The 57,671-nt window shown below is 41.7% G+C and carries 56 protein-coding genes and 3 tRNA genes (2 of these 59 cut by a window edge); 31 read left to right on the plus strand and 28 right to left on the minus strand.

Going from position 1 to position 57,671, the window contains the following annotated elements; all coding sequences use genetic code 11:
* Both pnp and DPG01_RS04050 read left to right on the plus strand, forming a co-directional pair.
* Positions 1-36 carry the end of a polyribonucleotide nucleotidyltransferase gene (gene pnp, locus DPG01_RS04045; RefSeq protein ID WP_171264465.1) on the plus strand. It extends 2,052 nt beyond the left edge of the window, so only the last 36 of its 2,088 coding nucleotides appear in the window; its start codon lies beyond the left edge, outside the window; its stop codon occupies positions 34-36.
* Between the two features lie 140 nt (positions 37-176).
* Entirely contained in the window at positions 177-1,412 is a 1,236-nt protein-coding gene (locus tag DPG01_RS04050; protein ID WP_110974266.1) for a magnesium transporter CorA family protein, read from the plus strand.
* Between the two features lie 120 nt (positions 1,413-1,532).
* On the opposite strand, the gene DPG01_RS04055 is transcribed toward DPG01_RS04050, so the two are convergent.
* From DPG01_RS04055 to DPG01_RS04085, 7 genes are all read right to left on the minus strand, one after another.
* On the minus strand, positions 1,533-1,793 hold the full coding sequence (locus DPG01_RS04055; RefSeq protein WP_086209810.1) for a YdcH family protein: 261 nt from the start codon (positions 1,791-1,793) through the stop codon (positions 1,533-1,535).
* A gap of 70 nt (positions 1,794-1,863) precedes the next feature.
* Positions 1,864-2,220, minus strand: a complete 357-nt coding sequence (locus DPG01_RS04060; RefSeq protein ID WP_086209667.1) for a chaperone modulator CbpM — start codon at positions 2,218-2,220, stop codon at positions 1,864-1,866.
* Between the two features lie 10 nt (positions 2,221-2,230).
* Positions 2,231-3,184, minus strand: coding sequence for a DnaJ C-terminal domain-containing protein (locus tag DPG01_RS04065; RefSeq protein WP_086209666.1), 954 nt, complete (start codon positions 3,182-3,184; stop codon positions 2,231-2,233).
* A 144-nt stretch (positions 3,185-3,328) separates the two neighbouring features.
* On the minus strand, positions 3,329-3,781 hold the full coding sequence (locus DPG01_RS04070; RefSeq protein WP_110974267.1) for a DUF2147 domain-containing protein: 453 nt from the start codon (positions 3,779-3,781) through the stop codon (positions 3,329-3,331).
* Between the two features lie 203 nt (positions 3,782-3,984).
* A complete protein-coding gene (locus DPG01_RS04075; protein WP_086209664.1) occupies positions 3,985-4,860 on the minus strand; it encodes an Hsp33 family molecular chaperone HslO in 876 nt (291 codons plus the stop codon).
* Positions 4,861-4,910: 50 nt separating this feature from the next.
* On the minus strand, positions 4,911-6,752 hold the full coding sequence (locus DPG01_RS04080; RefSeq protein ID WP_110974268.1) for a monovalent cation:proton antiporter-2 (CPA2) family protein: 1,842 nt from the start codon (positions 6,750-6,752) through the stop codon (positions 4,911-4,913).
* A gap of 82 nt (positions 6,753-6,834) precedes the next feature.
* Entirely contained in the window at positions 6,835-9,057 is a 2,223-nt protein-coding gene (locus DPG01_RS04085) for a primosomal protein N' (RefSeq protein WP_110974269.1), read from the minus strand.
* 152 nt (positions 9,058-9,209) lie between these two features.
* On the opposite strand from DPG01_RS04085, the gene gspF reads away from it, so the two are divergent.
* The 4 genes from gspF to DPG01_RS04105 all read left to right on the plus strand — a co-directional run bounded on the left by gspF (position 9,210) and on the right by DPG01_RS04105 (position 12,003).
* Positions 9,210-10,415 (plus strand): type II secretion system inner membrane protein GspF, encoded by a 1,206-nt coding sequence (gspF, locus tag DPG01_RS04090; protein WP_004692652.1) that lies wholly within the window; start codon positions 9,210-9,212, stop codon positions 10,413-10,415.
* Between the two features lie 33 nt (positions 10,416-10,448).
* Positions 10,449-10,886: a type II secretion system major pseudopilin GspG gene (gene gspG / locus DPG01_RS04095; RefSeq protein WP_086209809.1), complete on the plus strand. Its 438-nt coding sequence runs from the start codon at positions 10,449-10,451 to the stop codon at positions 10,884-10,886.
* 282 nt (positions 10,887-11,168) lie between these two features.
* Positions 11,169-11,504, plus strand: coding sequence for a hypothetical protein (locus tag DPG01_RS04100; protein ID WP_086209661.1), 336 nt, complete (start codon positions 11,169-11,171; stop codon positions 11,502-11,504).
* Positions 11,505-11,664: 160 nt separating this feature from the next.
* Positions 11,665-12,003, plus strand: a complete 339-nt coding sequence (locus DPG01_RS04105) for a tRNA-binding protein (RefSeq protein WP_110974270.1) — start codon at positions 11,665-11,667, stop codon at positions 12,001-12,003.
* Positions 12,004-12,069: 66 nt separating this feature from the next.
* Here the strand turns inward: DPG01_RS04105 and lnt are convergent, their stop codons facing one another.
* The gene (gene lnt, locus DPG01_RS04110; RefSeq protein ID WP_110974271.1) at positions 12,070-13,629 is read right to left on the minus strand and encodes an apolipoprotein N-acyltransferase; all 1,560 of its coding nucleotides are present in this window, start codon (positions 13,627-13,629) and stop codon (positions 12,070-12,072) included.
* Positions 13,626-14,465, minus strand: coding sequence for an HlyC/CorC family transporter (locus tag DPG01_RS04115; RefSeq protein ID WP_086209658.1), 840 nt, complete (start codon positions 14,463-14,465; stop codon positions 13,626-13,628). The genes lnt and DPG01_RS04115 overlap by 4 nt, the downstream gene beginning before the upstream one ends.
* Positions 14,466-14,678: 213 nt before the next feature.
* Between DPG01_RS04115 and tusA the strand changes: the two genes are divergently transcribed.
* Positions 14,679-14,936 carry a sulfurtransferase TusA gene (tusA, locus tag DPG01_RS04120; RefSeq protein WP_086209657.1) on the plus strand — a complete coding sequence of 86 codons (258 nt, stop codon included), beginning with the start codon at positions 14,679-14,681 and terminating at the stop codon, positions 14,934-14,936.
* Between the two features lie 72 nt (positions 14,937-15,008).
* Positions 15,009-15,536 (plus strand): hypothetical protein, encoded by a 528-nt coding sequence (locus DPG01_RS04125; RefSeq protein ID WP_110974272.1) that lies wholly within the window; start codon positions 15,009-15,011, stop codon positions 15,534-15,536.
* A gap of 152 nt (positions 15,537-15,688) precedes the next feature.
* Here the strand turns inward: DPG01_RS04125 and DPG01_RS04130 are convergent, their stop codons facing one another.
* Complete coding sequence (locus DPG01_RS04130) at positions 15,689-17,401, minus strand: electron transfer flavoprotein-ubiquinone oxidoreductase (RefSeq protein WP_110974273.1); 1,713 nt, start codon at positions 17,399-17,401, stop codon at positions 15,689-15,691.
* A gap of 191 nt (positions 17,402-17,592) precedes the next feature.
* Here DPG01_RS04130 and DPG01_RS04135 point away from each other — a divergent pair, with 191 nt between their 5' ends.
* The 5 genes from DPG01_RS04135 to DPG01_RS04155 all read left to right on the plus strand — a co-directional run bounded on the left by DPG01_RS04135 (position 17,593) and on the right by DPG01_RS04155 (position 22,028).
* A complete protein-coding gene (locus DPG01_RS04135; protein ID WP_110974274.1) occupies positions 17,593-18,204 on the plus strand; it encodes a DUF1285 domain-containing protein in 612 nt (203 codons plus the stop codon).
* Between the two features lie 47 nt (positions 18,205-18,251).
* Positions 18,252-19,121, plus strand: coding sequence for a glutamate racemase (gene murI / locus DPG01_RS04140; protein WP_110974275.1), 870 nt, complete (start codon positions 18,252-18,254; stop codon positions 19,119-19,121).
* A 132-nt stretch (positions 19,122-19,253) separates the two neighbouring features.
* Complete coding sequence (locus tag DPG01_RS04145; RefSeq protein WP_110974276.1) at positions 19,254-20,279, plus strand: DUF4062 domain-containing protein; 1,026 nt, start codon at positions 19,254-19,256, stop codon at positions 20,277-20,279.
* Between the two features lie 69 nt (positions 20,280-20,348).
* On the plus strand, positions 20,349-21,371 hold the full coding sequence (gene hemH / locus DPG01_RS04150; protein WP_110974277.1) for a ferrochelatase: 1,023 nt from the start codon (positions 20,349-20,351) through the stop codon (positions 21,369-21,371).
* Between the two features lie 12 nt (positions 21,372-21,383).
* Positions 21,384-22,028 (plus strand): MBL fold metallo-hydrolase, encoded by a 645-nt coding sequence (locus tag DPG01_RS04155; RefSeq protein WP_086209650.1) that lies wholly within the window; start codon positions 21,384-21,386, stop codon positions 22,026-22,028.
* Between the two features lie 50 nt (positions 22,029-22,078).
* Here the strand turns inward: DPG01_RS04155 and DPG01_RS04160 are convergent, their stop codons facing one another.
* A complete protein-coding gene (locus tag DPG01_RS04160) occupies positions 22,079-22,258 on the minus strand; it encodes a hypothetical protein (RefSeq protein WP_110974278.1) in 180 nt (59 codons plus the stop codon).
* 166 nt (positions 22,259-22,424) lie between these two features.
* Complete coding sequence (locus tag DPG01_RS04165; RefSeq protein WP_086209648.1) at positions 22,425-22,598, minus strand: DNA gyrase inhibitor YacG; 174 nt, start codon at positions 22,596-22,598, stop codon at positions 22,425-22,427.
* Positions 22,599-22,683: 85 nt separating this feature from the next.
* On the opposite strand from DPG01_RS04165, the gene DPG01_RS04170 reads away from it, so the two are divergent.
* From DPG01_RS04170 to DPG01_RS04180, 3 genes are read left to right on the plus strand one after another with little or no spacing between them, the layout of a single operon-like run.
* Positions 22,684-23,343 (plus strand): SAM-dependent methyltransferase, encoded by a 660-nt coding sequence (locus DPG01_RS04170; protein ID WP_171327349.1) that lies wholly within the window; start codon positions 22,684-22,686, stop codon positions 23,341-23,343.
* 3 nt (positions 23,344-23,346) lie between these two features.
* Positions 23,347-24,558, plus strand: coding sequence for a TIGR03862 family flavoprotein (locus DPG01_RS04175; protein ID WP_110974280.1), 1,212 nt, complete (start codon positions 23,347-23,349; stop codon positions 24,556-24,558).
* Positions 24,559-24,616: 58 nt separating this feature from the next.
* Complete coding sequence (locus tag DPG01_RS04180) at positions 24,617-25,027, plus strand: GFA family protein (protein ID WP_110974281.1); 411 nt, start codon at positions 24,617-24,619, stop codon at positions 25,025-25,027.
* 47 nt (positions 25,028-25,074) lie between these two features.
* Here DPG01_RS04180 and DPG01_RS04185 read toward each other — a convergent pair whose 3' ends face one another.
* Together DPG01_RS04185 and DPG01_RS04190 are read right to left on the minus strand one after the other, a co-directional pair.
* Positions 25,075-25,635, minus strand: a complete 561-nt coding sequence (locus DPG01_RS04185) for a hypothetical protein (protein ID WP_110974282.1) — start codon at positions 25,633-25,635, stop codon at positions 25,075-25,077.
* Between the two features lie 12 nt (positions 25,636-25,647).
* A complete protein-coding gene (locus tag DPG01_RS04190; RefSeq protein WP_110974283.1) occupies positions 25,648-26,427 on the minus strand; it encodes a class I SAM-dependent methyltransferase in 780 nt (259 codons plus the stop codon).
* Between the two features lie 122 nt (positions 26,428-26,549).
* On the opposite strand from DPG01_RS04190, the gene DPG01_RS04195 reads away from it, so the two are divergent.
* From DPG01_RS04195 to DPG01_RS04205, 3 genes are all read left to right on the plus strand, one after another.
* On the plus strand, positions 26,550-27,836 hold the full coding sequence (locus DPG01_RS04195; protein WP_171327347.1) for a hypothetical protein: 1,287 nt from the start codon (positions 26,550-26,552) through the stop codon (positions 27,834-27,836).
* A gap of 133 nt (positions 27,837-27,969) precedes the next feature.
* The gene (locus tag DPG01_RS04200; protein ID WP_086209641.1) at positions 27,970-28,164 is read left to right on the plus strand and encodes a hypothetical protein; all 195 of its coding nucleotides are present in this window, start codon (positions 27,970-27,972) and stop codon (positions 28,162-28,164) included.
* 123 nt (positions 28,165-28,287) lie between these two features.
* Positions 28,288-29,244 (plus strand): 2-hydroxyacid dehydrogenase, encoded by a 957-nt coding sequence (locus DPG01_RS04205; RefSeq protein ID WP_110974285.1) that lies wholly within the window; start codon positions 28,288-28,290, stop codon positions 29,242-29,244.
* Positions 29,245-29,342: 98 nt separating this feature from the next.
* Here the strand turns inward: DPG01_RS04205 and DPG01_RS04210 are convergent, their stop codons facing one another.
* From DPG01_RS04210 to DPG01_RS04250, 8 genes are all read right to left on the minus strand, one after another.
* Complete coding sequence (locus DPG01_RS04210) at positions 29,343-29,846, minus strand: hypothetical protein (protein WP_110974286.1); 504 nt, start codon at positions 29,844-29,846, stop codon at positions 29,343-29,345.
* A 117-nt stretch (positions 29,847-29,963) separates the two neighbouring features.
* Complete coding sequence (locus DPG01_RS04215) at positions 29,964-30,527, minus strand: hypothetical protein (protein WP_110974287.1); 564 nt, start codon at positions 30,525-30,527, stop codon at positions 29,964-29,966.
* Positions 30,528-30,693: 166 nt separating this feature from the next.
* A complete protein-coding gene (locus DPG01_RS04220; RefSeq protein WP_110974288.1) occupies positions 30,694-31,215 on the minus strand; it encodes a hypothetical protein in 522 nt (173 codons plus the stop codon).
* A gap of 299 nt (positions 31,216-31,514) precedes the next feature.
* Positions 31,515-31,904: a hypothetical protein gene (locus DPG01_RS04225; RefSeq protein WP_086209636.1), complete on the minus strand. Its 390-nt coding sequence runs from the start codon at positions 31,902-31,904 to the stop codon at positions 31,515-31,517.
* Positions 31,905-32,500: 596 nt separating this feature from the next.
* The gene (locus DPG01_RS04235; protein WP_110974289.1) at positions 32,501-34,207 is read right to left on the minus strand and encodes a DUF262 domain-containing protein; all 1,707 of its coding nucleotides are present in this window, start codon (positions 34,205-34,207) and stop codon (positions 32,501-32,503) included.
* Positions 34,208-34,277: 70 nt separating this feature from the next.
* Positions 34,278-36,347 carry a glycine--tRNA ligase subunit beta gene (glyS, locus tag DPG01_RS04240; protein ID WP_110974290.1) on the minus strand — a complete coding sequence of 690 codons (2,070 nt, stop codon included), beginning with the start codon at positions 36,345-36,347 and terminating at the stop codon, positions 34,278-34,280.
* Positions 36,347-37,336 (minus strand): glycine--tRNA ligase subunit alpha, encoded by a 990-nt coding sequence (glyQ, locus tag DPG01_RS04245; RefSeq protein WP_086209633.1) that lies wholly within the window; start codon positions 37,334-37,336, stop codon positions 36,347-36,349. The genes glyS and glyQ overlap by 1 nt, the downstream gene beginning before the upstream one ends.
* A gap of 50 nt (positions 37,337-37,386) precedes the next feature.
* Positions 37,387-39,075 carry an SIR2 family NAD-dependent protein deacylase gene (locus DPG01_RS04250; RefSeq protein WP_228156959.1) on the minus strand — a complete coding sequence of 563 codons (1,689 nt, stop codon included), beginning with the start codon at positions 39,073-39,075 and terminating at the stop codon, positions 37,387-37,389.
* A 28-nt stretch (positions 39,076-39,103) separates the two neighbouring features.
* On the opposite strand from DPG01_RS04250, the gene DPG01_RS04255 reads away from it, so the two are divergent.
* Complete coding sequence (locus DPG01_RS04255) at positions 39,104-39,487, plus strand: lysozyme inhibitor LprI family protein (RefSeq protein ID WP_228156960.1); 384 nt, start codon at positions 39,104-39,106, stop codon at positions 39,485-39,487.
* Between the two features lie 110 nt (positions 39,488-39,597).
* Entirely contained in the window at positions 39,598-40,698 is a 1,101-nt protein-coding gene (locus DPG01_RS04260) for an HPP family protein (RefSeq protein WP_110974303.1), read from the plus strand.
* Between the two features lie 94 nt (positions 40,699-40,792).
* On the opposite strand, the gene DPG01_RS04265 is transcribed toward DPG01_RS04260, so the two are convergent.
* The gene (locus DPG01_RS04265) at positions 40,793-41,068 is read right to left on the minus strand and encodes a PspC domain-containing protein (RefSeq protein ID WP_086209631.1); all 276 of its coding nucleotides are present in this window, start codon (positions 41,066-41,068) and stop codon (positions 40,793-40,795) included.
* Positions 41,069-41,341: 273 nt separating this feature from the next.
* Between DPG01_RS04265 and DPG01_RS04270 the strand changes: the two genes are divergently transcribed.
* Entirely contained in the window at positions 41,342-41,992 is a 651-nt protein-coding gene (locus DPG01_RS04270; protein WP_110974293.1) for a hypothetical protein, read from the plus strand.
* Between the two features lie 145 nt (positions 41,993-42,137).
* Here DPG01_RS04270 and DPG01_RS04275 read toward each other — a convergent pair.
* The 5 genes from DPG01_RS04275 to DPG01_RS04295 form a co-directional block, all read right to left on the minus strand.
* Positions 42,138-42,213, minus strand: a tRNA-Lys gene (locus DPG01_RS04275).
* Between the two features lie 99 nt (positions 42,214-42,312).
* A tRNA-Lys gene (locus tag DPG01_RS04280) sits at positions 42,313-42,388 on the minus strand.
* Positions 42,389-42,407: 19 nt separating this feature from the next.
* Positions 42,408-42,483 (minus strand) — tRNA-Lys (locus DPG01_RS04285).
* A gap of 130 nt (positions 42,484-42,613) precedes the next feature.
* Complete coding sequence (locus DPG01_RS04290) at positions 42,614-44,455, minus strand: long-chain-acyl-CoA synthetase (protein WP_110974294.1); 1,842 nt, start codon at positions 44,453-44,455, stop codon at positions 42,614-42,616.
* 170 nt (positions 44,456-44,625) lie between these two features.
* Positions 44,626-48,078 (minus strand): Rne/Rng family ribonuclease, encoded by a 3,453-nt coding sequence (locus tag DPG01_RS04295; RefSeq protein WP_110974295.1) that lies wholly within the window; start codon positions 48,076-48,078, stop codon positions 44,626-44,628.
* A 757-nt stretch (positions 48,079-48,835) separates the two neighbouring features.
* Here DPG01_RS04295 and DPG01_RS04300 point away from each other — a divergent pair.
* The 9 genes from DPG01_RS04300 to DPG01_RS04340 form a co-directional block, all read left to right on the plus strand.
* Complete coding sequence (locus DPG01_RS04300; protein ID WP_086209627.1) at positions 48,836-49,774, plus strand: RluA family pseudouridine synthase; 939 nt, start codon at positions 48,836-48,838, stop codon at positions 49,772-49,774.
* Between the two features lie 271 nt (positions 49,775-50,045).
* The gene (locus DPG01_RS04305; RefSeq protein WP_086209626.1) at positions 50,046-50,714 is read left to right on the plus strand and encodes an HAD-IA family hydrolase; all 669 of its coding nucleotides are present in this window, start codon (positions 50,046-50,048) and stop codon (positions 50,712-50,714) included.
* Positions 50,715-50,787: 73 nt separating this feature from the next.
* Positions 50,788-51,501: a helix-turn-helix transcriptional regulator gene (locus DPG01_RS04310; RefSeq protein ID WP_086209625.1), complete on the plus strand. Its 714-nt coding sequence runs from the start codon at positions 50,788-50,790 to the stop codon at positions 51,499-51,501.
* A gap of 49 nt (positions 51,502-51,550) precedes the next feature.
* Positions 51,551-52,156: a glutathione S-transferase family protein gene (locus tag DPG01_RS04315; RefSeq protein WP_110974296.1), complete on the plus strand. Its 606-nt coding sequence runs from the start codon at positions 51,551-51,553 to the stop codon at positions 52,154-52,156.
* A gap of 422 nt (positions 52,157-52,578) precedes the next feature.
* Positions 52,579-53,376, plus strand: a complete 798-nt coding sequence (locus DPG01_RS04320) for a 2-keto-4-pentenoate hydratase (protein ID WP_110974297.1) — start codon at positions 52,579-52,581, stop codon at positions 53,374-53,376.
* 25 nt (positions 53,377-53,401) lie between these two features.
* Positions 53,402-54,298, plus strand: a complete 897-nt coding sequence (locus tag DPG01_RS04325) for an acetaldehyde dehydrogenase (acetylating) (RefSeq protein ID WP_086209622.1) — start codon at positions 53,402-53,404, stop codon at positions 54,296-54,298.
* 10 nt (positions 54,299-54,308) lie between these two features.
* Entirely contained in the window at positions 54,309-55,328 is a 1,020-nt protein-coding gene (gene dmpG, locus DPG01_RS04330; RefSeq protein ID WP_110974298.1) for a 4-hydroxy-2-oxovalerate aldolase, read from the plus strand.
* Positions 55,329-56,074: 746 nt separating this feature from the next.
* Entirely contained in the window at positions 56,075-57,313 is a 1,239-nt protein-coding gene (locus DPG01_RS04335) for an OprD family outer membrane porin (RefSeq protein WP_110974299.1), read from the plus strand.
* A 268-nt stretch (positions 57,314-57,581) separates the two neighbouring features.
* Positions 57,582-57,671 carry the 5' portion of an alpha/beta fold hydrolase gene (locus DPG01_RS04340; protein WP_110974300.1) on the plus strand. 771 nt of this gene lie beyond the right edge of the window, so 90 of the gene's 861 nt are visible here — the first part of the coding sequence; the start codon lies at positions 57,582-57,584; its stop codon lies off the right edge, out of view.

A 57,671-nucleotide genomic window follows, 5' to 3' on the forward strand; every position in this document is an offset into this window, starting at 1 on the left:
ATCAAATTGACGATGAAAGACATCGAGCAAGTTTAAGTTCTGCCAATTCACAGAGTATGTTCTATGTGAGTTGAGTGATATTGAAAAGCCCTGAGCTTTGCCAAATTAAACTTTGGCTTGCTCAGGGCTTTTTTTATGGCATCATGCTGGCTAAGACAGACAATAATAAATGAGATATGCAAAGCTATTATTTCTATCAACATCCTACTGCACAGCATACCTATGTGCAGAAACAACCGATTGCAGAGCAGGAAGCCGAATTTATCTGGGTGGAGTGTAGCCGTGAAGACGTAGTAAATCGCGCTGAGCATTGGCAACAAGACATTTATTCGGCAACAGGGATATGGGTAAATGAATATCACCTACGTGATATTTTAAATTTAGAACATCCTTGTGCATTCGATACGTTGGAAGACTATGATTTATTGATCTTCCGAAAGTTGATCACACCTGATGACCAAATCAAAATTGATGCACAGGCTGTTGAAAAGCATGAGCGCGTATTTGGGTTGGCGACCACACCTATTAGTTTTATGCTCACGCCACAAGTTTTGATTACAGTTAGAGAGCAGGGCAATAAAGAAGTTGAAAGTTATATTCAGCGGATTGAAACGGTTTTGGGGCGTCCGATTGAAGAACATAATAAGCCACGAAAACTCCCATCGACTCCATTAGATTTAGCACTGCGTTTATTAAACCATATGGTTGATGGTTATCTGGACTTGCGAGTTCCACTCACGCGTCGAGTGGAGTTCTGGCAGCAGGAGCTTTTACAAGGCCATCGTCGTTTTACTAGATGGCATCAATTATTGCAGGAGAATATGGCTTTTCAGCAGGTGGAAAATTTGTGTGAAGAACAGATCGAAACTTTACAGGAATTGCGCGATGAAATTGTGGATAATTATTCGCACTTGAAAGGGAAAAAGCGCAGTGAAAAACAAGACATCATGTTGGTGCGTGTGGACGATTTGACCAGTCATATTGAACGTATTCAAAAGCACACGATTCGTTTGAGAAGTGCGGTACAGGCCGCTATTGATCTGCATTTCTCAGCGATTGCTAATCAAACCAATGAAAACATGCGTATTTTGGCGATTATCACTGCTATTTTTGCACCACTGACCTTGTTGACTGGGGTATATGGAATGAATTTTGAGTTTATTCCTGGGCTGAAGTCACCTACAGGGTTTTGGATTATGCTCGGCATTATGCTTATGACCACCATGACGTTGCTTTATTATTTCTATCGACGGCATTTGGTCGGTCGCGGGGAAAAGAGTGTTATTGATATGCTGGCTCAACAACATGCGGATCAACATATGAACCTGTTTTGGTTTATGGATTATGAGCCGATTAAACAAACCGTGAAAGGCACGATTAAAGATTTAGAGAAAATCACCAAATTAAAATAATTGGGTGATTTTCTGTATCGACAGTTAAAGCGAATGCGCTTTAACCAGACGCTCTTGAGGCAAACGCTATCCTTGTTCAATTTATTAGTCGGATATGTGGGCGTTGCAGAGCATTTAAATTTAAGAGGTTTTGAGTTGAGCTCCTTTTAAAATGCGATAAAGCTGATCTTTGATGAACAGTTTTTTGCGTTTGAGGGGCTCAATCTCTCCACGATGAATCCGAACAGGATCTTGTTCGAGTAAACAAATTTCCTTGTCCAGCGCTTCATGGTCATCAAACATTTTAGAAAAATGTGGATTGTCTTCTCTAAGCTGTTGAATCATGTCTCGGTATTCAGGAAACATGTGCTTGGTCTTTTTATTACAAACTTTAAGTTTCATGGTTGCCGTCAAATCCTCTTTTAGCATAAAAAAAAGAAAGAAAGGCATGCGCCAATCTTTCTTTATAGAACTAGTGCTGAGTTGGTTTAACTGGGTCGGTGAGGTGTAAGTGTTTCACTTCACGACGGAGTTTTTGAACCTCATCAATTAAATCCAGCATCATTGCAACAGCAGTAAAGCTGGCATCAAAGTCACGTTGTAAGCGATAGGCTCGCCGTGCACGTGAGACATCATCACCAAAAAACTGGTGAATACGGTTATCGGGTCGGTTAGGCAGAATGTCATATTCCAACAGCTGTAAAACCCACTCCGGACTTTGTCCGCAAGCTTCAGCAAAATGCTTTAAATCAAAGCTATGTTGTTCATCAACAATTTCAGCGTGTCGACATCCGTCTAAAATAATTTCACGATAATGAATAGTCGTCATAATTTTCTCCTTAAGACTGACGCGGCTTGAAGTGAGGAAAAGCTTCAGCAAAGGCTTGGTAAGCCTGTTGCTCTTGCTCACTTTGCGCAGGAGGTTGAACAATATTTAAAATTAAATATAAATGCCCAGCGGTTTTGGCTGGAATCCCCTGATCTTTTAAACGTAGTTGTTGCCCATTTTTCGCGTTTTTAGGAATTTGGATTTGTAGTGTGCGGCCATTTGGCAGGGTGGCAGTTGTGCTCAGTCCTAAAGCGGCTTCCCACGGGCTAATGTTGAATTGGTGATAGACGTCGACCCCTTCAACACGTGTGGTGTCTGTGTCTTTGTAGTAAATTTCGATATAGAGGTCACCATTTTCACCCCCCTGAATACCCGACTGTCCTTGACCACTTAAACGAATCTGTTGTCCTTCTTTCATGCCTTTAGGAATTTTAACTTCCAGCGTTTTACGCTGAATTTCGGCCTCGCCATAAGCATTTAAAGTAGGGATCTGTAAGGTAATGGTTTGGGTGGTGCCGTGGAAGCCTACATCCAAATCTACATCTAAGCGTGCATGTTGGTCTTCACCTTTATGGGGTGTGCGATTTTGGCGTTGATATTGATAATTTGATCCACCAAAGCCTGATCCAAAACGACCAAATAAGTCTTCAAAGCCCGAAAAATCATGTGCCTGTTGACCACCCTGTGCATTCCGAAAGGCACCCTCAAAGCCACCAAAGCCTGTATTTTGATTAAATTGGTGAGCACCTTGCGGATGGTCAAGCTCAAAGTCGTATTCCGCTTTTTTTGTTTCATCACTCAAGGTGTCATAAGCTACGTTGAGTTCTTGCATACGTGTTTCAGCATCGGCTTCTTTGCTGACATCAGGATGGTACTTACGCGCCAATTTACGGTAGGCTTTTTTAATTTGATCGGCTGTCGCATCTCGCGTTAAACCGAGTATTTCATAATGGTTCTTCGGCATAAGTAAGAATTTATAAATTGATTAAGTTTTAATCATTATTCAGCCTTTTAGTCGATTTCTACAGTAAAGATATGTTCCTTATTGTTTCAAAACATGACAAGAAAAAAGCCCCCAATGAAAGGGGCTTTGATTGATGAGGGATACTTAATATTTGACCCAGATGATGTTACGTCCACCGCCATTTTCGGTCGAAGTTCCTCGAATCCGTAAGTGCTTACCATTATTACTGAGTCGTGCCTGAGCGTCATAGCGTAAACCTGAGAGCGGGTCGAGCAGTTGACCTTGAATATACGTGTTGCCTTGTGTCTCATCTGCTTTGAGATGGCTTAAAGTCGTCATCCCGATGATCGGCTGGTTTTTATTCACACCATCACATTTTGTGCAATTTTCTATTTTGGTTGCTCCTGGAATTTCACGTGTACTCAGGATGATAGCTCTATAGAGATTATTTTTATCTTTTTGAATTTCAACATCTGCAAGCGAGTAGCCCGTCTTATCATCAATAGTTTTCCATTTTCCAAGTAATGGGTCGGACGCTGCAAAACAGGAGAAAGCCAAGCTACTGGTGAGTGCCAAAAGATAAACAGATCGTTTCATAACAACCAAGCCCCGAGGAAAAATAAATATAAAAAAGGCATAAAAAAATTATGGTTTTATTTATAACGAAATTTAAATGGAATGACCAGTAAAATATCTATGAATAAGAGTGATGGTTTATGTGAAAAATATGACTTTTATGAAACTTAAGACATAAAAAAAGAGCAGCGATGCTACTCTTTTTTTATGTCTAGGAGAAAGACTTAGCTTAAGTGCTCACCAAACAAGCCGAGCGCTTCTTCTGCACTAAAGCTGTATTGTGTGTTACAGAACTGACAGTCCATGGTAATGGGGTTCTGATGTTCTAGTGTTTCACGTACAGCTTCTACACCAATTTGCTCAAGCGCATGAGCACAACGTTCTTTTGAGCAGGTACAACCGAATTTCAATGCTTCAACTTCGGGTAAACGAACGTCTTCTTCGTTATAAAGACGGTAAAGAATTTCGCTGGTGTCTAACTCAGTCAACTCTTCTGCTTTAAGTGTCTCCGTCAACATGGTTAGACGTGGCCAAAGGTCTTGGTCAACACGTTCTTGTTCTTCTTCACTATTTCGCGGTAACAGTTGAATGAGTAATCCGCCTGAACGCTGAGCTGAGCTGGCTAAGACGATACGTGTTGGAATTTGTGCAGATAGGTCATAATACTGCATTAAGCAACCTGCAAGATTTGGCTTATCTAAAGCCACAATTCCTTGATAGCGCTCACCAAACTCAGGTTCAATATTAATAAACAGCACTGGGCTGACGAGTGTGCTCAACACGGTACTGCTACTTTCAGCGCTGTTAAAACGTGGGTCAGCTTCATAATCCGCCAAAGCACGTACTTCACCGAGGTGATTGCATTCCGCCATAGCCCATTTAAAGCTACCTGACGCCTGAATTTGTAAACTAATACGGCCTTTAATTTTTAGGGTGCTGGCAAGCAATGCCGTGGCACTGAGCATTTCGCCTAACAGTATTTGGATTGCTGGGGCATAATCACGCTGTGCCAAGATGGTTTGTAGGGTTTCTTCAAGATGAACCACTTCACCACGAACAGGACTATCTTCAATATAAAAGCGTTGACGCAAATCAGACATAAATTTCTCCAATATCCTGTCTTAATGGTGACGATATTGTAAAACACAAGTCATTTTACTTCATCCCGTGTCACATCTATTCGGTCATGTTGTAACTCACGCTGTAGGTCAACCCCCACAGGGCTTTGGCGCAATTGGGTATCACTTTCAAACAGATGTTCTAATTCGGCTAAAGCGTTACGATGTGTTTCATACACTTTCTGCTCATCGTTATAAATGCTTTGCTGCTGTGCGAGCAGTTTTTCATCATAATCGCGGAATAATTCGATGCTCTTATAAGCATCAGCTTCAGCAATTCCGAGATTGCGCAGCGCAAAATAAGCCATCCCCAAGGATGATAAATAGGTTTCACGCCAAATATGTTCGACCCCTAGATCACGCAGCAAGTGCACATGATGTCGGTCTCGTGCCCGCACCAGTAAGTTTAGGTCAGGGTAGTTGAGTCGAATATGGCGTGCCACATTCATTGAGTCCTCAATGTCATCAATGGCTAACACAAAAACTTTGGCATGTTCGATCCCTGCGGCACGCAGGATATCGGGTTGAGTGGCATCTCCATAGTAGAGTTTACCACCGTAGTTTCTGACAAAGTCAACCTTGTCGATATTGCTATCAATGGCTGTAAAAGTCTGGTGTTGTAAGTGCACCAGTCGCGCTACAATTTGTCCAACACGCCCGAAACCCGCAATAATCATTGGGTTGTGTTGATCGGGAATGTCGTCATAGACGGGAGTAGTTTCTTTTTCAAATAGCGGTACCACCCAAGAACTCATTAGCCAGTATAGAATAGACGTCAGAATCATCGACAAGGTCACGATCAGGTTGATCGGCTCTAAAATGGCCTGTGTAATCACATGTTCACTCATGGCCACATTGAGCACTACAAAAGCAAATTCACCGCCTTGTGCCAAACAGGTTGCCAGCATCAAACTATTGCGCCATGAAAACTCGAAGTAGCGAGCTATGGCCGTTAATGCCAGCAGTTTGACCAACATCAGCAATAACGCACCGCCAATAATCAGACTTGGGGTTTCCCACAGGAGCGAAACTTGGGTACTCATCCCGACGGTCATGAAAAACAGACCGAGAAGTAGACCTTTAAATGGTGCAATACTGGCTTCCAGTTCATGACGGAATTCAGAGTCAGCAAGTAACACTCCCGTTAAAAATGCGCCCAAGGTGGTACTGATACCTAAGACATCCATCAGCGCGACCACGCCTAAGACAATAAATAAGCCGACTGCGGTAATCAGTTCATGCGCGCCACTTTTGGCCACAAAGCGAAAAAATGGACGCATGAGATAACGACTAAATAAGAATAAGCCTGTAAAGGTAGCAACAATAGCGGCAAAGTAGGCAATGCCATGATGGGTTGAGCTTGTTCCCGCAAGAAGGGGAATAACTGCAATCAGCGGAATTGCAGCAATATCTTGAAAGAGTAAAATGGAAAAGGACTGTTGACCAAACGTGGTGTTGAGTTGTTGTTTTTCGCTCAGAAGTTGCAGAACGAAGGCTGTCGAGGAAAGAGCGAGGGCAAAACCAATCACAACACTGGCTGCAATCTGTTGTTGCAAGGCAAAAAAGACGATGCAAGCGAGTAGAATTCCGCAGACAGCGACTTGTAAGCTCCCCATCACGAATATGGATTTACGCATTTCCCATAGACGTTGTGGTCGGAGTTCCAGTCCAATAATGAACATCAAGAAAATCACACCGTATTCAGCGAGTTTATGAATATCCTCAGGGTCATGGACGACATTTAAAACACTGGGGCCAAGTAAAATACCTGTAAATAAATAGCCGAGTACGGTGGCAATCCCGAGCCGTTTGGCTAGCGGAACGATCATCAGTGCCGCAGCCAAAAAGAGGGTGATTTGAAGCAGTAGAGACATTGCCCTGTCCTAAATTTTTTTCTTTATGTTTAAAGTTTAAGGGAGAATGCGACTCAGGTCTAAGCCTTATTCACCTACGGTCTTAACTTAACTCTTGTGGGTCAATATCGAGACTTAATTTCATGCCATGCGGCTTGTTGTGCCAGACATTTTGCCACCACTGACGAATATAGAAGTGCATACGTGCACGGTCTTTTGAGAGCAGTACCATATGCGCCTGATAGCGCCCAGCTTTACGTTCCATTGGTGCAGGAATAGGTCCCCAAATATCAATAGTGTTTTCTGAGGCTTGGCGCAGGGCTTGTGCATGTTCTTGTAAAAAACTTTGGTTCAGTTCTTGTTGTTTAGACTCACAGCGCAATAAAGCTGCATAGCGATAAGGGGGCATCCATGCAGCTTTACGCTCTTTCAGTGTTTGCTTGGCAAAGCTACGATAGCCCGATTCCAAAAGGGTATTCAGCAAAGGATGATCTGGACGTAGAGTTTGTAAATAGACCTCACCTTTTTTCTCACCACGTCCAGCGCGTCCCGCAACTTGGATGATGAGCTGTGCGGTACGTTCTGTGGCACGAAAGTCAACACTGAGTAAGCCTGAGTCGATGTCTAAAATCGCCACCAAAGTCACATAAGGAAAGTGATGTCCTTTGGCTAACATCTGTGTGCCGAGTAAAATGATCGGTTCGCTTTTTTGGATTTTATTATAAATTTTTTGCCAACTACCGACTCGACTGGTGGAGTCGCGATCAACCCGAATCACGTCAAAATTGGGAAATAACGCTTGTAGGTTTTCTTCAACTTTTGCGGTACCTAAACCAATCGGTTTCAGTTCATTATGTTGACACTGCGGGCAGTGCTCAGGCATACGGTGGATGGTGCCACAGTGGTGACAGTGGAGATGCTGATAAGGCTTTCGATGTACGGTGAAATTGGCATCACAATGTGGGCATTTTGATTGCCAGCCACAACTCTCGCAGATTAACACGGGCGCATAGCCTCGACGGTTTAAAAAAACCAAGACCTGTTCTTTTTTGTCTAAACGCTTCTGTATTTCATGAATTAGTTGTTGGCTGATACCATTTTGCTTTTGTGCCACTTTTAGATCAATCACATGCATTTTTGGCATGACTGCTGCACCAGCCCGCTGGTTCAGTTCCAAGCGGATCATTTTACTTTGTTCGACCAGTGCATAACTGTCGATACTGGGCGTTGCAGAGCCGAGGATAATTGGACAGTTTTCTAAGTGTGCACGGTATAAGGCCACATCACGAGCGTGGTAGCGGAAGCCCTCTTGTTGCTTGAATGATAAGTCGTGCTCTTCATCTAAGACAATCAAACCCAGATGTGGAAGGGGCGTATAGATGGCAGAACGTGTGCCAATCACAATTGAGGCTTTACCTGTTTGTGCGCTTTGCCAAGCTTGCAGGCGCTTAGAATCATTCAAACCTGAATGTAGTAGCGCAATATGACAGTGAAAGCGAGATTGAAAACGACTCACTGTTTGTGGGGTGAGACCAATTTCAGGCACTAAAACCAAGACTTGTTTGCCTTGTTTTAAAACCTCTTGCATGACTTGCAAATAGACTTCAGTTTTACCACTACCCGTTAAGCCATCGAGTAAGAACGCTTGATAGCTGTTCCGTACTTTTAAAATACGCTGAATGGCATGCTTTTGGTCCTCATTGGGGGTGAGAGGCATTTGTGCCAGTGTCATGGCTTGCGGTTTAAAGTCTTGAGCTTCAAGGATGCACTGGGTGATTTGCTTTTTTTCTAAGGTTTTTAAGGTTGTTGTTTCTACACCAGCCAAATTTAAAATGTTTTCAGAAGTTCCTGTGGGATGTAGTTTTAAAATTTTATAGGCATCTTGTTGTTTTTCAGAACGCTTTAATTTGTCTTCGGCATGGTCATCAATCAGCTTCCACATCCGTGCCAATAGGTTGTAAGGCTTACCTTGGCGTAAAAAGCTAGGTAACGCGGCATGCATCACTTCACCAATCGGAAATTGGTAATATTGTGCTGCCCATGTCAATAAACTTAAAACTTTAGCATCTAAAATAGCGCTGTCATCGAGCAACTCAGTTATGGCTTTGAGTTTAAAGCCTAAATCGAGTGGTTTCTCATCAGTGAGTTTCTCAACAATGACACCGACCACATTTTGGCGACCAAATGAGACAGCCACACGTGCACCGACTTCAGCTTGGTGGTATTGTTCAGCCGTTAAACTATAGTCAAAACAGTCATATAGATAAACAGGAACAGCCACACGAATACGGTAGCTCGGTGTGGTGGAAAGTGTATTCTCTGGCATAAAAAGCTCAAAATGTCCTGATGAAATTGTGATTGTGTGATGAATGAGTTGTGTTAGAGTGATGACATAATTTATAACTTAGAATATGAATGATTTTGATGCTGACATGCAACAGCACCAAATAACTAAATGGACAATTAGAAAGCGTAATCATGCCAGCATATCAATTTACCGCACTCGATGCCGCAGGAAAGCAGCAAAAAGGCGTGCTCGAAGGGGATTCAGCGCGTCAAATTCGGCAACAACTTCGTGATAAAGCGCTGATTCCAGTCTCGGTTGATCCTGTTGAACAAAAAGATAAGCACAGCAGCAAAACATGGTTTCAAAAACAAATTACCGCTTATGATTTGGCTTTATTGACACGTCAACTTTCTGTCCTTGTCGCTGCGGCCATTCCTTTGGAAGAAGCCATTCGTGCGGTCGGAAAGCAGTCAGAAAAAGCACACGTACAAAACCTGTTGATGTCAGTCCGTTCTAAAGTATTGGAAGGTCATTCATTAGCACAAGGTTTACAGCAGTCGGGGCGTTTTCCAGAGTTGTACATTGCCACGATTGCCGCTGGCGAGCGTTCGGGACATTTGGACTTAATTTTAGATCAGTTGGCAGACTACACTGAAAACCGCTTTGCGATGCAAAAGAAAATCCAAGGCGCGATGATTTACCCGATTATTTTAATGCTGATGTCTTTTGCCATTGTGATGGGACTCATGACCTATGTGGTGCCTGACATTGTCAAAACCTTTGACCAAAGCAAAGATGCCTTACCATGGATTACTGTGGCTTTGATGAAAGCCAGTGATTTTATTCGCGTGGCATGGCCGTTTTTATTGGTGGGCAGTGTGTTAGGCATCGGCTTATTATTGCGATTTTTAAGAACCACAGCAGGGCATTATGCCTTTGATCGCTTAACGCTCAAACTGCCATTATTCGGTAAACTTTCGCGTGGTATAAATGCTGCACGCTTTGCCAGCACCTTGTCGATTTTGACCCAGTCAGGTGTGCCCTTGGTGGATGCGTTAAAAATTGGCGCGGCAGTGAGTAATAACTGGGTGATTCGCGATGCGGTCAATCATGCCGCAGAAAAAGTGACCGAAGGTGGAAACCTGGCGACCCAGTTGGAGCGTAGTGGTTATTTCCCACCGATGATGGTACAAATGATTAAAAGTGGTGAAACCTCGGGTGAATTGGATCGGATGTTAGAGCGCGCATCGACCATGCAAGACCGAGAAGTGACAACGCTGATATCGACCTTGCTGGCTTTACTTGAGCCATTGATGTTGGTTTTGATGGCAAGCATTGTCTTGGTGATTGTGATTGCCGTGATGCTACCGATCGTCAACATGAACAATATGATTTAATTTTAAAAATATAAGATGGAAGAGAAAATTCACATGCAATCAAAAATCTATAGACGCCAAGCTTCAGGTTTTACTTTAATTGAAGTTATGGTGGTGATTGTTATTTTAGGTGTGTTGGCAGCCTTAATTGTTCCTAATGTGATGGGACGCGGTGAAAAAGCCAAAGTGGATACCACCGTTATTACGCTTAAAGGGGTTGCCGCAGCATTGGATCAATATAAATTGGACAATGGTAAATACCCTTCGATGCAAGAGGGTGGACTTGACGCTTTGGTGAATAAGCCTGAGTCTGCAAAAAATTGGTTGCCAGGCGGTTATGTGAAAGGTGGATATCCCAAAGACAGTTGGGACAATGACATTCAATATGTTGCACCTGGGAGCGATGGACGACCATTTGATTTATATTCTTTTGGTGCGGATGGACAACAAGGTGGTGAAGAAACCAATGCTGATATTCAGTATCAACCTTAATTGAGAATTATTATATATTGGCTTTAATTGAATATATCATTACAGTGCATAGCTTATGCCAATAGACACTGTAATGATAATACATCTTAATTTAAAATTAATATCTAAGTTTTTGATTTTAAAATATTAAATATAATAATAATGGTTGAGATTTATAATAAGAATTATTCCCATATTTATTGATTACAAATAATGTAAATTATGGATAAAAATAGGCTTTTTATTTATTTAAATCCTTGCATAATGTTCTTAATGGCAACTGATTTGCCTGAGGAGAATAGAATGAAAGCATTAACCTTGTTGGATGACGTTAGCCAATTCCATTGGTCGATGCTCAAATCTGTTCTTTTGATTTTGAGTATGCTTCCTGTTGCTCAAGGTGTTTTAAGTCTCTGGCAATCGACTGAAGGCAGTAGTCAAATTATGGTAGGCTTCTTTGCAATCAGTCTGTTCAGCACATGGGCAGTTTTGAGCTTTTGGTCCGCTTTAAAAGCAACCGTACTCACACTCGATCAAGTACAGATTACAGCATTAGAACAAAAAGTAGTTATGGTTTATCGTTATACCCCGATGCTCTTTTTAGCCGGTATGGTGTCCTATTTGGTCAGTCAAATTTAATACTGACATGCATCGTTGTGATAAAAAGCCGAGCATATACGCTCGGTTTTTTATTGCGTCATGAAGAATGGCAGAAAGATAGGATCGCTTGTCTGTTTCGTCGTATATGATCCTAGTGTTCGCTCTCTATACTGTAAAAAATATAAAGATAGAGTGAAATATGGAACAGATTGATTGGGCAGATTTTTTAAAAGTCGAGCTCCGAGTCGGACGTATTATTCAGGCCGAAGTCTTTGAGCAAGCACGTAAGCCTGCTTATATTTTACATGTCGACTTTGGTCATGAGATTGGCATTAAGAAATCGAGTGCACAGATTACCGAGCGTTATCAACCTGAACTGTTATTGGGTAAATTGGTGGTAGCAGTGGTTAACTTTCCGAAGAAACAAATTGGTCCTATCCAGTCTGAGTGCTTAGTGACAGGCTTTCATGATTCAGATGCAGGCGTGGTGCTGTGTGTGCCTGATATAGATGTTCCAGTAGGCACCAAGTTACTGTAGCTGAAAAAGAAAAAACCCAAGCGCAGCTTGGGTTTTCTTTGGAAAAGTCTGATTTAACAATAGGAATCATCGACGGGACTTAAACGATACATCGACTTTACGTGGACGATAGATCCAACCCAAGATCAGTAAAAAGACTGAAAAACCTAAAATTGGCCAGTCACTTAAACGGGTATATAGTGTTTGACCTTGCATGGCAGGTAGTTCGCCACGAAGTACGGTTGCCACATCTTGCGGAGCACGTTTTACGATATGTCCCTGATGGTCAATAAATGCCGTCACACCTGTATTGGTGGCACGGATAAACCAGCGCCCATTTTCTTTGGCACGCATTTGAACCATTTGTAAATGCTGTAAAGGGCCTGCGGTTCCTGTAAACCATGCATCATTGGAAACCGTTACCAAGAAATCACTTTGGCTGGCATTGCGACGCGTCAAGTTCGGATAAGCCACTTCATAACAAATCGCAGCACCTAAATGCTGCTGATGAATAGACAGCGGTTTTTGCTGTTGCTCGCCACGTGAGAAACCACTCATCGACGGATCATTTTGCATAGCTGGCAAGACCCATTTCAGTAAACCAGATAGCGGAATATATTCACCAAAAGGCACCAAACGTTGCTTTTTATAGAGGCCTTCAGCTTCAGCACCATTGGCCATAATGCTGTTGTAGTATAGGGGGCGACCTGCCGCTTCAGAGCCTGAAATATCCCAATACGGAATACCCGTGACCCACGCCGTGTTACTTTTCTTGGCTTGCGCAGTCATCGCAGCTAAAAAGGGTTCGATATCACTTTGGAACATCGGAATAGAGGATTCAGGCCAAACAATGAGGTCACGTCCCCATTCTGTTTTAGTCAAATCGGCATAGATTCCGAGTGTTTTCAATTGATATTCAGTGAGCCATTTTAAGTCTTGCGGGATATTGCCCTGAATTAAAGAAACCGATAGTGGTGGCGTATTTTTTGCGGAGACGAACTCAATTTTTGATGCACCCCATGCACCAAGTACCAATAAGGCAGAAGGAATGACCCAGAAGATGCGGCGGTTTAAAACTTCGACCAGTGCACAGGCCAAAACCAAGACCACAAACGACACCCCGAAGATACCAAATAATGGCGCATAACCATCCAGTAAACGTTCGGTAAAGGCATAGCCTGCAAACAGCCAAGGGAAGCCTGTGAAGACCCACGTTTTTGCCCATTCAAAAAGCACCCAAAGCGGGGCGAAGGTCAGTGGTGTTTCAGGGAAAAAACGGCGGTAAATAAAGCTTTGGACAGCCGTGAATAAGCCCATGACCAAGGCCATAATCCCGATCATGCCGACACTTAAGGCACTATTGGTATCGCCATAGACATGAATGGAAGTATAGAGCCAAAAAGCCCCCACGAACCATAGGCCAAAACCATAGGCCCAACCAATGCCAAAGGCCTGCTTTGCACTGCGTTTGCGTAAAGTCGCATAGAGCAGTGCTGGGGATAGAATTGCCAGCCACCAATAGTAATACGGAGCTAGTGCAAAACTAAAAATAGCACCAGAAAATAAGGCAATTAAAAGCGGATAAATTAAAGGTAACTGTTTTTGTTGTGAAGTAGGGGTTAACAGTTTGTCAAAGTAAGCTCTCATTTACGAACGGCTCGAATCAGATGAATAGAACGTGCATCTGCTTCTACAATGGTAAATTCCCAATTTCCAAGATCAATCACCTGACCTTGTAAATCACTCACTAAACCAATTTCTTGAAGCAATAAACCGCCCACAGTTTCAACCTCATCATCAGAAAAGTCTGCATCTAAAAGATTGTTAAAGTGTTCGATTGGTGTAAGTGCCTGAACCAGCCAGGTATTTGCCGTGGTTGGGTCATTGTCAGGAATAATATATTCCGCTTCTTCATCAATTTTGTCGTGTTCATCTTCAATTTCACCGACAATTTCTTCCAAAATGTCTTCTAGCGTTACCAAACCTGAGGTTGTACCGTATTCGTCAATCACCACTGCAATATGCGTTTGGGTATTTTTCAACATGCGAAGCACTTGGTCTGAACGTGCACTTTCAGGCACAAATAAAGGCTGGCGCATTAGCGCACGTATATCCACTTTATTGTTTGGTTCAGTCAAGAAAGGCAATAAGTCTTTCGCTAACAAAATGCCAACGACATTGTCAGGTTGATCTGATGAAAAGACAGGGAAACGTGAATGTGCTGACTCAACCAAAGTATGTAAAATGTCGAGTAACTCATCATCTTCTTGTAGGCTGATCATGGATGTACGCGGTGTCATGACCTCGCGGACTTTGGTTGCTGGAAGGTCTAATACGCCTTCTAACATCGCAACAGTGTCGGGTTCTAAAAAACGACGTGAATCTTGAACTAACTTTAACAGTTCATCGCGAGTTTCTGGCGCGGTACCTAACCATTTGCGTAAGCCACGCATTCCCCACGACGGGCCTGATTCCTCGTGCATGATCTTTCCTAAAGACGCTTAATATCTAAAAAACTTAATTTTATCATACCGTAGAAAACACAGTTGTCTATTGTAATTAAGCAAGGATTGAGTGAATGATCAGATCAAATGTTTTGAAATAGCAGACTTGAGCCGTCGAAGGGTGATTGAATTGAAATGTAGAAAGGTGAGTTGTGTTAAAATTGGCAGGTTTTTAAATTTTTGAGTTTGAATATGTCTGATTTGGAACGAAGCCCAAGCATTCAATTAAACACCCGTGGTTTACGTTGTCCTGAACCTGTGATGATGCTGCATCAGGCCATTCGCAAGTCTAAATCGGGGGATGTGGTTGAGGTGTTTGCAACGGACAATTCAACTTCTTGGGATATTCCCAAATTTTGTATGCATCTTGGGCATGAATTGTTATTACAAGAAGAACGTTTAGATGAAAATGGCAATAAGGAATTTCATTATTTGGTTAAAAAAGGTTAGGAGATTTGTCTTGGTCTTTTAAAATGAGCTTGAGTAGAGAAAAAGAAATAACGTTCATCCAAGCAAATCAGAATGAAAAAAATAACTGTATTCTTATGGGCTCATCTTTTTGCATTATTTTGTTCAATTTCTTGGGCAAAATCTTGTGAAGTTCCTGTAAGAACAATGAATGTTGCAGGTTTAAAAATTGGACAGCATATTCGTGAATTTCAACAGCACCATCCCACCGAAAAAACGGTTATTTTAGGGGGTGATAATTATCAGTTTGAATTTGCACAAGGTGTGGATACACCAATTAAAAAAGCAGGTGTGAGCTGGGTTCAGCATATTCGTTATGACCCACATTCTAAAATGATTGTTTCATACAGTTTAAGTTTTTTAGATGGGCCACTTGCGACGTATGAAACCGATTTAGATGTTTTTAAAAGTCGAGTCTTAAAAAGATTTCAGGTGGCGCAAAACGGCTGGAAACAAGTTGAAAATAAATATGTCTATCAGTGTGATAATTATCGGATTGAAATTTATCAAGATCATGGAGTTGGGCATACTGCGATAGGGCCAACGGTGATGGTTTTTAGCAGAAAGTCAGATGCCTATTAATTAAAAAAATCCCTTCAGTGCTGAAGGGATTTTTTTAATCTAAAAGAGATCATCTGTGCGGAAATATGCCTCAGCGTAAGCCTTTTCTAACATTACATGTTCGGGTATGAGACACGGTTAGCAAAGTAACCGCTTTGCCGTGTCGCAAGGAATTACATATTCGGGTAATTCGGACCACCGCCACCCTCAGGAGTTACCCAAGTAATGTTCTGAGACGGATCTTTAATATCACATGTTTTACAGTGCACACAGTTAGCCGCGTTAATTTGGAAACGCTTCGAACCATCATTCTCTTCCATAATTTCATAAACACCAGCAGGGCAGTAGCGCTGAGCTGGCTCGTCCCATTTTGGTAAGTTTATATTTACAGGAATAGAAGCATCAGTCAGTTTCAAGTGTGCTGGCTGATTTTCTTCATGTACGGTATTCGATACAAATACTGAAGATAAACGGTCAAAAGTCAGCTTACCATCTGGTTTTGGATAGTTCGGCTTAAATGTTGCCGCATCTACAGTTTTCAGTGTACTGAAGTCAGGCACTAAGTCATGCAATGTAAACGGGACTTTAAACACATTTTGGTCGATGAAGTTAAATGCACCACCACCGAACGTGCCAAATTTGTGCATTGCTGGGCCAAAGTTACGAGAACGATATAACTCTTCTTTTAACCAGCTGTTGTTGAACTTGTCTGTATAAGCGGTTAACTCTTTTGCAAAGAAGTCTTCACCTTCAAGCACACGTGCAATGGCAAGATCACCACCTTTTTCAACGCCTGCTTGAATCGCTTCGAATACCGCTTCGCCACACAACATGCCAGACTTCATAGCCGTATGAGAGCCTTTAATTTTAGCGAAGTTTAGGAAGCCTGCATCATCACCAATTAAAGAACCACCTGGGAAGCTAAACTTCGGCAGTGAGTTGAAACCGCCTTTCACTACAGCACGTGCGCCATAAGAAATACGCTTACCACCTTCAAGATACTGCTTAATCAGTGGATGCGTTTTCCAGCGTTGCATTTCTGCAAATGGATACATGTGTGGGTTTTCGTAAGATAAGTCCACGATCATACCCAAAGTGACTTGGTTGTTTTCAGCGTGATATAACCACCAACCACCAGAAGAACCTGTTTCAGCTAGAGGCCAACCTGCCCCGTGCATCACCAAACCTGGCTTGTGTTTCGCAGGGTCGATTTCCCATAGTTCTTTGATGCCGATACCATAGTGTTGAGGGTCTGCATCTTTATCGAGATCGAACTTGGCAATCAGGCGCTTACCTAAATGACCACGGCAGCCTTCAGCAAAAATCGTGTATTTGGCATGTAGTTCATAGCCTGGGGTAAAGTTATGTGTTGGTTCACCATCTTTACCAATTCCCATATCACCGGTTTGGATGCCTTTAACCGTACCATCAGCATGATAAAGAATTTCAGATGCAGCAAAACCTGGGAAAATAGAAACTTCTAATTCTTCAGCTTTTTGGCCTAACCAACGCACTACGTTACCAAGTGAAATCACATAGTTGCCATCATTGTGCATGGTTTTAGGAACCATCCAGTGCGGCGCTTCTTGTGACTTTTCAGCAGACATTAAGAAATAGGTTTTATCTTCAGTTACTGGAACATTTAAAGGCGCGCCTTCTTCTTTCCAGTTTGGGAACAACTCATTGATCGCACGCGGTTCGAGCACAGCACCTGAAAGGATATGCGCACCAACTTCAGAGCCTTTTTCTACGACACAAACGGACAGATCATTAAGGTTGTTTTCAATTGCAAGTTGACGAATTTTAATCGCAGCAGAAAGGCCAGCAGGGCCTGCGCCTACGATGACTACGTCAAACTCCATCGATTCACGTTCGATGTGTTCCATGTAGGACTCCTCATATGGTTAAAGGTGGCAACCGTTTTGACTCAAAGAACGGTGCTGCCATGAGTGTTCTTAGTTCCCAGACACAAAATTTATCATCGTGTCTTTTATATTGTGAGCTAGTATAGGTTTAAACCGAGTTCTAGCCAATTGGCTGAATCATATTATTTTTCCGTCAGACAGGCATGAATTTTATGGATAAGCAGCACAACTCAGCAAATCCGACGAAAAAAGTAGCTATTGCTGATAATAAAAACTTAACTGATATTGCACAATACATAAAAGATGGACAGTCCGGTCACAAAAGGTCAATCCCTCCTTTAGATCAATGGCACCCAAAGCATTGTGGCGCAATGGATTTGAAGGTTTTGGCCAATGGAGAATGGTGGCACGAAGGTCAATTGATCAAACGCCCAGCCATGATTGAGCTATTTGCAACGGTACTTTGGAAAGAAGAAGATAAGTTTTATCTCAAAACCCCTGTCGAGCAGATTGAAATCGAGGTTGAAGATGAGCCTTTATTTGTCAATCAGGTCGATCAAGTCGAAATTGCAGGAAAAATCTACCTACAACTGACCACGACTACACAGGATGTGGTGATCGTCGATGAAGCCCATCCCATTTTTATGCGTACCTTCCAAGGAGAGCTACGTCCTTATGTGCATGTTCGCTTTGGCATCAATGCACTGATTCAGCGTGCTGCTTTTTTTCATTTGGTGGAAATGGGTGAGCTAAGCGACGATGCAGATGGACAGGCTAAACTGTGCTTACAAAGTGGTGATTTGCTATTGCAATTAGGCACCTGAGGTTTAAGCTTGATTGATCTTTTAACTTTATACTGCAACGAGTCCTCATGAGTGCCATTCAGCCCTTATTTCCCCTGATCAACCCCATGCCAAAAGCGACAGCCGATGCGCCAATCGGGATATTTGATTCGGGAATAGGTGGCTTATCCATCGCTCAAGAAATTGCCAAGCATTTGCCGAATGAACGCTTTATTTATTTTGCCGATACTGCACACGTGCCTTATGGTCCACGTGATGACCAAAATATTCGAGAGCTGTCTGCACATGCTATTGAATGGTTGTACCGCCAAGGCTGTAAAGTTGCCGTTGTAGCATGTAATACCGCTTCAGCCTTTAGTTTGGATTATTTACGTGAACATTATGGCGATAGCTTTCCGATTATTGGCCTTGTTCCTGCCTTGAAGCCTGCAGTACTACAAAGTAAATCTAAAACCGTGGCTGTACTGGCCACTCCTGCGACTTTTCGTGGACAGCTCATCAAAGACGTCGTCGAAAAATTTGCGCAACCTTCGGGCGTTAGCGTAATTCCTGTGACTTGTTTAGATTTAGTGCCTTTTGTTGAGAGTGGCGCACAGATGAGTGCGGCATGTTTAGCCATTTTAAAAGATATTTTACAACCTGTTGTCGATCAAGGCGCAGATTACTTAGTTTTAGGCTGTACCCATTACCCTTTTTTGAAAATAGCGATACAATCTATTTTTGGTCAGAAACTGACATTAATTGACTCTGGGCAGGCAGTTGCACGACAAACAGCCCGTATTTTAATCAAAAATGAGTTATTATTTGAACAAAATCATGCTGATGATGTTCGAATCGAATGTTTTGTCAGTGGAAATAACGCAGAAAGTTTAAGACCCATCTTAGAACTTCTGCTTGAACCAGAATTAAATTGGACAATTTCGAATATATCGGATTGATTTTTATAAAAATGAGTCTAGTATTTTGATATATAGTCAAAAAATTGAAACCTAACATGCTTGAGTTAGTCGCTGTATCCATCTAGTTAAAATTGGGGGATGGGATACTGCGAAAAATAATGAGGATAACCGATGCTCGATAAGCGTTATCAAGTTTTTATTACGACCTCTGGAAGTGAAATGCAACCAGAACGGATGATTTTGGCCCAGACTTTAGTAGGCATGGGTTTTTTTTCTTGGGGATTAGAACAACGGACACCACTTTCAACGGCTTTTGCACGCCGTCAGATTGATGACTGTGACTATGTCATTTTGTTGCTTGGAAGCAAGTACGGTGAGCAGTCTGTATCGGGTGTCGGCTATATGCATCTCGAATACATTTATGCAGTGACCAAACAAAAGCCGATTATTGTCTTTATGCATGATGATCCAGATGCGCGTGATCCTAATTTGCATGATGACAAGCCTGAGTTACGTGAAAAATTCAAAGATTTTAGAAAACTACTGCAACAGGAAGTTGATCAGGTTTTTACGTATAGAACGATGCGTGATTTGGAGATGGCTGTTCGTTTGAATATGACCCAGATGTTGGAGCGTTATCCTGTATCGGGCTGGGTTCGTCCACAGAATACCCAAGTATTGCATGACGAGATAGATAAGCTCAAAGCGAAGGTGATGCAGTTAGAAACCGAAGCAGGTAAACGCGAAGTCGATCCATTCCTGACATTGCCGAAAGTAGCTATGCATGAGTTTTTTGTATTTGATTATCGGATGCATGCTTATCAGGATGGAAACTTTAAGGAACTGAAAATTCAAAAGCAGATGACCTGGGCACAGTTACTCTCGGTTCTGGGTTCGACATTTATTCATCCAACGCCTGAAGAGTATTTTTCAAAACGCATGAATGAATATTTAAATGAAACGGGTTTAAATGATGCACGGCAAGAAATGCCACGTGCGCATGCGGTTGCTCGTTCACAAATTAATATTCGTGCCTTACATAGTATTAAAATGCAAATGCGTCAAAATGATTGGATCGTTCAGTCGGGTCGGGATGATCGCCAACGTATGCTTTGGCAGTTGACCCCAAAAGCCAGTAAGCTTTTGGAGAGTAATTTATTGGAAAATGATCGGGCTTTCCAATTTCAGTCTTCGTAGTTATCCATTTAGAAAATGAAAGGAAAACTGTTACAGTAGGGACATTCAAAAACGAGCAACGAGGGCTGAATGTCTACTGCAGCAAAAGCAAAAGTGACTGTTATTTTGGCAAATTTGGGGACGCCAGATGCACCGACGGCTTCCGCAGTGCGTCGCTTTTTAGATCAGTTCTTATCTGATTCGCGTGTGATTGAAATTCCCAAACCGCTTTGGCAGATTATTCTTCGTTTATTTATTTTGCCGTTTCGTCCGAAGCGTGTTGCCCATGCTTATGAAATGGTGTGGGGTAATGACTCGCCAATGCGAGAGATTTTGCTAACCCAAGTTACTGCATTAGAACAGCAACTTCTTGTGGATAATCCCGAATTTGAATTGAATATCGTCCCTGCGATGACCTATGGCAATCCTGGTATTCAGCCTTTGCTTGCTGAGTTGAGTCAAAACCCTCAAGATCATATTGTGCTTTTTCCTTTGTTTCCGCAGTATTCTGCAACATCTAGCGCGCCTTTATATGATGCTTTCGCGAAGTGGATTCCCAAACAACGCAATTTGCCGGGGTTGAGTATTATTCGCGATTATTATCAGCACCCTTTATACATTCAGGCTTTGGCGCAAAGTGTGCGCGATTTCCGTGCTGAACATGGGGGGGCTGAAAAGCTGTTAATGTCTTTTCATGGTATTCCACAGCCTTATGCCGATAAAGGCGATCCCTACGCCGACCGTTGTCGCATCACAGGGCGGTTGGTGGCAGAAGAGTTGGGACTGGCAGAGAATGAATGGGCCATCAGTTTCCAATCTCGCTTTGGCAAGCAAGAATGGGTAAAACCATATACCGATGCCTTACTGACCGAATGGGCAGAGCAAGGAGTGAAGTCGGTACAAATTATGAGCCCTGCGTTTTCAGCGGATTGCTTAGAAACTTTAGAGGAATTGGCGATTCAGAATGCTGAATTGTTTTTGTCTCACGGTGGAGAGCGGTATCAATATATTCCAGCCTTGAACAGCCGCGGAGATCATTTGCAATTGCTCAATACTTTGGTTCAGGCTAATCTTGATGCCTTAAAACAGACATTAGCCAGCAAAACGAATTGAGGTTGACACGCTATGTTGCAAGTTAAAATTGTGCCTGTAACGGCATTTCAGCAGAACTGTTCGATTGTTTGGGACAGTGACAGTAAAGAAGCAATTTTAATTGATGCAGGTGGAGAGCCTGAGAAACTTAAAGCAGAAATCGAAGCGTTGGGTCTGACAGTAAAAGCGCTGTGGTTGACGCATGGACATTTAGACCATGCTGGAGCAGTCGGGGCATTAAAAAAACTGTGGGATGTCCCTGTGATTGGCCCGCATAAAGAAGATGCTTTTTGGTTGGATATGATCCAAGAAGTTTCGCAACGTTATGGTTTTCCTATTCCGGAAAAGGTAGATGTCACGACATGGCTTGAAGGCGGAGAAGTTCTTAAACTGGGAAATGAAGAGTTTGAAGTGCGTTTTGCCCCTGGGCATACCCCGGGTCATGTGATGTTCTATAATAAGAACTATGGATTACTGTGGACAGGCGATGTGTTGTTTAAAGGCTCAATAGGTCGTACCGACTTTCCGCGTGGTAATCATCAGCAGTTGATTGACTCTATTCAGCGCGAATGCTTTAGCTTACCTGATGAGACACAGTTTATTTCAGGACATGGCCCAATCAGTACTATTGGCTTTGAAAAACAACATAACCCTTTTGTGGCAGGAAAAGCAGGCTAAGTGTTTCGCTGTCTAGTTGAAAATAAAAAAGTCAGCTGGTGCTGACTTTTTTATTTTCGAAATGGATTATTCAAAATGTGTTGAGTTTCGAGAGCAAACACGATGGAGAATAAGGCGAATAAGAGCCCAACCGAAAGGATCAACAGATCTTGTATATAGATGCCAAACATCAAGCTACTGACCGAAAGTAAAGACGCAATAATGACAATAATTTTACTGAGTAGATTCATCTTTTCCTCCTCCTATAAGGTTTATTTTTATGATTTATTCAAATGTGAGTGAGTAAAAACCTAAGGAGGATTATAGATGAAGAATATTATTTTTGAATAAATATTGATCAATTAAATAGTGAACAATTCTCATCAAAATATGAAAAATATCATGAAATAAGGCAGATTATTCTTCAGAATTATCGGCCTGTGGAGCATCTTGTGTTGGGAGGCGATATTCATCGTTTGCCCATGCGCCTAAGTCAATTAGCTTACAACGCTCTGAACAAAAAGGACGAAAGGCGTTATCTTCCCATTGGCTCATTTCACCACAGCGCGGGCATGGAAACGTATGTGGCATGATGTGCTCCAGATAAAATTTTCGGATTGAAATAGGCAAAAACGTTGGCAGTTGTTAGACTGATGCGGTTTTTTCTTAGTTTGATCTGATTATGCCAATTCGTCAATTTCAAGCCCAGCGTATGCAAGCCCCTCGTGATTTCAAAATGATCAGCCGTGATCCTATTTGTGTGGAAATTGGGGCGGGCAAGGGTAAACATGCCTTATTGTTTACGGCCAATCACCCTGAGAAAAAGCTGATTGCGGTTGAGCGAACCCGTGAAAAGTTTGTAGCGATGCAGAAACAACATGGCTTGGAAGGTCAGCAGAATTTACAACTGGTACATGCCGATGCTCTGCCGTGGGTGGTGCATGCTTTGCAGCCACAGCAAGTTGAGCAGTTCTTTATTCTTTATCCGAATCCTGAACCGCATAATCCTGCGCAACGCTGGTTGAATATGCCATTTTTTGAATTTCTGATTTCACGTTTACAAGTGGGTGGACAAATCACTCTAGCCAGCAATATTCCAGAATATATCGAAGAAGCACAGCAACAGTTGATTGAGGTATGGAAATTACCGTTTGTGAAAGAGCGCATTGCGGATCATTCTGCACGTACGCATTTTGAAATTAAATATTTAGAACGAGGCGAGCTCTGCCAACAGTTGATCATCACCAAACCTGAAGGGTATTGCACACGTTTTGACGTGTTTCAGGCTTTGCAAGGTCTGAACTCACAGGCGCAATCTTCAGATCAAGCTGAATAAATCATGCCAAAGCGTATTGCAATTATTGGGGCGGGCCCAGCAGGTTTGATGGCGGCAGAAGTGTTGAGCCAATATGAGGTTCAGGTCGATGTATTTGAACAAAAACCATCAGCTGCACGTAAGTTCCTGATGGCGGGTAAAACAGGACTGAATATCTCTCATGCAGAACCTGTGGAGCAGTTTATCGGTCGTTATGATCAAGCCCAATGGTTGGCGCCTTGGATTCGTGAGTGGGATGCCGCATGGATTCAAGCATGGATGAAAGGTTTAGGCATTGAGTCCTATGTTGGAACGTCTGGGCGTATTTTCCCGATTGAAATGAAAGCCGCGCCTTTATTACGTGCATGGTTGAAACGCTTGGTTGGATTAGGCATCAAGTTTCATTATCGTCATCAATGCCTCAGCCTCAAAGAGCATACGCTTGAAATCAAGTCTTTGGTCAGTGATCAAGTACATAGCCAGAGCTATGATGCCATTGTCTTGGCCTGTGGAGCAGTGTCATGGTCTCAGCTCGGTAGTGATGGTGCATGGCAAGATTGGTTGGATGGCGATGAAATTGAACCTTTTCAAGCCAGTAATGCTGGGGTAGAACATGAATGGTCAAGCTACATGCAACCCGTTTTCGGTCAACCCCTGAAACGTATCGCAGCATGGGTGGGTGATACAGAAAAAAGTATGGGCGATATCGTGATCACCCATTACGGTCTAGAAAGTGGTTTGGTCTATAAGCAAGGACGAGCGCTTCGCGCACAGCAGAAGCAACAACAGTCTTTAATTTTGAAGCTCGATTTGCTGCCTGATGTCACGGTTCACGAATTGGCTGTACGGTTGAAACCCACGAAAAAACAGTCGTTAAGTAATGTTTGGCGTAAAGCTGGTTTAGATGCAGCCAAGGCAAATTTAGTACGAGAGTTGGTTGCAAAAGAACACTGGAATCACCCTGAACAACTGGCTCAGCAGATTAAGCAACTCCAGATTCCTTTAACAGGTTTTCGTCCGATTGAAGAAGCGATTAGTTGTGCAGGTGGTGTGCGCCGTGAAGTGCTGAGTTCGCAGTTGCAATTAAAATCTAATCCCGCCGTTTTTTTATGTGGGGAAATGTTGGACTGGGATGCACCGACAGGGGGCTACTTACTCACTGCATGTTTTGCAACTGGACGTGCCGCGGGTAAAGGGGTTTTGCAGTATTTGAATGTGGCAAAAAAATCGCCATAAGCAATGCAACTGAAAATCAGCTGTGCTAATTTGAATAAAAAATTCAAGGAGCATCATGATGTCAGATCTTCAGCAGTATGTGGGCAGTTGCCTATGCGGTGCAGTAACTTATCAAATTGATGGGCCGATTGGCGATATTGTCCAATGCCATTGTCAAAAATGTCGCAAGGCCAATGGAACCGCCTATGCAACCAATGCACCGATTGCTAAGGCGGATTTCAAACTGACGTCTGGTCAGGATGTTGTGAAAAAATATGCATCGAGTACAGGCACAGAGCGCTGTTTCTGTGGCAACTGTGGTTCACCGATTATCAGTATTAAGGCCGACACTCCTGACTTTTACCGTTTGCGTATTGGCACTTTAGATACCCCTTTAGCGCAAAAGCCGACACAACATATTTTTGTGGCATCTCAAGCTGAGTGGGACAACATTTGTGATGCATTCCCACAATATGCAGAGCGCCCGTAGTTCATTACTTGAATTCAGGGGATCGAGTGATCCCTTTTTTTTTTCACTTAGTAGCCTGTAGCTGTTATATCTTTTTGCTTAGAGTATTGCGACTGCCAGTGCTCAAGCTGTTCTTGAGCATGAATAAGTTCACCGAGACCTTTCACGTTCTGCTCTGGCGTAGCATTTTTATTCTGGATAATTTTGGCTTGGTTGTCCCAATATTGGTACATCAACGTTTGAATGTAGCGTCCTTGCTCTGTTTTCAAATCCAGCTCTTTCAGCATATTCAGCGCAGACTGAATGTTGTCTTGTTTACGTGTTTTTGCAAACTCATCTGTCAGTGTACCTGCTTCGCGCATTTTGATGAGCTCATCTTCCATTTCGTCACTCATGCTGCTAAAGCGTTGGTCATAGTCGACCAAGAGCGTAATATCGTGTGGATCATCAGCTGTTTGAGCAAAGTTTTTAACGGGTTCGGAGCTGAGTTCTTGCAGAACTTTATCATCGCTCGAAAGCGTGTCTTGTTCAGCACGTTCATCGGCCTTGTTACAGCCTGTCAGGATTAAGCTACCACCTAAAACAAGCGGCAGTAGAACCTTTTTCAATGCAAGAGTATGTGGGTTCATATCGGTGTCCTATTATTCTGCTATTTTTTGAAAGTGATAGGCATAAGTGATGTAAGGAAAACTGATTTCGTCCTGTGGCTGTTTGCCCGTGTACTGCAGCACAATTTGTTCAAACTGATGTTTTAAATCCTGCTGTTGCTCCGTAGGCATTGCGGCAATAAAACTGGTCGAAAGGAGCCGTTTTGACACGACTTGCTCCACTGTACCTGTTTGCTGCTGTGCAAACTGATGCAAGCTTTTAAGCTGAAATAAGGTTTGATGTTCAAAAACTTTTTGCCATAGCCCACTATGATAACGCGGGGTATCTCCTTCTAAAGGAGCGAGCCGTTCTGCCAGGGCATTGACCCAGTCGACTTGAGTGTCGCGTTGATTCCAGACCAAGCCCAAATGCCCTTGCGGTTTTAGGACACGATGGATTTCGTTTAAACTGTCCAGATTGGCAAACCAGTGGAAGGCCTGCGCAGATAAAACGGCATCAATGCTTTGCGAAGGCAGGGGAATATGGTCACTAAAGGCTTGTAAAGTCTCTACCTGTGGATAAGCCAGTTTGAGCTGAGCCAACATTTCGGTGACAGGTTCGATGGCAGTGAGCTGTCCACTATGTGGAATCAGATAAGGCAGAAACTTACCTGTACCCGAGGCAAGATCAATCACATGTGAATCTGTGTTTAAATGCAGTTGCTCGGTGAGCCACGCATGGATCTCTTGTGGATAACTTGGACGCACTTGTTGATAAAGTTCAGCAGCTGCGCTAAACCCGTGTTGTGCCGCAGGATGGAGTAATTGTGTCATATTTTGCGCTTTTTTATCTGCTCTGCATCTATAAAATAACACATTTGGTTCGATGAAATCGCTTATGCTGTATGGAACGAACATGACCTCACTTTATAGGAATGAAATCTCTCAGCATGGACATGGCGAAACAAATTATTTTTGAAGATGAACAGATTCGTGTCATTTTTTTACAGGGTTCATCGGACGAACTTATTTTCTCTTTTGGCGACCTGATTACCCGTGCCAAGGGAACGTCGATCAATGCAGAAAAGTCGCTGGCGAAGTTTGGCTTCAATGTGGTTGGCATTATGCCAAAACAAAAGTCATGGTTTCCAGAGTCTTCGATGTTGGCTATGTTGGAGGCGATTCGCGCTTGGATTGCGCCCTTTCAAACCCGTATTGCCTATGCAGGGTCAATGGGGGGCTATGCCGCGATTAAATACTCCAAGCTGCTTGGATTTAAGCGCGTGGTGGCCTTGGTACCGCAGTATTCGATCGACCCTGAACAGGTGACGGATAATCGCTATAACATGTTCTATCAGCCTGAGCTGAACCATGACATGCAGGTACAGCCGAAGGATGTCTCGGCAGAGTGTGAATACATCGTTATTTATGACCCTTACTGCCCTGAAGACCGTGCACACTATGAAAAATTACAAACGGTCGTGCCGAATCTGAAAACCCTAAACTTGCCTTTTACAGGGCATGATGCGATTGCCGTTTTAGCCAGTTCAGATTTGCTACATGACTTTCTACGTCATGAGTTTGATGCGCCGTATTTTTATAAAAAAATTCGTGAAGTGAAAAAGAACAGCAAGTTTTATTACCGGAAAGTGATCGAAAACTTGTTGCCACGCCACCGCTTTTCTTTGGGACGCATTCTGAAAAATAATGAGCTTGAGTTAGATGGTCAGTTTTTTGATAGCAAACTCAAACAAAGTATTATCCGCGAGTTACTCAGCAATCGACAAGTGAGCCAGACCGATCTACTGAAACTGGGCATTCAGGTCAATTTGCCACAAGAAAGTAGCTGTCAGTTGATGGATAATTTTGGACATGGTTTAGTGTTCAATATGATCAGTCAGAAAATTGAAAGCTATGCACCAGATGCCATTGCACTGAATCATAAGTTTCTGCTGCCGATTTTTGCCAAGGGCAATGGGTTAGTACATATTTACTATAACGACATGCGCTATACCATCGTCATGAATGACAGACAGATCATGAAATTGGTACATGAACAAGCCGAATTAAGCGCTGGAATGCATCCATTGTTAATGAAAAAATACAGTGATTATTATCTAATTAGCTATAAGCAGTTTAACTTTAGCTGTGATGAATATGGTGGCTTTGATTTGGTCGAGGATATTCCAGAAACAGCGCAGTTTATAGTCTCAAGCGATACTGAATCAGATGTGTTTCTATGATGTGCTCATGTGATTTATTCATATAGGGCTTTGGTCTAAAGCCAAGCTCTTGTTTTCCGTCCTATTTGGTTTAATATGAAACTATTGTTTATATTTTAAACAATACGGATAAAGATCAAATAGGGTGGAAGCAATGCAAAGACATTGGTCGGCTGTATTTATAACATTATTGTTTATTTCAACATCCCAAAGCGTACTGGCACAAAGTTTAGACCCCGCCTATCTGACATTCGGTGGTGGCTTGGTTCTTCTGCTGATCCTGACGTTTTATGTGATTAAACAGATCAGTATTTCTATTCGTATTCATCGTAATAAGCCCGTTAAATAGCGGGCTTTTTTCTGTGTGTGGTGGCTTTTTTTAGGTGGTTAGGGCAGTGTTTACATTGAAAAATGGGGTTGAGTTGGTTTAAATAAGTGCTCTATCATTATGCAGAACAACAGGACGTGAGTAATGAAAGCCGTATTTTTAGATTATGCATCCTTAGATAAAAATGATTTGGACTTTCAAGCACTGCATGCTGTTTTTGATGAACTGATCCTCTACCCAAGTACCGATGCTGAGACGCTTGTTGCGCGTGTGCAAGACGTAGATGTGATTATTAGCAACAAAGTGATGGTGGATGCCGATACCTTAAAACAATGCCCTCAGTTAAAGTTGATTTTAATCTCTGCCACAGGCAGCAATAACATTGATTTGCAGCAAGCCAAAGCACAAGGTGTTGTGGTGTGTAATTGTCAGGGTTATGGTACGGCAGCAGTGGCACAGCACACTTTAATGTTGATGCTCAATCTTGCAACCTCATGCTTGCAATACGACCGTGCAGTGCAACAGGGCGAATGGAATAAAGCTTCGCAGTTTTGCCTACTGGATTATCCAATTATTGAACTTTCCAGTAAGACCTTGGGTATTTTAGGGTATGGGGAATTGGGGCAGGCGGTGGCTAAACTCGCTGAAGCCTTCGGCATGCGGGTTCTGGTGGGCAATTTGCCGAACCGTCCACATGCTGACTCAACACGAGTGAGCTTTGATGATTTGCTAGCGCAATCAGATTTTATCAGTCTGCATTGTCCATTAACCGATGACACGCTTAACCTTATTGATGCTCAAGCTTTCAAAAAAATGAAAAAAAGTGCCTTTTTAATTAATTGTGCACGGGGTGGAATTGTCAATGAAGCAGCTTTGGCAGACGCATTAAAACAGGGTGAAATTACGGGCGCTGCTACTGATGTACTAACCGTTGAGCCACCGAAAGAGGGCAATGTTTTATTAGATGCTGGTCTGTCGAATTTAATCATCACGCCACACAGTGCGTGGGGCAGTGTTGATGCGCGCCAGCGCATGGTGCAGCAGTTGGTGGAAAATGCTCAATCTTTTCAAGCCGGACAGCCAATCCGTCGGGTGAATTAAATCAAATGATGACAACGAAAAAGCCCGTCAGGTGACGGCTTCTTCGTTGTAGTTCTTTTTAAGTTTAGCTTTAATCCTATTTTTTAAATATTAGAAATTTAACAATTTTTAATAAATTTAGGATCGAAATATTGTTGCAGGTGAGTCAAAGTACGCTTTGTATCGCTATTTTCAGGATTCATGAGCATAAAATAACTTTGTTGGCGTGCAAACGCTTGAGCCTTTCCCTCTTCAGCATAAAATCCCCCATTGAGATAGGTCCAATGTGTTTCAAATGCTCGTAGAATTTTATTTTGATGAAAGTAAAAACTGCGTTGGCTTTGGAATGATTCACCATAAATTTCGAGTGTCAGCTTACACTGATCTTTAAGTTGATACAGTGAGGCTTCATTCCCTTCAGTTGATTTATATTCTTCATCCTCAATCATTTCAATAGATTGAAGCTTACGTCCCTCAGCCTCATGACTGTACTGTGGCAATATTAGATACTGTTGTAAAAGATTCAACGTTGCAGCGTGTTGTGGCGTAGGAATTTTAGAATAAGTAAATAACGCTATAAGTACTAAAAATATTCCAATAATGATGCCAATGATTATTTTCATGAAAATTTTTATGATTATGTGGCTTTTATAGGTCGATGCTAGAGCCTAAGCTCAATAACTTCAAAAGTTTTTTTGTTTTTTAGTCAAAAGCCCATCAACTGATGGGCTTTTTTTTCATTAAAGCTTAGTCACTTTAATTTCTTCTTCTGCTTGAGCAGGTGTAAAGGAAGATGGTGCTTGGATAATCGTAGGTTCATTTACTGTTTGAGGTGTGACAGGTTGTGGAGATGAGACTGAAGGCGCTTGAACCGCAGGAGCATCTACGGGTGCAGATGACGGTTGACTCAAGCTACCTTGGTAAATGGGAGCGGGTTGATCCGTTTGACCTGTGATCACTTGCTTGGTTTCATGCAACTTTTTATTCACATTTTGGGTGACTTGTTGTCCTGTTTCTTTGGCTTGTTCTGCGGTGTTGTTGGTGATGGTTTTTGCGCTGTCCAAGGCTTTGTGTGCAGAAGGGCGAATTTTTTGGATGCCTTTTTCTGTTGCAGTACCGACTTTTTCCGCCGTGTTAATCACACCTTCTTGCGTTTTATAAGCCCAAACGTGAAAGATGTTGGGGTTTTTACCATAAGGCGTAATAGGCTTTTGCACCTGCTGAGTAGTGGTTTCTGTTTGTGCCCATACACCTGCTGTTGTCATTAAAAGAGCGCAGAAGAGTGTTGTTTTCATCATGTTCATAGAGCAGTGTACCTCTTGGGCTATCGTGCATAAATCAGCGTTTTAGCATAAAGCCTCTTTGTGTGAATTTCATGTGCTTGGTTGTAAATAAGCGTAGTGTGCAAATGTCTATAGCGAAAAAAGAGCCCAGCATGTGGGCTCTCTCAACTCTGGAGGAGTTTAACTTTTACTGCGCGCCAACGGCAGCATCCGCAGATGAACCGACTTTGGCTTTAGCGACAGGCGTGTCTACTTGGAGCTGAGCTTGCCCATTTAAGTCAGCACGTTTGGGTTGACCACTGACAGCCTGCTTAGTTTCCTGCCATTTTTGTTTGGTCGCTTGTTGGCCTTGTTTCGCTTTATCCGCTATATAGTGACCACTTTTTTTGGTGTTATGCTCAACAGACTGTTTAACGTCACCAGCCTTATCTTTTACGACAGCTGATTTTTCAGCTGAAAATTTTTTGGTGTCTTGCCATTTTTCTTTACTAAATGCTTTGGTTTTGTCGACACCATGCTCAACCGTTTCACCTGTCGCATGCGTGGCATGTTTGACATCATGTTTTAAGTTTTGCAATACGCTTGGCTGCGAGGTTTGAACTTGAACATTTGCCGATGTATTGGCTGTGGTATTTGCAAATAGGGAAGTGGAGGCTAAAAGTGCAGTGGTTAAAGCCGAAGCGGTGAGTGCTTTTGTTAAAACTTTCATCTTTGATTTTCTACCTCTTATGACAGAACCCGATGAGGAGTTCAGAACAGCAGTCATCATAGACAGAAATGAGCTCAAAAATAGCGTTTGATATGAAAGTCGCACAATGCGGCAACAGCGCATGAACAATAGGCTGAAAATTGTATCGTTCAGTTAATTCATTAAAATTATGTAAGTTTATGCGTGGTCGTTGTTTTAAATGTAAAGAGTATAGAGACTGATGTTGAAATAAAAGACACGAAGCGGAAGGCATTTGAGAAAAAGTCATCACTGATGTTGCGCCAGTGATGACGATTTGCTTAGTTACATTGCGCTAAGGCTTCTTTTGCAAAGTGATTACGTAGTGCGAGGAAGTTTTTCTGTACTTCTGCATCGTGTAATTCAAATTTGGTTGCTGTGCTTGTGCCATCGAGTGCAAAGGTTGCTGAGCCACCTGTGATGAGGGTGTAGTCACGGAACGCCCACTGTTCTACGACTTTGCCTGCTTTGAGGTTGCCAGTAAATTCGATGACACATTTGTCTTCAAATTTAGTCAGTTTTGCTTTGTTGTTCGTCGTGTCCGGATAAACTTCAATGTCTTGGACTTCTTGTAATACACCCGCTGTCAACTGTGGAATCGTTGGCTGAGATGTACATGCTGTAATAGAAAGGGTAGCAAAAGTAGCGAAAAGTACAGTTTTTAATTTCATAAGGTTCGTTCTTGTTGCGAGTTGTTAAGTTGAGTATAGGGAATTGAGGCCTTATTGCAAATATTCATCTCGGAGTATGAGTAAATTAATACAATTTAAGGAAGATTGTTCTAGATATAGAATTTCAGAAATTTTAATTTTGGTGAAAAGTGTCTTAGTGTCGTGATTAACCAAAACTACATGATTGTGTGAATTAAGAATGAAAACAATATATCTAGATACAAATTATTTAACTCTTTCAAAGCTATTTGTAAATTCAATAAGGCAGTTGTCTTTTCATTTAATCAGAAATGCCAAGTTGTGTTTGGCTCAGTAGAGATATTTTTATGCTGTTCTAAACCACAGGTGCATTGGGATTAGTCGGTGTCGTTGAGCAAGCGGTGAGGGCGATAGATATGGTAAGAATTAGTCCTTTAAATTTCATAAAGTTCTTTTTTGTTGAGTGCTGTTGTTTTTAGTAGAGAGGAGTAAATAAAAGAAGACTATGGTTTATGTGACTTTTCAATTGGTTAATTTGGGTTATATAAAAAGTTAAAAGTGATGAAAGTTCTATGCTTTCATCACTTTTTTGTTAGCTTGATTGTGTATAAATATATTTAAATACTTTGCCAAGTTTGTAATGCTAGATTATATAGGTCATCTGCTCGTTGATTGATCGCTTCTTCATCCCATGATGTCAGAGCTAAATAGGGAGTTAATGTTTTTAAGCCTTGAGCATATTCATTTAAGCCCTTAGATTTTTTATTTCCAACTTTCTTTATATCCCAATTCGCATTTTTAATAGATGAATTTAAGGAGTGAGTTAAAATAGCTAAATTTCCTAGATTTAAAATAACTTGATTACGAATATCATAGTTTTGAGCGGCTCCCCAGTTTGTTTCCCATTTTTTTGGCATCAAATGTTCTAAGGTATATTCCTTTATATTCAATAAAGCAGTCGATGATTTGGAGCTGTGTTGTGCAGTTTCCAATAAATAGATAATTCCTAAAGCTTGTTTATTTATTAGTGAAGAGTTTTTGAAACCTTGTAATAAATCTTCATCATTTGGAAATTTGTGTGTGCTATCGACTTTTTTCATATGGGTGATGAAAGAGGAAGTATTTAAAATATTTTTTTCAATCAACTCAATGAATAATTTACTATATGTCTTTGTGCTTTCTTTTGTGATGATTCGACGTATTAAATAGGACTCAATTATGCCAAAAATTTCATTTTGATCGGTTATATCAGTTACATTTTTTAAAATAAATAAAATATATGGGATTAGTGTGGTTGTATCTAGTGCAAATATGATTGTTTGTATTCGTGAGATGCTAGATTCTGATGGGGTTGTATCATTTAATGATTCATAATTGAAATTTTTTTTAAAAATTTCAGCATATGCTTTTATTTCTTCCAAAGATTCCTTCGATTGAAGAGTATTTTTTAAGTATTTATCATTATATGTTTTGTAGGATTGGAATAAATCTTCGACTTTGAAGAAGTCTGATTTATCAAAGGTAGAAATGGATAAATTGGTTTGATTACTTTTAATCTGAAGGTAGGAGAATAGAAAAATATCACTAAAAGTTCGTTTATTAGTGTGTAGCTCAGTATCCCAATATTCAATGGTGTCTTTATCTTTTTCAAAGATGGGCTGCCAATAATCTACATAATCTTGAATAGTCTCTGAGTTAAAAAGATAATTTTTTAGGAGTTCTGCTGTAGTTAAACGGACACCTAGTGAGTTGATAGTATCAAAAATTAATTGTTCATTGTCATCATAGGATAAATCAATGCCAACAAAAACAATGTTATCAAGTAAATCGTAAATATCTAAATCTTGTTGAAGTGTTGAATCAATTTTACTTTTAAAAAAATTATAGGCTTTTGTGATTTGATCGATTACAGGAATTTCATCTAAAGATTCTAAATTTAAAATTTTATTGAATGATGCAAGATCATGTCGATTATGGATTAATATATTTTCATGAGGTTTTTTTTGTTTTTTAAAAACTTGTTGAAAATCAGAGAGGGAATCCTCTTTTAAGCATAAAACTTTAAAAAATATATTTAAAGTAGTTAATCTTTGCTGACCATCGATAACGGTCCTTTTTTCATCGGAATTAGAGGGGGTTGGTTGTTGTTTTAAAATCACAGAGCCTAAAAAATATGGTCTCTTTGTTGCTGAAATATGGATCATGTCATCAAGAAAGCGTTCCCATTCTTTTTCATCCCAAACATAATTTCTCTGGAAAAAAGGAATTTCTAAATTACGTCCTCTATTAAACACTTCTCTAATGGTTCGTTTTCCTGCTTCCATTTTATTCTCTATATTAATAAAAAAACCCACTTATTTAAGCAGGTTTTTTATTTTATTTCAAATAATTAGCTTAGTGCTGCAACACGGAAATATCCGCAACACTGGTAAACAAATCACGTAACTGAGCCAGTAAACGTAAACGGTTAGCTTTCAATTCAGTATCATCTGCCATCACCATCACACCTTCAAAGAAGGCATCAATTGGTGCACGAAGTGCTGCTAACTTAGAAAGTGCAGCGGTGTAGTCTTTTGCAGCCAAAAGCGGTTGAACCACAGGCAGAATAGCTTGAATCTCTGCATAAAGCGCTTTTTCTGCATCTTCAACCAGTTTAGATTCAACAATTTCGCCAGTAGGTGCAGCTTCTTTCGCTAAAATATTGGCAACACGTTTATTCGCAGCAGCCAAAGCAGCAGCTTCAGGCAAACTACGGAAATGATTCACCGCAGTTACACGCTTATCAAAATCAAGAGGTGATTTTGGAGAAAGTGCTTGAACGGCTTGAATCACATCAACAGCAACGCCTTGGTCTTCATACTTCGCACGGTAACGCCCTTCAAGGAATGCAACCGCATCCGCCAAAGTTTTGTCATGGTCTTTCAATACATCGCCATAAGTAGCCAAAGCAAGCTTGATCAATTCTTCAATCGAAACATCAAGATTTTTTTCAGTCACTAAACGCAAAATACCAATCGCAGAACGACGTAAAGCAAACGGGTCTTTTGAACCTGTAGGCGCTTGACCAATACCAAAAATACCGGTGAGCGTATCTAAACGGTCGGCAAGGGCAATCGTAGTACCTGTCTTGGTTTGTGGTAATACATCACCAGCAAATTTAGGTAAATATTGCTCACCTAAAGCTTCCGCAACTTCATCATTCTCGCCTTCAATACGTGCATAGTAAGTGCCCGCAATCCCTTGAAGCTCTGGGAATTCTCCCACCAATTCAGAAGTTAAATCACACTTTGCAAGAAGTGCTGCTTTTTCAGCATCGGCAGGATTTGCACCTGTGATTGCAGATAAAGCCACAGCCAATTTAGCAATACGTTCAGATTTATTCCATAACGTACCTAACTGTGCTTGGAAAACCATATTGGCGAGTTTTTCTTTACGAGATGCAAGCGGTTGCTTTTGGTCTTGTAAGAAGAAGAATTCAGCATCAGACAAACGAGGGCGTACAACTTTCTCATTTCCTTCAATAATTTGAGTCGGATCTTTAGACTCAATATTTGAAACGGTGATGAAATAAGGCTGTAATTTGTTATCGCTATTCACCAAACAGAAATACTTTTGGTTATCCTGCATGGTGGTAATCAATGCTTCTTGAGGCACAGCAAGGAAACGTTCTTCAAAGCTTGCACGAAGCGCAACAGGCCATTCAACCAATGCCGTTACTTCATCACGTAAATCAGCAGGAACGATGGCAATCGCATTGACCTCATCCGCAAGGGCTTTAACTTGTTGATCTATGATCGCTTGACGCTCTTCAAAATTCGCCACAACTTTTGCCGCACGAAGTGCATCTAAGTAAGCATCTGCATTGGCTAAAGTAATCGCTTCAGGCGCATGGAAACGATGACCATAAGTCACATTCGCTGCTTTGTGATCTTGAATTGTTGCATCAACCACATCGTTATCTTTTAGTAATACCACCCATTTTACAGGACGAACGAATTCAGTACGGCTTGCCGCAGAACGCATACGTTTTGCAATTGGAAGATTATCCAGTGCAGTTTGTAAAATTTGTGGCAGTAAAACGTCAAGACTTTGGCCTTTGACATCTTTTAAGTAGCAAACTTTTTCAACTTTACCTGCTTGGAAAGTTGAAACTTGATCCGCAGTAATGCCTTGACCACGCATAAAGCCTTCAAGTGCTTTGGTTGGTTTGCCTTCTGCATCATAAGCTGCTTGTACAGCAGGGCCGTCAAAACGTTTTTGAGTATCTGCTTGCGCACCATCTACATTGATAATTTTCAATGCTAAACGACGCGGCGCTGCATACGCTTCAATCGCTTCAAAAACTAAACCTGCATCATTTAAACCTTTGATGGTTTCAGTTTGCAATGCATCACGTAAAGTTTTTAAGCTTTTTGGTGGGAGTTCTTCACAGCCGAGTTCAAATAAAATGGTATGTTTAGACATTATTTGTTCTCCGCTGATTTTTCTGCTTGAGCCGCTTCCGCTTCAACCTGAGCTTTCAATTGAGCCAAAACTTCATCACGTAAATGAGGTTCTGCCATCGGGAAGCCAAGTTTGGCACGCGCAGCTACATAACTTTGTGCAATTGAACGTGCCAAAGTACGTACACGTAAAATATAACGTTGACGTTCAGTCACAGAAATCGCACCGCGTGCATCGAGTAAGTTAAAGCTGTGTGATGCTTTAATGACTTGTTCGTAGGCAGGAAGAGGCAGTTCAGCTTCCATTAAACGTGTTGCTTCTGCTTCATAGAAATCGAATAATTCAAACATTTTTTCAACGTTGGCATATTCAAAGTTATAGGTCGATTGCTCAACTTCATTTTGATGGAATACATCGCCATAAGTCACAGTACCGAATTGACCTTTGGTCCAAACCAGATCGTAAACTGAATCGACACCTTGTAGGTACATGGCTAAACGTTCAAGACCGTAAGTGATTTCACCGGTCACTGGGTAGCATTCAACACCACCGACTTGTTGGAAGTAGGTAAACTGAGTCACTTCCATACCGTTGAGCCAAACTTCCCAACCTAAGCCCCATGCACCCAGTGTTGGAGATTCCCAGTTGTCTTCGACAAAACGGATGTCGTGAGTCAGGGTATCAATACCAATGGCTTTTAACGAGTCTAGATACAGTTGTTGGATATTGTCTGGGTTGGGTTTCAGTACTACTTGGAACTGGTAATAGTGTTGTAAACGGTTTGGGTTTTCGCCATAACGGCCATCTTTAGGACGACGTGAGGGTTGAACGTATGCTGCGTTCCAAGTTTCAGGCCCAAGTGCGCGTAAGAATGTTGCAGTGTGGAATGTCCCTGCACCCATTTCCATATCGTAAGGTTGTAAAATCACACAACCTTGTTCAGCCCAGTAGTTTTGTAAGGCAAGAATTAAGCCTTGGAATGTATCAATATGCGATATGGCGCGACTCATGCAGCATCCATTATAAATATAAGAAAAAATTGGTTCTAAGTATAAGGATTTTAGGTGGGAGTGGCAAAGGGATTTATTTTTTCTCTAGATCCCCAATATGAATCACATAGTTCTTGAAATTTAGGGTGATTTAAAAGGGGTTTTAAGTCAGGATCTGTTTCAAAATCATAGCGTGTAAAATAACTTTCGGTATCTAGATGATTCTGTTTAAGGGTTTGTTCTAGTAGATTTAAGCTCGTCTCAATATTGTCTTTCAACATCTCTAAACATGATTCGTTAAATAAAGTTCTACTAATAATATTGTTCATATTGTTTTTATATTCATTGGTTGTTTTAAGCTTATTCAGAGCATTCTCAGCTTCTTGAAGAAAGTTAGATTGATTGGGTAAATTATTTTCTTTTTGAATGCGATAAATGGTTAAACAAGCATGGCTAAGTATAATTAAGATCCAAAAAAGATTAGGTCTGTTTTCTAATGCTTCAAGTAAATGCTTTTTCAATGTAAAAAGATTCTCTAATCTTTCTTGAAAGAGATGTTTGTATTGAGATGGTTTAGCGCGTTCCTTAAAATTATAGGAATCTTCTAGGTCTGAAAGTTTGAAAATTTTATAAGAAAACTTTTGAAATTCATATTGTTCAAATTCTTTTGAATAGCTGATTTCCTCCAACTGTTTTGTATAATCATGGATAAATTTTTGATAAAAATCGCCTAATTGTTGATGAGTATTAAATTTTATTTCATCAAGATAGCGTTGTGATAGCGCTTTAGGGTTTTCGATAAAATTTAAACTGCATTCTAAGTTTGTAGTAATTTGTAGAAATGTAGAATCGGCATCACAGCCATAAATGACTTTACATTCTTCATCATTTTCTAAGAAATGATGACTTTTTTCTTGTAAAACATGATCGCCATATTCTAACCAATATAACCAATTATTATATGGACGAAGTTCATCTAGTGCTTTCATGAGAGGATCATTTTCACCGCTATATCCAGCTATAATCCAAGGCTGTTTACAGCCTGTTGCAAGAACAACTTTTTGTAAAATTGGATCATGTGTATTTAATTGTGAAGATGTATTTCTTTGGACCTGACCTGCATGTTGCCCATTAAGATAAATAATACAAGGGTTATCAAAGAGTTCAGGATTGATTTGAGAGACTGAACCTAGATCATAGATAGAAGGCAGTGGATACATGCCAACCATATAACAAGCGTTAATCAATAAAGGATCAAAGTTGGTTGTCAAAATACGCTTGATATAACCTTGTTTTAATAATTCTGCGATAGCCAAGTGCGCAAAATTTAGTTTAGCTTTAGGGATACTTTTTTCTTCATCACCATGAATATACCAGTTAAAAATCTTTTTACGGTGAACAGACGATAGTTTACTCATAATGTCGTTGTATTGAAGTTTGCTTAAATCTTCTTGAGCAAAACGTAGTTCTTCTTCGGTAAAATAATTTGGAAAATTCTCAATTGCTATTTTCATTAATTTAAAAGCAGGTGGAATACCCGCAGAAACAGAAATGCCTGCACCGACCAGTAAGATTGCACCACCATCTTCTTTTGCGTCTTGTAGTGAGGCTGCTAAATGTTTTAAAAGTTTTTCGCGTTGATTTTCTTTCATTGATGTTTTTGGTTGTAATGTTGGTCTTATATTAAAGGAAAAATGTATCAAAGAAGTCAGGGATTTTATTATATTAAATTCTCCACAATAAAACCAAGAATACACCATGCGAAAATTATATCCCCATATCTTTATTATGTTGACTACGTTAAGTGGAGTGGCTCAGGCCCAGCAGCAAGAGGTCGAGCCAGATATTTATAATCAATGTGTTGAGCAGACCGTTCAGGCTTTACAGCTTGCCAGTATTAACAATAGTGTGGTGGAGATCTGTTCAGAACGAGCCAAACACCTTGATGAAAAGAAAATCGTATCCTTACTCGATCAAATTCGTGTGCAAAGTCAGCAGGATAGCCAGCCAGAACGTTATCAAGCCATTTTGAAATCACAACGCTTGTGGAAAGCCTATGTCGAGCAAGAGTGTGATAATGCGGGGCAGTATGTTGGATCTCCCATGTATGCCTTTTGTCCAATGCAACAGTATGCTGACCAGGTTGTGCAGTTACAACAATATGTTCACTAAAGAATCCAGCAGAATTACTCATAAAAATAAGATGTAAAATAGATGCATCTTATTGCTGAGACCACGTATAATTTTGCACCAGTTGAGTGCGAAAAAATAGAAGGGTGGCTGTGTTTCATATGCAACTTGAATGGTTAAATACCTTAAAACCGAATTTTAAAGTGTTACCGCTAAAGGAAAGAATGCTCTGTGGTCTGGGTGCATTATTGGGTTTAGCCTTGTCTTCGCTTATCAGCTGGTGGGTGTTGGGGGGAATTAATGCATGGTATATCGCACCGATGGGAGCATCTTCTGTACTGCTTTTTGCTGTGCCTGCCAGTCCTTTGGCTCAGCCTTGGAATATGGTTGTTGGCAATATTATTGCGGGTATTATTGGGGTCAGTTGCGCACTCTATATTCCTAATTTAACGGAAGCATTTAGTATTGCTGTTGCATTATCTATTTTTTTAATGATGACGACAGACTCATTACATCCGCCAAGTGGTGCTGTAGCAATCACTGCTGTTCTGGGGGGAGATGTAGTACATCAGTTAGGATATTATTTTATTGCTTATCCTGTATTGCTTAATTCTGGGGTATTGCTGTGCATTGCAGTTGTCTTTAATCGTTTAATTGGGCGTCAATATCCGCAAGTTGCGACCCAGCTTAATCGGCGCTCCAAAGATCCAACACCAACTCAGAAAGTGACGATCCAACCCGAGGATATTCATCGCGTTTTAGCGAAAGAAACACAGTTACTCGACATTAGTGAATATGATTTACAAAAATTGATTTTAAAGGCCCAAGCTCAAGCGGATACGCGTTTTCAGATAGACTTACGTTGTCAGGACATCATGAGTAAGGATGTACTGTGCTTATACGATGATGAAGATATCCAGGTTGCTCTAGAGAAATTTAAACAGATTAATTTAATGAGTTTGCCAGTGTTGAATCGTGCAGGAAATTTATGCGGTACTTTGGCTTTATATGAGGTCGTGGAGTGGTTCCAGAAGGCGACGGACTTACGTACATCTTGGCAAGATCAGGTGAAGCATATTATGAGTCGTCAAGTGGTGACCGTACAGCCAGATCAAGCACTGCAAGATTTAATTCCTTACTTTGTTGAGCGTTCTTTTAACTATATCCCTGTGGTTGAAAACAAAGTCTTGGTCGGTATTATTAGCCGAGCAGATATGATTGCAGCCTTATACCGCCAATTGCAGCATCGCTAAGTCGTGTGAATGTTGTAGGCAAAAAAAAGCTACGACACTTTGGGGGAAGATGTCGTAGCATAAAAAGAAACTTTTTTGAGACGAAAGACAGCGTTTATGGGTTGCGATGATCTGGGTTAACGGTACGCATTGTATTGTGATAACCAGCTTGAGCCTGTGGAGAGTGCTCAATATAGTCTTTTTGTTTAGGCATCACTAACCAAAGGATGAGATAAACCAAAATTCCAGGGAATGCGGCACTCAATAGTGAAATGGTGATGAAAACAATACGAAGTAAATTTGCGTTCCAACCAAAACGTTCAGCAATACCACCCATCACACCAGCAATCATGTTTGAGCGGTTAGAGCGATATAAACCAACATTGGCCATCTAGGTCTCCTTAAAATATAAAATGTGAGTTACTTGATGAACTCATACTTTAAAAATGGTGACACAAATACGTTTTTAAAGGTGCTGGAGGCAATTAAAAAGTAAAGTTATGTAACTTACGAAAAGCTTGGGTTTTATACGGATTAAAATGTCCCGCGCTTATGTATTCAGCTTTAGCCATGAAAACGAATTAAGTGTTAAGTATAGTGAATGGTTGGAATAGAAACTCATGATTTGTATGGAAATAAATCACGTTGATGTGGTGAGTGTGGAATGAACTTAAAACCAGAACATCAAGGGGTAATGCCTATATTACGACGAGGAATCGTGGTGGGGCTTATTGGTGTATCGCTATTTGGTTGTGATAATGGGCATTCCGAGGCATCACAGCAACATGAGCCTACCAGCATGAAAGATACACCTGCTAAGAATGAACATTCTGGTAAAAAGCTGACGGAAGTCGCTGGACGCGCCACCATGCAGGATGACTCAGATTATGCACCGCGTAAGCTCGATATTCGTGAGCAGCAGTTTATCGGCCGTTATCGTACACAAATTCAATGTGATGGCTATTTTTTCCCATGTGAAACAGGGAAAGCTGATTTCATTCTGAATTTTTTGCCCGATGGTACGGTACACCGCAGTATTGTCCGTTTAGGGAAGGTTTTTTCTGAAAAACAACGGCCAGGTTTTACACACTTAAATTATCGCCGTGATACGTGGACCATGGACAAAGAACGGACTGAGCTGATTGTGCATCGTAAGGAAGGCCTGAATTTCTATTATCGAGTGATTGATGCACAGACTCTACAGATGGATTTGAATAAAAGTAATAATTTAGATGAAAATAACCAAAAGTTGTATGCACGTGGTTTTCCAAAGTTAGAGCGGGCATATACTTTAAAACGTGAGCCAAATAACTAAGATATTGTATTCTATGGTCATTTATTTGCTAAAGCAGAGTCTTTGTTGATACTGAGATATATCGTAAAAGGAGAGATTGTTCTTTGAAGATAATGCTGAATATATGAAGCACTATTGAAGAATTATAAGAAAGGATTTAGATAAATGGTGGGTCGTCCGCGATTCGAACGCGGGACCAACGGATTAAAAGTCCGCTGCTCTACCAGCTGAGCTAACGACCCTGAGCAAGGTGTACGAAGAAATATTCGCTGAAAGTTTAAAAAAGGATTTTAAAGCATTCGAACCTGAGCAGGTTTGTAAAACAAGATTTTACAAAAAGATGGTGGGTCGTCCGCGATTCGAACGCGGGACCAACGGATTAAAAGTCCGCTGCTCTACCAGCTGAGCTAACGACCCATCAAGGGTATCAAAGAAGTGGTGGGTCGTCCGCGATTCGAACGCGGGACCAACGGATTAAAAGTCCGCTGCTCTACCAGCTGAGCTAACGACCCATATCATTTGATGGAGCGTATTGTAGCAAGATATGCATCTGGCGCAAGTAAAAAATCGCAAACTTGTTGATGTTTGATTATAAATACAACAAATTTGCGATTATCAAGTTAAAAAACAAACAATTTGAACTTAGAACCGATACTGGTAGGCTTGAATATTATCAAAGACTTCCTGTGTGATATCTGTATATGCACTGCTGTTTGGAAGTAAAACCAATAAGCGTTCACTGGTTTTGGCTGGGTCAAAAGCCTGTTCTTTGAGTTTGCTTTTTTGGTATTTAAATGTACCTGTCGTTTCGACCTGTTTTTGTATGCGTAAAAAGACGGGTACAGCATAAGCTGGAAGACATTTTTTAAATGTGGCAAACATTTGCGCTAAGTCTTGCGTATTGAGTTCAGCCCCGTCTGTTAGCGTAATTGCAGCCATCCCCGCACGACCGTTGGTGTTCGGTATTTCAACACCGTAGACGACTGCTTCTGTAATTTTGTCATATTCGCAAACCATGTTTTCTACTTCAGTTGTAGACACATTTTCACCTTTCCAGCGGAAAGTATCACCTAAGCGATCTACAAATTGAGCATGGCGGAAACCAATATCACGGACCAAGTCACCAGTGTTGAAATAGGCATCTCCAGATTTGAAAACGTCTTTTAAAATTACCGATTTATTTTTTTCAGGGTCGGTATAGCCATCGAAAGGGGAGCGACGGGTAATTTTTCCAATGAGTAAGCCTACTTCCCCTTTTTTGACTTTGATGCAGTGGCCTTCATCATCATGTATCGGTGCATTTTTCTCTTTATCAAACTGAATAATGGCATAAGGGGTTGGTGAGAAACCGACAGTATTGTCAAAGTTAAAAACATTGCTAAAGCCGACATTACCTTCGCTTGAGGCATAAAGTTCTAAAATTTCTTCAATACCAAAGCGTTGTTTGAATTTATCCCAAATATTGGGGCGCATACCATTGCCGATCATTTTAGTAACACGATGGCCTTTTTCTAGCTCAGATGGCGGTGCATCCATGAGGTAGCGACACAGCTCACCGACATAGCCAATTGCTGAAGCATCAAACTTTTGTACGTCTTTCCAAAATGCAGAGGTGGAATATTTACGACGCAAAGCCAAGGTTCCAGCCCCTGCAATTACACCGCACCAACACACCACAATGCCTGTCGCATGATATAGCGGCAAGGTGACATACATGACATCATTTGGGCCAAGGTTAAGCACGTGACCATAAGTACCATAAGCCAATGTCCAGCGACTATGTGTGAAAATAACCGCTTTAGGTAGGCCAGTTGTGCCCGAAGTATAAATATAAAATAAGCCGTCTTTACCTATGACACTGTTCGTGGTTGGTGTATTAAATTTGGCGAAGGTATCAATTTTTTCAGCAAGGTTACTAAAACCTTTTGGGGCATGAGCTGCTTCTTTTTGTGTTTCTTGGTCGGCAAACCAGTAGAAGCGATCGGTCGGAACATTTAAATCTTGGCGGATTTCATCAACCACCGCACGGCACTCCTCACCTACGATGACAGCAATTGGGTTCACCAGATTAATGCTATGGGCCAAAACTTTGCCGACTTGCGAGGTATTTACAAGAGCAGTGGTCACTCCAATTTTTGCTAGGGCAATTACGGTTGCCACTAGTTCAGGGCGGTTTTCAATCATCACAGTGATGACATCGCCTTTTTTTGCCCCAATAGATAAATAGTAGTGTCCAATCTGATTTGCCCATTCATTCAGCGCTTGGTAACTAAATTTTTGATCTTCAAAAACTAAAGCTAGGCCTAATGGATTACGTTTCACTGCTTTTTCAAAAGCAATGCCCAGTCCTGTCGGGGTGTTCGGCGTACGTAAATATGCTTGCTTTAATCCACTGAGTAAGTTGGGGACTTTACTGATGAATTGGGGAAGTTTTGCTGCAACGTCGGTAATACCAATGAGGTCATGAGATGGGTGTTGGCTCATATGAATCCTAATTATTTTATGCAATCCAATGCGTTTGAGTAGTGCTCAGTTTATACACTTGTTCTTTTAATCTTTTCGGTCTAGTGCAATCAACCTAATCCGACAAAAATAACAAAAAAACCTAGCCACTGGCATGACTAGGTTTTTAAAATTTACAGCTCTAAGGCGAATTACGACTCAGTTGGACTGGCCTTTTTCGGTGGACGCCCACGTGGACGACGCGGACGAACTGGCTTGTCTTTATCAGACTTATCTGATTCGTCAGCTTCTGCTGAAGTTTCAGCTTTCTCTGCTGCATCTTCAGTTATTTTCGCAGCTTTTTGCGCTTTAGTTGGTGCTACAACTGGTGCTTCTTCAACTACTGGCGCTTTAGGTTCTGCCTCAGCTGTTTCAGCGAATGCTGCCACAACTGTGTTTTCAGATTGAACCTCAGCTTCAACAGGGCTTTCCTGAGTCGTTTCAACTACGGGAGTTTCTTCGACTTGAGCTTCAGGTGCCTCCACTTGCGCAGCTGCAACAGTTTCTTCAGGAGCGGTCACATCAGCAACAGGTGCAGTTTCACGTGCTTGTTTCACTTGATCCAAGGCTTGTTCAGCAGCAAGTTTTGCTAAACGACGACGCTCGCGAGGGTCATTTGCAACACGCTTTTCTGACTCAGGCTTTGGTGGTGTTAAGTCCAAGACTGCAACAGGTTCTGCTTCAGGTTGTGCTTTGGCAACTTCAACATCACGTGTGACAGGTTTTTTCTCAGCTTCTACAGCAGGCGTTGAAGCTGTTTTGCTTAACGTTGCAGCATACTCTTCAGTAAATTTCTGAAGAGCACGGTTGAAGGTTGGAATTAAGCCAAATTGCTCAATCAACACTGAACAGTCTTCACCATAGACATGACGAATCAAGCTGCTGATGGTGTACTGTCCTAACGTTGGTACCTGTGAAGGTGTGAGTTTCGGTGCTTCAGCTTGCTGTGCCTGGGCAGCGCGTTGTTGGCGACGGCGTTGACGTGGATCATTGCTGGCACGTTTTACGCTTTCACGTGGTTTCTGCTCTGCGTGGTGTTCAGCTGGAGCTTCTACAACCTCAGGTGCTTTTGCTGGTTCAACCGTCTCTGCTTTTAGATCAACCTCTGCTTTCACAACAGCAGCTTGCTGAGGCTTGGTTTCAGTTGTCGTTTGAGCTGGTGTTAACGCCACGATTTCACTTTGCGCTTGATCGACATTGACCACATGGGCTGTTGTGATCATCTCTTGACGCGGTGCTTCAATCAGCTCAACTTTGAGTTGAGGTTCTTGAGCGACCACTGGCGCTGTTTCAACCGCTTGCTCGTTCAGGACGCTTGGGTCGCGGTGGCGATTTGGACGCTCTGGACGTGGTTGGTTGCGACGGTCACGACGTGGCATTGTATTTTGTTGTTCATTTTGAACATCATTACTTTGCTGTTGTTCACCGTGTTGGCGACGTGATGAACGCTTGTTTTCACGCGGTTCTTGGCGTTGCTGTTCACTACGCTCAGGACGGTCACGGTCTTGGCGTTGTTGCTCGTTACGCTCAGAACGTTGTTCATAGCGATCTTGACGTTGTTGCTCTTGACGTGGTACTTGCACAATTTCTTCATGAACTTGGTTTTCATGTTGTGCATTTTGCTCGCGAGGCTCTTTATGTTTAGAACGCTTTTTATTGTGGCGTGTACCGCGTTCCTCTTTCTCGACATGCTTCTCTTCACGGTGTTCAGATTTTGCATGTACAGGAGCAGAAGTCATGTACGCGTTATTGCTTGGTGTTGTTACTGTTGGGACGGCAACTTGACCAAATTGGCCGCGACTGACCGCACCACCATTGACCATTTGTTCAATGGCCGCAGCAGCATTGTTTGCAGAGCGTGATTGATCAACAGTTGCAGCTTGTTTTTGTACAAACAAGTTTTCTAACCAAGCACATGGGCTGCTTGATGCTACAGACGGTGCTGGAGCAGGTTGAGCTGTTTGTTGCGGGTTATTATTGCGTTGCTTTTTATTGCCTTTTTCTTGTTGTGCAGGCACTGCCGGAGCGGCGTGTTGATGTGCGTGATCTGCACCATCCAAATGCCATTCTGATGACTCGTAGCCCAACTCTTTTTCGCTTGAACGCGTTGCTTCTGTACGTTCATAACTGGTTGGTGCAAAGCCTTCAGGGTTATACGAAATTTCGTAATGTGGTGTTTCTAAGTGTGGGTGTGGAAGCACAGTCACACGAACACCAGAGGTTTGCTCTAGGTAAACTAGAGTATGACGCTTTTCATTCAATAAGAAGGCTGCAATTTCAACAGGCACTTCAACTTGAACTTCGCCATGACGTTCACGTAGTGCAATTTCTTCGACTTTACGCATGATTGAAAGTGAAAGTGAACGTAGATCACGAACCATACCTGTGCCATGACAGCGCGGGCAGACATAACCTGTTGCTTCTTCAAGCGAAGGGCGTAGACGTTGACGGCTCATTTCCATCAAGCCAAAACGAGACAATTGACCGAATTGGATACGGGCACGGTCGCTTTGTGTTGCTTCGCGAAGTTTCGCTTCAACCATACGTTGGTTGCGGTCTTTGATCATGTCGATAAAGTCGATGACAACTAAACCACCAATGTCGCGTAAACGCAGTTGACGTGCAATTTCTTCTGCTGCTTCAAGATTGGTATTGAGCGCTGTATCTTCAACGTCACTACCACGGGTTGATTTTGCAGAGTTAATATCAATAGAAACCAAAGCTTCTGTTTGGTCAATCACGATTGAGCCACCAGAAGGCAACTTCACTTCACGTTCATAAGCTGTTTGAATTTGGCTTTCGATACCAAAATGAGCAAATAACGGTTCATTCAAGGTATAGGTTTTTAACTTGTCGATTTGACGAGGCATCACTGCTTTCACGAAGTTATACGCTTCGTTATAGGCTTGTTCTGAGTCAATTAAGATTTCAGCAACATCATCACGTAAATAATCACGAATTGCACGTGTCACCACGCCCGCTTCCTGATGAACCAACATTGGTGATGGACCAGAACTTGCTGTGTTTTGGATTTGTGCCCAAAGATCGAGTAAGTGTTGTAGGTCAAGCTGTAGTTCTTCTTGAGAACGCCCAATCCCTGCGGTACGAACAATTACGCTCATACCACGTGGAACATTGAGTGAAGCCAACATTTCTTTCAGTTCGTCACGCACAGAACCTGAAATTTGACGACTAATACCACCACCTTTTGGATTGTTTGGCATGAGTACCAAATAGCGACCCGCTAAAGAGATGAAGGTAGAAAGGGCAGCACCTTTGTTGCCACGTTCTTCTTTCTCCACTTGAACCAAAAGCTCTGTGCCTTCAGTAATCAATTCGCGAATGTTTGAAGTTTGGCGTGGGTCTGCTTGATAATATGAGTTTGCGATTTCGCGCATAGACAAGAAGCCTTGACGTCCTGCACCATATTCGACAAAGACAGCTTCTAAAGAAGGTTCAACGCGAGTCACGTGACCTTTATAGATATTAGATTTTTTTTGTTCACGGGTACGATTCTCTAAGTCAAAATCGTAAAGACGCTGCCCAGTGACAAGTGCAACGCGAATTTCTTCGGCATGTGTTGCATTAATCAACATACGTTTCATGGGTGTAACACCTAATAGTGATACACAACAAATTATCGCTAAAACACGTAGCGAACATCAAACATCACGGACCAATTTTGCTCAGATCTCAAATAAACCGATTGTGGTCTGAGTTTTATTACCTGCCTTTTTGATCGGCTTCGGTTTTGATTCACATATTGATGATGGCAATACGGCTTCAATCTTTAAACGATTAAAGTCTCCTGCGCGTTTCACTGGCGGACAAGCGGTGCATTGGATGTAAGTAACTTTCACTGTCACATTTGCTCGAAGAGCAACCCTTCTTTTTGGATAGGGTGTCTTGATACGGAATTATCATCGTATCTTTACAACTGTACAGATCCATATGCATCAACGCTGTGGCCTGAATACGAGATCAGGGAGCGACTAATCTGATGTGTATCAGTTTACGTTTAAAAACCAACTTGAGGTTGGTCACATATTTTTTTGGGGCAAACTGATTTATGTGCAGATGCACAATTAAACCTAACAGTTTGCAGTTTTGCCGATATAATAAGCCTTCGGCGTCGGCATAATTCTTTTGGGACCGTTCCAAGCTGAGTTGAGTTTTTCTTAATTATCCAATTTAAAATTGAAATGATTAAGCTTTTAACTCACTTATGGTGGTATCCGTGCGCTGACTATATCAAACCTTGTACCATCTGCCTATGGGCTAAGCTAGTCTTTCTTGTGTAAAGCATAGCCTAAGTGGTCATTTTTTATCCAAATTCCGTATTTTTTAGGTCGCAGTAACTGTATGAATTCTACCCAACAATGGCAAAACGTGACGTGGTTTGAAGTGGACGAGCATCAAGCAGGGCAACGGATTGATAATTTTTTATTTAGCCGTTTAAAAGGTGTGCCTAAAAGTCGTATTTATCGTCTGATTCGTGAAGGTCAGGTTCGGGTCAATAAAAAGCGTATAAAAGCAGAAACTAAACTGTCGATTGGGGACCAAATTCGTGTGGCCCCGATTCGCTATGAACAAAAAGATGAAAATGCGGCGCCTGTTTCTGACAAAGTCGCACAGAGTTTGCTGAGCCGTGTGGTGTATGAAGATGAAGGCTTGATGGTTGTGAATAAGCCATCTGGAATTGCTGTACATGGCGGCAGTGGTGTGGCCTATGGTCTGATTGAAGGCTTACGTGCGGCAACAGGTAAAAAATATTTAGAACTGATTCATCGTATTGACCGTGATACCTCAGGTTTGGTGATGATTTCTAAAAAGCGTAGTGTATTAAAAAGCTTACAGGACATGCTACGTGAACACAAAATTAAGAAAACTTACGCCGCTGTCGTCAAAGGTGTGGTGAGTTTAGACAAGCAGTTAATTGATGCGCCTTTGCACCGCTATGAGTTGTCCAATGGCGAGCGTCGTGTACGTGTATCGAGTGAAGGTAAAGAGTCTAAGACGCAGTGGAATGTGGCTGAGCGCTTTATGCATGCAACCTTAGTCTATGCCTCGCCACTTTCAGGGCGTACCCATCAAATTCGTGTGCATGGTTTAAGTATCGGTCATCCATTGGTTGGGGATGATAAATATGGTCATGAAACAGAATACAAGGGACCGAAACCACGTCGTTTATGTTTACATGCGATGCGTTTAGACATCCCAGGTTATGAGACGATTGAAGCGCCGTTGCCTGAAGATATGCAGAGTATTGTGGCGCAGTTAAGAGCACAGAAGAAGGATTAAGCCTTTTCCACTTCATTGTAGGAGCGTTGGTAAAGACATGACTTTTGTTGGTTGTGATTAATTTAAAATGATGTTGTATTGGTCATCTTTAATTTTCAAAAGATGAAAAGTAGCAACAGTCTTTTGTTGAGCTGATTGAACGTCCTAAACGCGCTTTAAGCACTGCTTTAAAGCGAAGTGCAAATCAGCTCAACGGCGACACTTCTGTTGCCATCGTTAGCAAATGCATCGTGTAAATTGTTTTCATAAAAGTAAATATTGGAACCCCAGCATGAATAAACCTGTAGAACTGATTATCTTTGATTGGGATGGCACATTATTTGATTCAGTGGGGCAGATTGTGGCGAGTTTACAATTTGCAGCACAGCAATTTTCACAACCGCTCACCCGTGAAGATGCCAAAAGCATTATCGGTTTAGGCTTGCCAGAGGTTGCACAGCGTTTATTCCCTCAAGTGCCTGAGTTACATACTGAAATTTTGCAATGCTATGCAGAACATTATGTAGCGAACTCAAAAACTGATGTCTGGTTTGATGGTGTTGCAGACATGCTGAATGGCTTACGTGAAGCGGGGTTATTGTTGGCGGTGGCAACGGGTAAAAGCCGTAAAGGCTTAGACCGAGTGTTGGCACAGACTCAGAGTCAATCGTTATTTGTGGCAACCCGTGCTGCCAGTGAAACCAAGTCCAAACCACATCCTTTGATGTTAGAAGAAATCTTAACTGAAACGGGTGTGTCCGCTGAACGCGCGATTATGGTCGGTGATACCAGTTATGACTTGGAGATGGCACGTAATATTGCTATGCCGAGAATTGGGGTGAGCTATGGTGTGCATACACCTGAAACCTTAAGACAATATCAGCCTTTGACGATTGTAGATGATGTAGCCAGTTTGGATCATTTTTTAAGACAGCAGTTGAAGGCTTTCGATGTGGCGTAAGCAAAGTTGATCATTTTTCAAGGCGTATAAGGATATATGCCTAAACTTAATTTTGAAGAACAAGAAATACGCTATGAGTCGTTCTATTCGATTACTTCATTTGTTACAGCATCTGCGGGAACAGCGTTATCCTGTTACAGCCCAATGTTTGGCTGAGCACTTGCAAATCAGTGTGCGAAGTGTGTATCGGGATATCGAAAGTTTACGTGATCAAGGGGTCAATATTGAGGGAAGTGCAGGTTTAGGATTTCAATTGAAAGAAAACTTTCTCCTGCCGCCAATGAGTTTAGATGAGTCAGAAATTGAAGCGATGTATCTGGCATTACAATGGGCTAAATCCATCCCTGATCATGCATTACAGCAGGCTTCACATTCAGTATTAAGTAAATTAAAAGCAGTATTGCCACAAAGAAAACAAGAATTTTTAAATGATACTTATCTAAAATCAATTCATTCATGGATTGAGGTTGATCAAACCATTGTGGAACAAGTTCGTGTTGCAATTCGCTTACAGACTAAAATTCAGATTGATTATGTTGATGAGCATAAACAGATTTCGCATAGGCAATTATGGCCTTTTGCATTGGGGTATTTTAACGACAAAATGTTGTTGGCTGCATGGTGTGAATTGCGAGAAGACTTTAGAAACTTTCGTTTAGATCGGATTCAAACACTCATATTCACAGAGCAAATTTATCCCCAATTTAAACGCCATTTATTTGAACAATGGTGTCAAAAAGAATTTTCAAATTCAGGACAATCGGCAAACACTGCTGACAAAAACTGACACAACTCAGTTCTATTCTAAAAAAACAATAAACACAGAGGATAGAACAATGGCTTTAACTTTATATACCAATACGCAATCTCGTGGCGTTGTGGTGGACTGGCTTATTCTTGATTTGGGGATTGAGGTCGAGCGTATAGAAGTTGCCTATGGCGCAGAAATGAAATCAGCCGAATTTTTAAAACTCAACCCTTTTGGTAAAGTGCCTGTTTTGGTGGATGGTGATGTGGTGATTTACGAGTTGGATGCCATTTGTGCATATCTAGCAGATCAATTTTCTGAAAAAGGTTTGGCTCCCGCACTGGATGATCCGAAAAGAGGTTTATATTATCGTTGGTTGTTTTTTGGTGCAGGCCCGTTTGCAGCAGCCTCCGACAATCAACATTTAAAAGTACTAGTTTCGCCAGAACAGAAGATGTTTATGGGGTATGGCGATTATCAGGATACGTATCAAGCGTTGATTCAAGGCTTGGAGCAAGCCAGCCCGTATCTATGCGGTTCGCAGTTTACAGCAGCCGATATCAGTTTAGGAGCAATGATCATGTGGCAATTAAAAATGAATTTATTAAAGCCACATCCAGCAATTGAGCGCTATGTATTGGCTATTCAACAACGTGAAAGTTTCAAGAACCATCCTGCTTTATTTGCAGCATAAAATCATTTAACTAGAAAAACCTCTTTGATAAGAGGTTTTTTTAGTTATAGATTTCTTCAAATAGGTTTCTCACGTATCGTTTTTTAGTCGTAGATGAAAAAATTTGATTGAAATATACATAGCGAAATTATGGGTGATTTTGTCGTTTTTCGTTTTGATTTTTCTATGCTGTTTATTTTGATGGCTAAAATAGAAAAGATTTATAGGTTCTAACTATTGTAAAAAATAAAATAAGTATTGGCGTAAAACCCGCAATTTTCCGATGCTTGAGTGGTCTAAAACATACTCGTTTTGAGTGGTCTTAGGGATAAGCCATCAGGTTCTTCTTCAAGTATATGCTCGCTTCATTTTGAACATCTCTGTCTTTCCCTTGCTCGATAAAACAGTATTTTGTCTCTATTTTGCAGTTTAAGGAAAGTTAGATGTCGAATTCTGCTGTTGTTGAATCTGTTGCGCAGGCTTTACGCAATGCCGAATTATCAAAAACTGCGATTGCACCTATACGTCCGCAATTAGGTGCGGAACAGGCAGATGTCGATATTGCGTATGCGGTTCAGGAAGTGAATACCCAACGTGCCTTACAAGAAGGGCGCCGCTTGGTAGGACGTAAAATTGGTTTGACCTCTAAAGTAGTGCAGGCGCAACTAGGGGTTGATCAGCCCGATTTCGGCATGCTGTTTGCCGATATGGCTTATGGCGATGGTGAAGCCATTCCTGCAAGTTTATTGATTCAGCCTAAAGTAGAAGCAGAAATCGCGTTAGTGATTAACAAAGACTTAACTCAAGAAAAACATAGCTATGCAGACATTATTAGTGCCACAGCCTATGCCTTGCCTGCAATTGAAGTGGTGGATAGTCGCATTGAGAACTGGAAAATTTCATTGATTGATACCGTGGCAGACAATGCGTCTTCTGCGGCATTTGTTTTGGGTTCACGCCCCGTGAAATTGGATCAGCTTGACTTAGTCAACTGCAAAATGACCATGACCCGTGGCGATGAGGTAGTTTCGCAAGGCATTGGTAAAGCCTGTTTAGCCAATCCTTTAAATGCTGCGGTTTGGCTTGCCGATGAGATGGTACGTCGTGGTCGTCCATTGCTGGCTGGTGACATTATTTTAACGGGTGCTTTGGGGCCAATGGTGATTGCCCAAGCAGGGGATGAATTTAAAGTTGAAATTGAAGGCTTTGGTTCAGTAGTCGCTGCGTTTGCTGCGGAATAAATTGGATTTTTGAGAGAGTAGATGCATGAAAAAGATTAAATGTGCATTAATCGGTCCGGGAAATATCGGAACAGATTTATTGTATAAGTTGCAGCGTAGCGAATTCCTTGAGCCAGTATGGATGGTCGGGATTGACCCAAGTTCAGAAGGTTTAACCCGCGCAGCGAATATGGGTCTAAAAACCACAGCAGAAGGTGTAGACGGATTACTGCCACATGTAGTTGCGGATGAAATTCAAATTGCCTTTGATGCGACCTCGGCTTATGTGCATGCGGAAAATAGCCGTAAGTTGAACGAATTAGGTGTGCAGATGATTGACCTGACACCTGCTGCGATTGGCCCGTTTTGTGTGCCACCTGTCAACCTTCAAGAACTCTTGGATGCAGGTGAGTTGCCGAATGTGAACATGGTGACCTGTGGTGGACAAGCGACCATTCCTATGGTGGCTGCCATTTCTCGCGTACAAGCGGTGAGTTATGGGGAAATTATTGCGACCGTTTCGACCAAGTCGGTTGGCCCGGGTACACGTAAAAACATTGATGAATTTACCCGTACCACGGCTGGCGCGATTGAGAAAGTCGGCGGTGCAAAACAAGGTAAAGCCATCATCATTATCAACCCAGCCGAGCCACCACTCATGATGCGCGATACGGTGCATTGTTTAGTTGAAGGTGAACCTGATCAAGTGGCCATTACGGCATCTGTTCAAGCCATGATTACCGAAGTACAAAAATATGTACCTGGTTATAAACTGGTGAATGGCCCAGTATTTGATGGCAACCGCGTGTCGATATTCCTTGAAGTAGAAGGCTTGGGTGATTTCTTGCCGAAGTACGCAGGGAATTTGGACATTATGACTGCGGCAGCTGCGCGCACTGCGGAAATGTTTGCGGAACGTTTATTGGCTATGGCTGAAGTATAAGGAGCAACCCATGTCTAAGATTATTGTGCATGATATGACTTTGCGTGATGGTATGCATCCACAGCGCCATCAAACCACTGTTGAGCAAATGATTGCAATTTCCACTGCATTGGATGATGCAGGTGTACCGCTGATTGAAGTGACGCATGGTGATGGCTTAGGTGGTTCATCCGTGAACTATGGTTTCGCTGCGACAACGGATGAAGAATACTTATCTGCTGTTGTTCCGCGTATGAAAAATGCCAAAGTGTCAGCCTTGCTGTTACCCGGCATTGGTACGGTCGATCACTTAAAAATGGCGCATGAAATTGGTGTTTCTACTATTCGTGTAGCAACCCACTGTACCGAAGCCGATTGTTCAGAACAGCATATTACTGCGGCACGTCAGTTGGGGATGGATACTGTGGGTTTCTTGATGTTGGCACACATGGCATCGCCTGTTCAATTGCTTGAAGAAGCGAAAAAGATGGTGTCTTATGGCGCGAACTGTATTTATGTGACTGATTCAGCAGGTTATATGCTGCCACAAGATGTCACAGACCGTGTCGGTTTACTGCGTCAAGAATTGGACAGCAGTATTGAACTGGGTTTCCACGGGCATCATAACTTGGGTATGGGGGTGGCAAATACTGTAGCTGCGGTTGATGCAGGTGCAATTCGTGTCGACTTGGCGTCTGCGGGTTTAGGTGCTGGTGCAGGTAATACTCCATTAGAATTGTTCATTGCGGTGGCAAACCGTATGGGACTAGAAACGGGCGTGGATCTGTTTAAAGTACAGGATGTGGCAGAGGATTTGGTGATTCCAATGATGTTGAACCCAATTCGAGCGGACCGTGATGCGGCGACTTTGGGTTATGCAGGGGTGTATTCATCGTTCTTACTCTTTGCAAAGCGTGCAGAAGCCAAATATGGTGTGTCAGCGCGTGAGATTTTATTGGAATTAGGCCGTCGTGGTACGGTCGGTGGTCAGGAAGACATGATTGAAGATTTGGCTTTGACCATGTCGAAAGCGAAGACTGCTTTGGTTTAATCTGATCAATATGTATTTGAAAGGCGTCCTTTGGGACGCTTTTTGTTTTTTGGAATTTAGAAATTATTCGGGGGAATGTCATCAGCAACCTGCGTGATATTTGAAATAGACTGTTTTTGCAATAGCAGTATTTAAATGTATCTGGTGAACAGGTTTTGCTGATGACAAATGTTCTTGGTTCTTTTGGCATAACAAAAGAACGAGATGAGCTCCGAAAAATGGATTTAAAGCGGTAAGACTCCGTAGTGACTAGCTTTAAAAGAAGAAGGCAGTGTTTAAAATATAGTTATTATTACAAAGTGATTTTTTATTTTATATCTCATTTAAAAAGTTAGACTTTTCTCATTTCTAGTTGCACACCCATCCAGCTTTAAAGCTATTCAACTTCATCATGCACATATAGAAAATTTCTGTGATATGAGCGCTTTTTCTTATAACGTTACGCTGAAATAAAAAAACTGACTCGAAAAACTTAAACAAAAAAACACTTAATTATTCAAACTATTTAGAAAAGAAAGTAGTTTAAAGCGAGAAAGGTTGGAGAGGCTCCATCTTTCATCATAACTTGCGAAATTAGGTTAAAAGTGAGTTATTGTAATTTTATCTAAATGAAAAAAGAGCGGTGTCCAGCTTGGTATTTATAGTCGGTGATGTGGCATTTTCTTAAGACTGTGGTCGGATTTTTTCTGTTCAATGAGTTCCGCATGATGACGTTATAGCTTAATGTGATTATTGGAATATATCTCATGCGTCGTCAAACTTTATGGACAGCCATCTGTGTCGCAGCTGCGGCATTAGGTACAACTGCAACGAATGCAGACTTTATCGACGATAGTCAAGTCCAGTTAAAATTCAGAAATTTTTATTTAGACCGCCAGTATGAAACCCTGCCACAAAATAATTGGGGCAGTTGGTCGCAGGCCATCAGCTTAGATGCCAAATCTGGTTATGCTCAAATTGGTGCATTGCAAGTCGGTGCGGATGTTTTGGTACAACATGCTTTTCGTTTAAATGGGCGTGATAAAAATGCCGATTGGGTACTTCCACATAATGGACAGGAACAAGCCCGTGATTTTGGCAAAGTCGGTGCCACTTTAAAAGCCAAAGTATCGCAAACGGAATTAAAAGTCGGTGAGCTGCTACCTGTTTCCCCAGTTTTAGTATTTGATCCATCACGTCAGCTGCTGACCACCTATCGCGGGGCATGGTTGGAGTCTAAAGAGCTGAAAGATACCAAACTGAGTTTGGCGTATATTGATGGGATTAATGCACGTTATGACAATCAGTTTCAGGACTTAAGTTTATTTCCGAACAATAATCCAAATACCGCTAAAACAGCGGATGGCATGTACATCGCGGGGATTGATCATCAGTTTAATCCAGAGTTTGGAGCAAGCTATTGGTATGCCGATGTCAAAGACATTTATCAACAGCATTATGCAGGAATCAATTATAACACCACGCTGGGGACGAATACGAAGCTGACCAGCCATGTTCGTTATTTTGATAATTCTGAGTCAGGTGATAAGTTGTATAGCGAAATTGACAACCAAGCCTTGTCGATGGGCGCTAAATTCAGTCATGGGTCACACAGTGTAGGTTTGGGCTATCAACAAATGTTTGGCGATAACAGCTTCCCAACCTTGGCAGGATGGGTACCACAGCCATATCTGGTGAATTGGTCCGTGGCAACCTTTACCAATGCCAAAGAGAAATCATGGAATATCTCTTATGGCTATGACTTTGCTGAATTGGGGTTAAAAGGTTTGAATGCCAATGCAATTTATTTTGCTGGTTTTGATGCGACAGCAGGCGGTAAAACCGATCAGGACGAACAAGAATTGAATCTGATTGTGAATTACACCGTACCTGAAGGCAAATTCAAAGGTCTAGGGATTCAAGCCATGTATATTGACACAGACTATGATTGGAAAAGCGATTTAAAAGAATATCGTGTTGCTACGACCTATAGCTATAAATTTTAAGTATTGAACTGAAAGCGGGCGATTTGGGCACAAGTCGCCCTTTGTTGAATCACCTTCAAATCATAAACAGATTTTCTGATTTTAATAAAAATATTGTTTTAAAACATTTATTTAAATAATCGTTTTTTTGTAGTGTCTGATCGAAAACAAGTATCAGTGGAGTCGTTTTGAACAGGTAAGATGGAACAGTAAAACTGTCGAAATGAATGAATTGACCTGTCCTGAACACAGAACATCAGACGGGTCTTAGGCTGTACGAGGAGTAAGTATGAGCACGGTCCAAATCCCCAATTACACCACCGACCCATTCTTTGGCTTGGAAGATAAATGGATTGAAACAGCGGAAGGTGAGTTAACC

The sequence above is a fragment of the Acinetobacter sp. WCHAc060042 genome (assembly GCF_003231195.1).
GTDB lineage: Bacteria > Pseudomonadota > Gammaproteobacteria > Pseudomonadales > Moraxellaceae > Acinetobacter.

Coding starts and splice junctions, on each gene's coding strand:
- DPG01_RS04080 (WP_110974268.1), bottom strand. CDS start 6,752: ATGTCTCTACTGCTTCAAATCACCCTCTTTTTGGCTGCGGCACTGATG.
- DPG01_RS04265 (WP_086209631.1), bottom strand. CDS start 41,068: ATGGCCAATGTTGGTTTATATCGCTCTAACCGCTCAAACATGATTGCT.
- DPG01_RS04310 (WP_086209625.1), top strand. CDS start 50,788: ATGAGTCGTTCTATTCGATTACTTCATTTGTTACAGCATCTGCGGGAA.
- DPG01_RS04060 (WP_086209667.1), bottom strand. CDS start 2,220: ATGACGACTATTCATTATCGTGAAATTATTTTAGACGGATGTCGACAC.
- DPG01_RS04085 (WP_110974269.1), bottom strand. CDS start 9,057: ATGCCAGAGAATACACTTTCCACCACACCGAGCTACCGTATTCGTGTG.
- DPG01_RS04130 (WP_110974273.1), bottom strand. CDS start 17,401: ATGGAACACATCGAACGTGAATCGATGGAGTTTGACGTAGTCATCGTA.
- DPG01_RS04210 (WP_110974286.1), bottom strand. CDS start 29,846: ATGAAAATAATCATTGGCATCATTATTGGAATATTTTTAGTACTTATA.
- DPG01_RS04165 (WP_086209648.1), bottom strand. CDS start 22,598: ATGCCACATACGTTTCCATGCCCGCGCTGTGGTGAAATGAGCCAATGG.
- DPG01_RS04050 (WP_110974266.1), top strand. CDS start 177: ATGCAAAGCTATTATTTCTATCAACATCCTACTGCACAGCATACCTAT.
- DPG01_RS04115 (WP_086209658.1), bottom strand. CDS start 14,465: ATGCACGAGGAATCAGGCCCGTCGTGGGGAATGCGTGGCTTACGCAAA.
- DPG01_RS04200 (WP_086209641.1), top strand. CDS start 27,970: ATGCAAAGACATTGGTCGGCTGTATTTATAACATTATTGTTTATTTCA.
- DPG01_RS04070 (WP_110974267.1), bottom strand. CDS start 3,781: ATGAAACGATCTGTTTATCTTTTGGCACTCACCAGTAGCTTGGCTTTC.
- DPG01_RS04300 (WP_086209627.1), top strand. CDS start 48,836: ATGAATTCTACCCAACAATGGCAAAACGTGACGTGGTTTGAAGTGGAC.
- DPG01_RS04180 (WP_110974281.1), top strand. CDS start 24,617: ATGTCAGATCTTCAGCAGTATGTGGGCAGTTGCCTATGCGGTGCAGTA.
- DPG01_RS04205 (WP_110974285.1), top strand. CDS start 28,288: ATGAAAGCCGTATTTTTAGATTATGCATCCTTAGATAAAAATGATTTG.
- DPG01_RS04315 (WP_110974296.1), top strand. CDS start 51,551: ATGGCTTTAACTTTATATACCAATACGCAATCTCGTGGCGTTGTGGTG.
- murI (WP_110974275.1), top strand. CDS start 18,252: ATGAGTGCCATTCAGCCCTTATTTCCCCTGATCAACCCCATGCCAAAA.
- DPG01_RS04305 (WP_086209626.1), top strand. CDS start 50,046: ATGAATAAACCTGTAGAACTGATTATCTTTGATTGGGATGGCACATTA.
- DPG01_RS04220 (WP_110974288.1), bottom strand. CDS start 31,215: ATGAAAGTTTTAACAAAAGCACTCACCGCTTCGGCTTTAACCACTGCA.
- DPG01_RS04195 (WP_171327347.1), top strand. CDS start 26,550: ATGGCGAAACAAATTATTTTTGAAGATGAACAGATTCGTGTCATTTTT.
- DPG01_RS04295 (WP_110974295.1), bottom strand. CDS start 48,078: ATGAAACGTATGTTGATTAATGCAACACATGCCGAAGAAATTCGCGTT.
- DPG01_RS04100 (WP_086209661.1), top strand. CDS start 11,169: ATGAAAGCATTAACCTTGTTGGATGACGTTAGCCAATTCCATTGGTCG.
- DPG01_RS04250 (WP_228156959.1), bottom strand. CDS start 39,075: ATGGTGTATTCTTGGTTTTATTGTGGAGAATTTAATATAATAAAATCC.
- DPG01_RS04215 (WP_110974287.1), bottom strand. CDS start 30,527: ATGAACATGATGAAAACAACACTCTTCTGCGCTCTTTTAATGACAACA.
- DPG01_RS04185 (WP_110974282.1), bottom strand. CDS start 25,635: ATGAACCCACATACTCTTGCATTGAAAAAGGTTCTACTGCCGCTTGTT.
- DPG01_RS04270 (WP_110974293.1), top strand. CDS start 41,342: ATGAACTTAAAACCAGAACATCAAGGGGTAATGCCTATATTACGACGA.
- DPG01_RS04235 (WP_110974289.1), bottom strand. CDS start 34,207: ATGGAAGCAGGAAAACGAACCATTAGAGAAGTGTTTAATAGAGGACGT.
- DPG01_RS04255 (WP_228156960.1), top strand. CDS start 39,104: ATGTTGACTACGTTAAGTGGAGTGGCTCAGGCCCAGCAGCAAGAGGTC.
- DPG01_RS04335 (WP_110974299.1), top strand. CDS start 56,075: ATGCGTCGTCAAACTTTATGGACAGCCATCTGTGTCGCAGCTGCGGCA.
- DPG01_RS04160 (WP_110974278.1), bottom strand. CDS start 22,258: ATGAATCTACTCAGTAAAATTATTGTCATTATTGCGTCTTTACTTTCG.
- glyS (WP_110974290.1), bottom strand. CDS start 36,347: ATGTCTAAACATACCATTTTATTTGAACTCGGCTGTGAAGAACTCCCA.
- DPG01_RS04290 (WP_110974294.1), bottom strand. CDS start 44,455: ATGAGCCAACACCCATCTCATGACCTCATTGGTATTACCGACGTTGCA.
- dmpG (WP_110974298.1), top strand. CDS start 54,309: ATGTCTAAGATTATTGTGCATGATATGACTTTGCGTGATGGTATGCAT.
- DPG01_RS04175 (WP_110974280.1), top strand. CDS start 23,347: ATGCCAAAGCGTATTGCAATTATTGGGGCGGGCCCAGCAGGTTTGATG.
- DPG01_RS04145 (WP_110974276.1), top strand. CDS start 19,254: ATGCTCGATAAGCGTTATCAAGTTTTTATTACGACCTCTGGAAGTGAA.
- DPG01_RS04105 (WP_110974270.1), top strand. CDS start 11,665: ATGGAACAGATTGATTGGGCAGATTTTTTAAAAGTCGAGCTCCGAGTC.
- DPG01_RS04125 (WP_110974272.1), top strand. CDS start 15,009: ATGAAAAAAATAACTGTATTCTTATGGGCTCATCTTTTTGCATTATTT.
- tusA (WP_086209657.1), top strand. CDS start 14,679: ATGTCTGATTTGGAACGAAGCCCAAGCATTCAATTAAACACCCGTGGT.
- gspF (WP_004692652.1), top strand. CDS start 9,210: ATGCCAGCATATCAATTTACCGCACTCGATGCCGCAGGAAAGCAGCAA.
- hemH (WP_110974277.1), top strand. CDS start 20,349: ATGTCTACTGCAGCAAAAGCAAAAGTGACTGTTATTTTGGCAAATTTG.
- DPG01_RS04320 (WP_110974297.1), top strand. CDS start 52,579: ATGTCGAATTCTGCTGTTGTTGAATCTGTTGCGCAGGCTTTACGCAAT.
- DPG01_RS04325 (WP_086209622.1), top strand. CDS start 53,402: ATGAAAAAGATTAAATGTGCATTAATCGGTCCGGGAAATATCGGAACA.
- DPG01_RS04135 (WP_110974274.1), top strand. CDS start 17,593: ATGGATAAGCAGCACAACTCAGCAAATCCGACGAAAAAAGTAGCTATT.
- DPG01_RS04190 (WP_110974283.1), bottom strand. CDS start 26,427: ATGACACAATTACTCCATCCTGCGGCACAACACGGGTTTAGCGCAGCT.
- DPG01_RS04075 (WP_086209664.1), bottom strand. CDS start 4,860: ATGTCTGATTTGCGTCAACGCTTTTATATTGAAGATAGTCCTGTTCGT.
- DPG01_RS04065 (WP_086209666.1), bottom strand. CDS start 3,184: ATGCCGAAGAACCATTATGAAATACTCGGTTTAACGCGAGATGCGACA.
- DPG01_RS04225 (WP_086209636.1), bottom strand. CDS start 31,904: ATGAAATTAAAAACTGTACTTTTCGCTACTTTTGCTACCCTTTCTATT.
- DPG01_RS04055 (WP_086209810.1), bottom strand. CDS start 1,793: ATGAAACTTAAAGTTTGTAATAAAAAGACCAAGCACATGTTTCCTGAA.
- lnt (WP_110974271.1), bottom strand. CDS start 13,629: ATGAGAGCTTACTTTGACAAACTGTTAACCCCTACTTCACAACAAAAA.
- DPG01_RS04155 (WP_086209650.1), top strand. CDS start 21,384: ATGTTGCAAGTTAAAATTGTGCCTGTAACGGCATTTCAGCAGAACTGT.
- glyQ (WP_086209633.1), bottom strand. CDS start 37,336: ATGAGTCGCGCCATATCGCATATTGATACATTCCAAGGCTTAATTCTT.
- gspG (WP_086209809.1), top strand. CDS start 10,449: ATGCAATCAAAAATCTATAGACGCCAAGCTTCAGGTTTTACTTTAATT.